Raw genomic sequence first — 56,846 nt, 5'->3', positions numbered from 1 at the left:
GGAAGGATTTCCCAAGACGTCCGGTGGCCGAGGCCTTCACGTCTATATCCCGCTCGAGGCGCGCTGGGATTTTGTCGAGGTCCGTCACGCGGGTATCGCCCTTGCTCGTGAAGTCGAGCGTCGTAGTGCCGATCGCGCCACAACCGCGTGGTGGAAGGAAGAGCGGGGTGAACGGATCTTCATCGACTTCAATCAGAATGCCCGTGACCGGACGATCGCGGCGGCGTATTCCGCTCGTAAGACGCCGATCGCAACTGTGTCGACGCCGGTGACCTGGGACGAACTGCGCGACGTGCATCCAGACGACTGCACCATCGCCACGGTTCCCGGCTTGCTCGCCGATCGTGGTGATCCGATGGGAGCCATGCACGACAAGGCCTTTGCCCTCGATGTTCTGTTGGAGATGTGGGAGAAGGATCTGGCGGCAGGACTGGGCGATCTGCCGTACCCGCCGAACTATCCCAAAATGCCCGGTGAACCCAAACGTGTTCAACCGAGCAAGGACCGCGATCGGAAGAACAAAGACGGGTAGCGTCAGAGGCGGACATATCGGGTAATTCGATCAGACGTCGAATGTACGGTCACGTCGAATGCACTGTGGGGGTTGGATATGGATCGCCGGAAAATGCGAGCAGCAAGCTTAGCGGCGGGCGGTGTGATTCTTGCCGCCTTCGGATTGTCACTCGGTAGCGGAACAGCGTCAGCCGCGACGTTGGATTGTTCGGCGCGCGGGCAAGATCAGACGATCGTCGACGGGTCATCCGCATGCCGAGCGGTGGCAGATCCCTCCAGTTACGCGATTTCACACGTCGAGGGCGACGGCGTCGGCGTCGCGGATTCTCGAGACGGCGGCAGGTCGGCAGGCCTCGGCCTCTTCGGCGGCGTTGCTGCGGCGGAGTCGCGCGGTGGGTTACTTGCCGCGGTCGCGTACGGCCCGGGTTCGCTCGCACTCGGTCGCACCGACTCCTCACCCTTTGCCGTGGTGCTCAGCGGACCTGGCGGCAGAGCGGCAGTGGGTGACGCGGACGTCGGGGCGATCTGCTCAGGTGGTCCCACCCTTGTTTTCAATATCGCCACAGGTCAGGGATGTTTCAGCGACGGCACTTCGACGTGGGTCACCCCGTGAGGGCACCCCGGCCCTGAGCCTCTTGCGTGACAGTGGTCACAATGGTGTCAAGCTCCTGCCACCGATCGGGTGACCGGGCAACTTGATCAGCGGGGATCGGAGGACGCGATGACTCCCAGTGCACGACGGGGTTCACTCGCCCGGGTGGAGGTGCCTTCGCGCACCGAGCTGTACGTGGACCGGCGATTCCTTCCCTTGGCCGACCGCTTCTTCGCGATGTATCGCCAACCGCAACAAGGCGGCGGCGCGCTGGTCGTGTACCTGGGCGGCGAGAAAGTGCTCGACATCTGGGCCGGCAATGCCGATCGTGATCGGCGCTGGGACCACGACACGGTGTCGCTGTCGTTCTCGACCGGCAAAGGCGTCGCCAGCACCGTCGTTCACCGACTCGCCGAACGTGGGTTGATCGACTACGACGCCCCGGTTGCTCGGTACTGGCCTGAATTCGCGGCGGCCGGCAAGGACAAGATCACCGTCCGCGAACTGATGTCACATCGCGCGGGCCTTCACCGAGTTCGCGGCTTGATGCCGCATCCTCTCGACCTGATGGACTACGACGCGGTCGTTGCCGCCCTGGCTGCCGAGAAACCGGATCCGCGTCGGCTTCGAGGCCCCGGCTATCACGCTGTGACCTACGGCTGGTTGGTAGCGGAACTTGTGGCCAGGGTGTCCGGTCAGCCGTTCATCGACGTCGTACAAGCGGAGATAGCGAAGCCCCTCGGAGTCGACGAATTCTGGTACCGCGTACCCGAAACCGAACGTCCACGGATCGCGAAGCTGTTCCCACATATCAACCCTGCCGGCTTGAACTGGGCCTTCGCGTCGACCGTGCTCTCACACGTCGGTCCGACTCGCGGACTCGCGGAGGCCGCGATGCCGGACGGTTTCGACGTCATGGTGCGCAACCCGGCTGTCCACGACGCCGTCATGCCGGGCTGGAACGGAGTGTTCAGCGCGCGTGCTCTCGCGAAGATGTACGGCGCCATCGCGAACGGCGGCGTGATCGACGGGAAGCGGTTCCTGAAGGAATCGACCATCGACCAGATGTCGACCATCCAGACTCGCGATCGGGATTACGTGCTGGCGGTGCGGCCCAACTGGACTCTCGGTTACCACCCGCCGATCATTGCCGCGCGGCGGCAGCCGCGGAATGCGATAGGCCACTACGGAGTCGGCGGTTCAGGCGCGTATGCGGACCTGTCCAGCGGACTCTCGCTCGGTTTCACCACCAACAGGTTGGGTAGTGCTGTGACAGCTCTCGGTGATCTTCGCCTTGCGAGGCTCGGCGCCGAGGCGCAGGAGTTGGTTCGTCGAATCTGACACGAAGGGAATGCCATGAGCAGCAACGTGTACCGGGTGACCGAGATCGTCGGCTCGTCCACCGAGAGCAGTGACGCGGCAATTCGCACCGCCATCGCCCGGGCGAACGAGACGGTGCGCAACCTCGAATGGTTCGAGGTGGTGGAAACTCGCGGTCACATCGAGAACGGCGCCGTGGCGCATTTCCAGGTCACGTTGAAGGTCGGCTTCCGGCTCGACGGCGACGAATCTTGAGTCGTCGTTCATGAGTGTTGATCTCAGGGCGGCCGTCGGGTTCATGGCGGGACATGCCAGAACTCTCGATCGGCATCGACTGAATTTGATTCTCGGACAGGGTGACCGGACCGCGGCATTGGCGGCTGTGGACAGTTATCGCAACCCGGACGGTGGGTACGGCTGGGGACTCGAACCGGATCTTCGCTCGGCATCGAGCCAACCTGGCGGCGCGCTGCACGCCTTCGAAGCCTTTGCCGACATCGGAACGCCGACGCCCAGAGCGGTCGAACTGTGCGACTGGTTGCAGACCAATTCGCTGGCAGACGGCGGTTTGCCGTTCGCCTTCCCGATCGCCGACCCGGCCGGTTGTGCGCCCTTCTGGGTGGATGCGGATCCGTTGGCGCCGTCGTTGCAGATCACCAGCATCGTGTGTGCTGCAGCGGCTCGCGTTGCCGAATTCGACGAGGCCGTCGCCGAACATCCGTGGTTCGCCTCTGCCGTTCGATATTGCCTCGACGCGATCGACGGGGCGGATTCTCTCCATGCCCTCGAGCTGGCCTTTGCCTTGCAGTTTCTCGACGCGGTTCACCGGAACAGTCCCGAAGCGTCGTCGTTGGTGAGCACTCTTGGTTCGCGTATCCCGGCTGACGGCTTGGTTCACGTGGACGGGGGAGCCGAGGGCGAATTCATGCGGCCCCTCGATTTCTCACCGCTTCCCGGCGGCCCGACCCGCGCGTTGTTCGACGCATCAGTGATCGAGTCCGAACTGTCTGCGCTCGCTGCGCGACAACATGGCGACGGCGGTTGGGCGGTGGATTTCGACAGCTATTCACCCGCCGCGGCGTTGGAATGGCGAGGTCACGCCACCGTGCAGGCGGTGTGGCTGCTGAAGCGCAATGGGGTGATCTGAAAACGATTCTCGCGCCAAATTGGAACACGTTATAGTCTGGGAACCAGTTCGAGCTTCGTGTTTCAGGGATAGGGGAATGTCATGGCGTATGTGATCACGCAGCCGTGCTGCAACGACGCCTCGTGTGTTGACGTGTGTCCGGTCAATTGCATTCACCCGACACCGGACGAAGCCCCGTTCGCGACCACCGAAATGCTCTACATCGATCCCGACACCTGCATCGATTGTGGTGCGTGTGTGGACGAATGCCCGGTCGAGGCGATCTTCCCGGACAACGAACTCGACGAGGACGACGCGCCGTACCTGCAGATGAACGCGTCGTACTTCGAGAAGCATCCGATGGGCCCGGATTGGCCCGAGCCGATCACGATGGCCAAGATCGATCCCGAACTGGGAACGCTGAAAGTGGCGATCGTCGGCTCCGGCCCGGCCGCCTGCTACGCGGCGATGGAACTGACCGGCAAGCCTCGCGTCGAGGTCGACATGTTCGATCGACTTCCCACTCCCTACGGTTTGGTGCGCGCCGGCGTGGCGCCAGACCATCCCGGAACCAAGGGGGTCACCGATCAGTTCCGCGCCGTCGTCGCGAAGAAGACTGTGCGCTGCCACTTCAACGTCGAGGTGGGCACCCACATCTCGCATTCGGAACTCTTGGACCATCACCACGCAGTGATCTACGCGGTGGGCGCTGCCGGGGATCGCAAGCTCGAGATCCCGGGCGAGGATCTGCCGGGAAGTCACGCCGCCACCGAGTTCGTCGCCTGGTACAACGGCCACCCGGGATATGCCGATCGGACTTTCGATCTGTCTGGCGAGCGAGCGGTGATCGTCGGAAACGGCAACGTCGCACTCGACGTCGCACGCATCCTGGTGACCGACCCTGACCAGCTTGCGAAGACGGACCTCGCCGAGCACGCATTGGAAGCGCTGCGGAACAGCAAGATTCGTGAGGTGGTCATTCTCGGGCGTCGTGGGCCGGCGCAGGCCGCGTACACCAATCCCGAACTGTTGGCGCTCGGACAGATGGCGAACGTGGACGTAGTCGTCGACCCGATCGAAGCCGAACTCGACGAGGCCAGTCAGGCGTTCGTGGACAGCGATGCCGCCGAGCCGTCCGTCCTGCTCAAGGTCAAGCAGGCGCAGGAATTTGCTTCGCGTACCGCAGATCCTTCTCGCAAGCGGATCGTTCTCCGGTTCCTCACCTCTCCCGTCGAGATCCTCGGCGACGGTGCAGTCTCACAGGTGCGGATCGTGAAAAACGAATTGGTGGCAACGCCGACCGGTCAGCTCTCCGCCCGGCCTACCGAGACCGAGGAGACGATCGACACTTCACTGGTGCTTCGGTCGGTCGGATACCGCGGCACACCGATGGCCGACTTGCCCTTCGACGACGCTCGCGGCGTGATCCCCAACGAGAACGGCAGAGTAATCGACACCGAGACCGGCACGCCGATCCCGGGTGTCTACGTCGCGGGTTGGATCAAGCGCGGACCGACTGGCGTGATCGGCACCAACAAGTACTGCTCCGCCGAGACCGTGTCGATGATCTTCGACGACTTCGCTGGTGGGCGCCTCGCCACCCCGACCGAGGATGCCGACAAGTTGCAGGTTTTGTTGGCAGACCGGTCGCCGGATCAGGTGGACTATCAAGGTTGGCAGCGGATCGACAAGGCAGAACGCGCATCCGGTGCCGCAACCGGACGACCGCGAACCAAACTCATCTCCATCGAATCCATGTTGGCGGCTGCCCGCAGCGACGGATAGCAACGTTTGGGCGAACATCCGAATTGCTCGATTGCCGCTTTTGTGTGTTAATGACTATGGAAATGTGCGGTTTGCTCTCTTCGGCGTGCTCGGGTGTGTAGGTGTGCGCCCGGCGGGCGCGTCCGAATGGTGCATCGGCATCGGTACCAGGCGGGTATCGATGCCGGCCGCGCACGATCCACGTGAGTACGTGGTCAGTCGAGCGAAGGTAGTGACATGGGCAGCAAAAAGGGTCGTCGGACGTCACGGGTTGCCGTGGCAATCGTCGGAGCAGTGGCTGTCGGCCTGGCTCTCGCCGGACCTTCCGCGGCCGTTCCTCTCTTCCCCGGTGGACCCGACATTCCGTTGCCCGTGATCCCCGGCGTTCCGTACCTCGACCCGGCGATTCCGGTTCCGGGCATCCCGGGTACGCCGATCCAGGCGCCCATCGGCGTCCCCAACTTCTCCGCGCCGTCGCTCAATCCGTCCGCGGGTGAGACAGTCGGCATCGCGCAGCCGATCATCATTCGTTTCAACGAGGCAGTCGGCGACCGTGCGACGGCCGAGCGCGCGATTCGCGTGACCACCGATCCGCCGGTCGATGGCAGCTTCTACTGGATCAACGACAGCCAGGTCCGTTGGAAGCCGGCACAGTTCTGGCCGGCGAACATCTCCGTGACCGTCGACGCCGGTGATTCGCACTCCACGTTCAACATCGGTGACGCACTCGTCACCGTCGCGGACGACAACACCAAGCAGGTCACCGTCACCCGCAACGGTGAGGTCGTGCGCACCATGCCGACGTCGTTCGGCAAGCCGGGGCACGAAACACCGAACGGCACGTACATCGTCGGCGAGCAGCTGCGCGACATGTACATGGATTCGTCCACGTACGGCGTTCCGATCGATTCTCCCGAGGGTTACCGCACCTACGTCGAGTACGCGACACGAATTTCCTACAGTGGCATCTTCGTCCATGCAGCTCCGTGGTCGGTTGCGCAACAAGGTTTCACCAACGTCAGCCACGGCTGCCTCAATGTCAGCACCGAGGATGCCAAGTGGTTCTTCGAGAACGCAGGCAAGGGTGACCCGGTGATCGTGCAGAACACCGCAGGTGGAGTCCTCAGCGGCGCCGACGGATTGGGCGACTGGAACCGCTAGACATCGACGAGGAAGGCCCTGCGCGAGAAGTATTCGCGCAGGGCCTTTTTCGTGTCGCGTTCAGCTCGAGTGTCTTGTACGTTCACCATTCATTCGTTGCGGGCGGTCAGACTGCCTCAGTGAGATCGAGTCCGGAAAGAACGCTGCCCACTTCAGGCAAGCCAGGTCTGTGGGGCAGACCATGGCGTGATTACGCGCTGTTCGCGCTCTTGGTAGGTCCCAATCTCGCGTTGCTGATCTTGTTCACCTATCGCCCGCTGGTGGACAACATCCGACTTTCGTTCTTCGACTGGAACATTGCGGACCCGAAGGCGACGTTCATCGGGCTGAGCAATTACCGCGAGTGGTTCGGACGAAGCGACACCTGGCAGATCGTCACCAACACAGTGGTATTCACATTGGTCACAGTGGTGGGTTCGATGGTCATCGGTTTGGCGTTGGCCATGCTGCTCGATCGCAAGCTCGTCGGGCGAAACCTGGTCCGGTCGGCCATCTTCGCTCCGTTCGTCATCTCCGGTGCAGCGATCGGTGTCGCGTTTCAGTTCGTCTTCGACCCCAACTTCGGTCTGATCCAGGATCTCCTGCACCGCGTCGGACTCCAATCGCCCGACTTCTATCAGGACCCCCACTGGGCGCTGTTCATGGTGACGGTGACATACATGTGGAAGAACCTCGGCTACACGTTTGTCATCTATCTCGCTGCGCTGCAAGGAGTTCGGCAAGAGTTGAACGAAGCCGCCGAAATCGACGGTGCCAAGCCGTGGACCAAGTTTCGCCGGGTTCTCCTACCTCAGTTGCGCCCGACGACGTTCTTCCTCTCCATCACCGTCATGCTCAACTCGCTCCAGGTCTTCGACATCATCAACGTCATGACCCGTGGTGGCCCGCTGGGTACGGGGACGACGACGATGGTCTACCAGGTGTACAACGAGACGTTCCGAAACTTCCGGGCGGGCTACGGTGCGACGGTTGCCACCATCATGTTCCTGATCCTGCTGATCATCACCGTCTACCAGGTTCGTGCCATGGATCGGGGAGAAGAGAAATGACAGCGGTAGAGGAAAAGAAAAGCGCTGCTCCGACTTCCGTCGTTAGGCCGGGGCCGGACCGCAAGAACGTGGACCGGCGTGAGGTCGGTGTGAAGATCCTCGGCTATGCGGCAATGGTGATCGCGTTGGTCATCATCGTCCTGCCGCTCTACTGGATCGTGATGACCTCGTTCAAGGAGCGCCCGGAGATCTACACGCAGCCGGCAACGTGGTGGCCGTCGTCGCTGCATCCCGAAAACTATTCGGAAGCAACCACATCGGTCCCGTTCTGGATGTTCTTGCGGAACTCGATAGTGATCACGACGATTCTGTCGGCGGCGAAGTTCGTTCTGGGGACTCTCAGCGCCTATGGGCTTGTTTTCCTGCGCTTCCCGGGGAAGAACTTCGTCTTTCTCGGAATCATCGCCGCATTGATGGTTCCGAACCAGATCACCGTGATCTCGAATTACGCGCTCGTGGCAGAGTGGGGCTGGCGTAACACGTTCCAGGGCATCATAGTTCCGCTCGCGGGTGTAGCCTTCGGTACGTTCCTCATGCGCAACCACTTCCTCTCGATCCCTTCGGAGATCGTCGAGGCGGCGCGGATGGACGGAGCCGGCCACTGGCGGTTGCTCTGGCGCGTGGTGCTCCCCGTTTCCGGACCCACGATGGTGGCGTTCGGCATCATCACGGTGGTCAACGAATGGAACGAGTACCTGTGGCCGTTCCTCATGTCCGACGATTCCTCGGTAGCGCCGCTGCCGATCGGATTGACCCAACTGCAGAACAACGACGGACTTACCAACTGGGGTCCGGTCATGGCAGGAACGGTGCTGACGATGCTACCGATCCTGGTGATTTTCCTTCTGCTGCAACGACACATGATCAAGGGCCTCACCTCCGGTGCGGTCAAGGGCTGACAGCTTTCCCGTCACATTTCTTTCTCGAGGAGCAGTAATGGCAAACATGAACAGGCGCGGATTCTTGAGCCTCGGCGGTGCAATCGCCGCCGGTGCCGCACTGACCGCGTGCGCGGGATCCGGCGGGTCGAGCGCTGATGCTGCGGGAACATCCGGTGCGTCGGGTGATTCCAACACCATCACCTTCTGGTCGAACCACCCGGGTAAGTCCACCGACGTGGAGAAGGAACTGATCAACCGCTTCCAGACCAAGTACCCGGACCTGAAGGTCAACTTGGTGGACGGCGGCAAGAACTACGAAGAGGTGGCACAGAAGTTCAACGCTGCCCTCTCCGGTGGAGATGTGCCCGATGTGGTTGTGCTGTCCGATGTCTGGTGGTTCAACTATGCACTGGCCGGGGCAATCGAGCCGCTTGACGGACTCTTCTCCGAGGTGGGGGTCGACTCGGCCGACTACGTCGATTCACTGCTCGCCGACTACCTGTTCCAGGGCAAGCACTATGCGCTTCCCTACGCGCGGTCGACGCCGTTGTTCTACTACAACAAGGCGGTCTGGTCGCAGGCAGGTCTCCCCGACCGTGGGCCGGCGACATGGCAGGAGTTCGACGAGTGGGGACCCGAGCTGCAGAAGGTCGTGGGCAACGGCAAGTTGGCACACGGGTGGGGCAACGCGAAGGATTACCTCGGCTGGACCTACGAAGGCCCAATCTGGACGTTCGGCGGCTCGTACTCCGACCAGTGGAATCTGCAGCTCGACAACGAGAAGACCATTGCCGCAGGGCAGTTCCTCTCCAGCATGATTCACGACAAGAAGTACGCCGCGGTCTCCACTGACATCGCGAACGAATTCGGTACCGGCATTCTGGCGTCGACCATCGCGTCGACGGGCGATCTGTCCGGCATCAAGAAGACTGCCAACTTCGACTTCGGCACCGCTTTCCTCCCGGCAGTGGACGGAACTCCCGGTTGCCCCACCGGCGGTGCCGGGCTTGCCATCCCGTCCAAGATCTCCGATCAGCGTAAGAAGAACGCGCTCAAGTTCATCGACTTCATCACCAATGGTGAGAACACGGCGTACTTCTCGCAGAACGTCGGCTACATGCCGGTCCGCAAGTCGGCAACCTCGGAGCCGAGCATGAAGGCGTTCCTCGACGCGAACCCCAACTCCCGTACCGCTGTGGATCAGCTCTCGCGTACGCGCTCGCAGGACTACGCACGCGTGTTCGTCCCGGGTGGGGATCAGATCATCGGCACCGGACTCGAGCAGATTGCTCTCCAGAAGGCCGACGTCGCATCGACATTCGCCGGCGTTGCCACGCAGTTGCAGCAGATCATCGACCGGCAGATCACCCCCAAGCTGCCGAAGTAGTAGGAGAGAACACTCATGGCCAACGTGCAATTCGCGGGAGTCACGCACCGCTACGAAGGAACCGATCGACCGGCAGTCGACCGTCTCGACCTCGACATCGCCGATGGTGAGTTCCTGGTACTCGTAGGACCTTCCGGTTGCGGTAAGTCCACCAGCCTGCGAATGCTCGCCGGTCTCGAGTCCGCGTCGGACGGTCGGATCGAGATCGGCGGCACGGACGTCACGCACCTCGCTCCGCGAGCACGTGACGTCGCCATGGTGTTTCAGAGTTACGCGCTGTACCCGAACATGACCGTCGAGCAGAACATGGGCTTCGCGCTCCAGAATGCCGGAGTGGGAAAGACGGAGCGCCGGGAGCGGGTACTCGAGGCCGCGCGGATGCTCGAGCTCGAACCGCTGCTCGGGCGTAAACCGGCAAAGCTGTCCGGTGGACAACGTCAGCGAGTTGCCATGGGTAGAGCCATCGTTCGCCATCCCAAGGTGTTCTGCATGGATGAGCCGCTCAGCAATCTGGATGCCAAACTACGCGTCAGCACACGGTCGCAGATCGCCGCCCTACAGCGTCGACTCGGCACCACGACGGTCTACGTCACCCACGATCAGGTCGAGGCGATGACGATGGGGGACCGAGTGGCGGTGATGCTGGACGGTCGCTTGCAGCAGGTGGCGAAGCCGCGCGAACTCTACGACAACCCCGTCAACACCTTTGTGGCCGCCTTCATCGGATCGCCCGGCATGAACCTGATCGAAGCGCCGGTCGAGGGAACCGTCGCAGTGCTCGGTGATCTGCGGATTCCGCTGCCCACCGGGGCGTCCGAGCGGGAGCGGGTCGTCGTGGGAGTGCGCCCGGAATCGTGGGATCTGGTGGGAGCGTGGCGAAAGGGCTCGCTGGCCGTGGATGCCGATCTGCTCGAAGAGTTGGGAGCCGAATCGTTCGTCTATGCAAAGGGTGCCCCGGATTCGCAGTGGCAGAGCCGATCCGGTCGAATCGTCATTCGCGTCGACCGGAAGATGTCGGTGGCACCGGGGGAGTCGCTTCATCTGCTGCCCAAGGCCGGGGAGGTGTACTTCTTTTCCGCGGAGACCGGAGTACGTCTGTAGCGATACTGTGTGCGGCATGACCGTCGCACGTTCGCTGTTGCTGTTCGTACTCGCCGCGCTGCTCGAAATCGGGGGCGCGTGGTTGGTGTGGCAGGGAATTCGCGAGCACAAGGGATGGATCTGGGTGGGGCTCGGCGTCATCTCGCTCGGCCTCTACGGTCTGGTCGCCACCATGCAACCCGATGCGAACTTCGGGCGCATCCTCGCCGCGTACGGCGGGATCTTCGTCGCAGGTTCACTGCTGTGGGCGGTGGTGATGGACGGATTCCGCCCGGATCGTTTCGACATCGCCGGTGCGCTGATCTGTCTGGTCGGCGTCGGGGTGATCATGTACGCCCGGTAGGCCTTCGGCCCCGTGCGCGCTCAGGGAGTCCAGGGGGTCCCTAAGCGCGCACAGGGGCTTGCCCCTGCTACCAGATCTTCACACGCTTCTCCGGCTCCAAATACAGTGCGTCACCGGGCTTGACGTCGAACTCCTCGTGGAACGTGTCGAGGTTGCGGACGACGCCGTTGCACCGGAACTCCGGCGGCGAGTGCGGGTCGACGGCCAGACGGCGAAGCGCTTCGGCCTCACGGGCCTTCGTGCGCCATACCTGCGCCCACCCGAAGAACACGCGCTGCAAGCCGGTGAGTCCGTCGATGACCGGAGGTTCGGTACCTTCGGTCGCGATCTTGTACGCCGCGATCGCGATCGACAGCCCGCCGAGGTCGCCGATGTTCTCGCCGATCGTGAACTCGCCGTTGACGTGGTGGCCCGGCAGTTCCTTGGGCTCGAACTCGTTGTACTGCTCGATGAGAGCCTTTGTGCGCTTGCCGAATTCGCTGCGGTCCTCGTCGGTCCACCAGTCGACCATGTTGCCGTCGCCGTCGTACTTGGCGCCCTGATCGTCGAATCCGTGACCGATCTCGTGGCCGATGACGGCGCCGATGCCGCCGTAGTTGGCAGCGTCGTCGGCTGCCGCGTCGAAGAACGGCGGCTGGAGAATGGCTGCGGGGAAGACGATTTCGTTCATGCCCGGGTTGTAGTAGGCGTTGACGGTCTGCGGTGTCATGAACCACTCGTCACGGTCGACGGGGCCGCCCAGCTTGGCCAGGTCACGGTCGTACTCGGCGGCGTATCCGCGACGGTAGTTGCCCACCAGGTCGGTTGCCGAGATCTCGAGTCCGGCGTAGTCGCGCCACTTGTCGGGGTAACCGATCTTCGGGGTGAACTTCTCGAGCTTGGCCAATGCAGCCTCACGAGTCTGCGGGCTCATCCACTCGAGGTCGGAGATGTTGCGGCGGTACGCCTCCTGCAGGTTTGCGACCAGTTCCAGCATGCGGGTCTTCGCCTCTGCGGGGAAGTGTCGATCGACGTAGAGCTTGCCGACGGCCTCGCCGAGCAGATCCTGGACCAGGCTTACCCCGCGCTTCCAGCGCTCACGGTTCTCTTCGGTCCCGGACAGTGTGGTGCCGTAGAAAGCGAAAGTCTCGTCGACCAGGGCCGAATGCAGGTAAGGGGAGCGGGCATGAAGCACCTTCCACGCCGCCCATGCCTTCCAGTCGTCCAGTGACTCCGACGCCCAGAGTGCGGTGAAGGTGTGCAGGAATTCGGGCTGGCGGACCACGATCTCGGCGAACTTCTCCGAATCGGCGCCGAGACCGGACAGCCAGGCCGCCCAGTCCAAACCGGGGTTCTGCTCGGTCAGTTCCTCGAAGCCCACCAGGTTGTAACTCAAATCTGCGTCACGACGCTTGACGACGTCCCAATGCCCGGCCGCGATCTTCTTCTCGAGCTCGAACACACGCTGGGCGTCGTAGCCGACGCCGGCGAGGGTGAACATCTTGTCGATGTGCGCGACGTACTTCTCGCGGATCTCCGCGTAGTTGTCCTCGCGGTAGTACGACTCGTCGGGGAGGCTGATTCCCGACTGGCTGAAGTGGATCAGGTACCGCTCGGAGTTCTTGGCATCGGTGTCGACGTAATGCGAGATGGCACCGCCGACGCCGACGCGCTGGTGGCGTCCGATCACGGTGGCCAGCGACGACCGGTCCGGCGCATCGGCGACGGCGTCGAGCTCGTCGTCGATGGGGCCGAGGCCTGCGGCCTCCACGGCGTCGGCGTCCATGAAGCTCGAGTACAGGTCGCCGATGCGCTGTGCATCGGTACCGGCGGCCGAGTTGGACTCCGCGGCTTCGGTGATGATGGTCTGTACGTCTTCTTCGGCCTTGTCGTAGAGCGTCCGGAAGGCCCCGTCGACTGCGCGGTCTGCCGGAATCTCGTATTCGGCGAGCCATTTTCCGTTGACGTGGACGAACAGATCGTCCTGCGCCCGTGTGTCGCCGTCGAGGTGGGTGAGGTCGATGCCTGAGCGATGAGCCGTGGTCATTTCTCCATCCTTACACGATCATGACGAACTGCTCGGTGTGTGCGCGATCGCTCCACGCCGAGTTCATCTCTTGTGCTGGGCAACGTCGGTATGGCATGGCACGATCGAATACGTGACCAGCAGACCTGCCGCAGATCCGCACCTGCAGGACCTCGCGCGACTACGACGTGTGCGAGACCGTATCGACCGGGAGTACGCGCGGCCTCTGGACGTGGAGGCGCTCGCGCGGGGAGTGAACATGTCTGCGGGGCATCTCAGTCGCCAATTCCGTCAGGCATACGGAGAACCGCCGTACGCCTACCTGATGACCAGGCGAATCGAGCGAGCGATGGCGTTACTGCGGCGCGGAGACCTCAGTGTCACGGACGTCTGCTTCGAGGTCGGTTGCAGCTCTCTCGGCACTTTCAGCAGCAAGTTCACCGAATTGGTGGGGGTTCCGCCCAGTGTCTATCGGCGCGAGGCCGAGCAGCCGACGGCAGGAATGCCGTCCTGCGTGTCCAAACAAGTCACCAGACCGATCAGGAATCGAGAAGCGCAGACCGCGCAGCCGCAATTAACGTGATCGCCATGGACATCACCATTCACTCGAGTTTCCTTCCGCAGGACGACCCTGAAGCCGCCCTGAACTTCTATCGCGACACGCTCGGCTTCGAGGTTCGCAACGACGTCGGCTACGACGGGATGCGTTGGATCACGGTGGGGCCGCCCGGCCAGCCCGGCACCTCCATCGTGCTGCATCCGCCGGCCGTCGATCCCGGAATCACCGACGAGGAGCGCCGCACCATCATCGAGATGATGGCCAAGGGCACCTACGGCGGACTTCTCCTGGCCACCAAAGATCTGGACGACACGTTCGAGCGGCTTCAGGCCGGCGATATCGACGTCGTCCAGGAACCGACCGAGCAGCCGTACGGCGTTCGCGATTGCGCCGTCCGGGACCCAGCGGGAAACCTGATCCGTATTCAAGAACTGCGCTGAGCCCGTCAACTGCGCTGAGACCGTCGGCGATCGACTGACAGATGGAGACACGATGACTGCCTTGCACACCGCAGACAGCCACGATTTGATCCGCGTGCAAGGCGCGCGGGTGAACAACCTCGAAGACATCAGTGTCGAGATCCCGAAGCGGAGGCTGACGGTATTCACCGGCGTCTCCGGTTCGGGGAAGAGTTCGCTGGTGTTCAGTACGATCGCCGCGGAATCGCAGCGGATGATCAACGAGACCTACAGCGCTTTCGTTCAAGGATTCATGCCGACGCTCGCGCGGCCGGACGTCGATGTTCTCGACGGCCTGACCACCGCGATCATCGTCGATCAGCAGCGGATGGGAGTCGACCCGCGCTCGACCGTCGGAACCGCCACCGACGCCAACGCGATGCTCCGCATCCTGTTCAGCCGTCTCGGAAAGCCTCACATCGGTTCGCCTCAGGCGTTTTCGTTCAACGTGGCCTCGATCTCCGGAGCAGGCGCGGTCACGATGGAACGCGGCGGACGTCAGACGAAAGAGCGTCGCAGCTTCAAGATCACCGGCGGCATGTGTCCGCGGTGTGAGGGACGAGGGGCGGTCAACGATTTCGATCTGACCGCGTTGTACGACGACACCAAGTCGCTCAACGAGAGTGCGATCACGGTGCCCGGTTACAGCATGGAGGGTTGGTACGGCCGGATCTATCGCGGCTGCGGCTTCTTCGATCCCGACAAGCCGATCAAGAAGTACACCAAGAAGGAACTGAACGATCTGCTCTACAAAGAGCCGACCAAGATCAAGGTCGAAGGCATCAACCTGACGTACACGGGTCTGATTCCGCAGATTCAGAAGTCGTTCCTGGCCAAGGACGTCGACGCGATGCAGCCCCACATCCGGGCTTTCGTCGAGCGGGCGATCACGTTCACCACCTGCCCCGAATGCGACGGGACGCGACTGAGCGAGGGGGCGCGGTCGTCGAAGATCAAGGGCGTCAACATCGCCGACGCCTGCTCGATGCAGATCAGCGATCTCGCGGAATGGGTCAGCGGACTGAAGGAGCCTTCGGTCGCGCCGTTGCTCACGACGCTCGGTGAAACGCTCGACTCGTTCGTGGAGATCGGACTCGGCTACCTCAGTCTCGATCGGCCGTCGGGAACGCTGTCCGGTGGTGAAGCTCAGCGCACCAAGATGATTCGTCACCTGGGTTCCTCGCTCACCGACATCACGTATGTTTTCGACGAGCCCACCACCGGCCTGCATCCGCACGACATCGCGAGGATGAACGACCTACTGCTGCGCCTGCGCGACAAGGGCAACACCGTGCTCGTGGTCGAGCACAAGCCGGAGACGATCGTGATCGCCGACCACATCGTCGACCTCGGTCCGGGTGCGGGTAGCGCCGGCGGAAACGTCTGCTTCGAGGGCACCGTCGAGGGCCTTCGTGCCAGCGACACCGTAACCGGCCGTCACTTCGACGACCGGGCCGCAATCAAAGAGACCGTGCGGGAGTCCACCGGAGCAATCGAGATTCGTGGAGCGAACTCACACAACCTCCAAGATGTAGACGTCGACGTACCGCTCGGCGTCCTGGTCGTGGTGACCGGTGTGGCAGGGTCGGGCAAGAGTTCGCTGATCCACGGCTCACTCGCGAAACGCGAAGACGTGGTGTCGGTCGATCAGAGCGCGATCCGCGGCTCGCGTCGGAGCAACCCGGCGACTTACACGGGGCTGCTCGACCCGATCCGCAAGGCATTTGCCAAGGCCAACGGCGTGAAGCCGGCGCTGTTCAGTGCCAACTCCGAGGGCGCCTGCCCGACGTGCAACGGCAACGGCGTCATCTACAGCGACCTGGCGATGATGGCCGGCGTTGCCACTCTCTGCGAGGAGTGCGAGGGCAAGCGCTTCCAAGCCGAGGTACTCGAATACAAATTCGGTGGCAAGGACATCAACGAGGTTCTCACGATGTCGGTGGCCGAGGCCGAGGAGTTCTTCGGCGACGGTGAGGCCAAGACCCTCGCTGCGCACAAGATCCTCGTCCGACTGGTCGACGTGGGGCTCGGATACCTCACGATCGGCCAGCCGCTGACGACGCTGTCGGGCGGTGAGCGTCAGCGCATCAAGCTGGCAACCCACCTTGGTGAGAAGGGCGGCGTGTACGTCCTCGACGAGCCGACCACCGGACTGCACCTGGCCGACGTCGAGCAGTTGCTCGGCCTGCTCGATCGACTCGTCGATTCCGGTAAGTCAGTCATCGTGATCGAGCACCACCAAGCGGTGATGGCACACGCAGACTGGATCATCGACCTCGGCCCTGGTGCGGGTCACGACGGCGGTCGGATCGTCTTCGAGGGCACTCCCGAGGAGCTCGTCGCCGACGGCTCCACACTCACCGGAAAGCACCTCGCGGCATACGTCGGCAGCTGACCGGGCTCCTACCTCAGGCGTCGATACCCAGGTTGATGACGGCGAGGTAGGACCCGTCCGACTGCTTTTCGACGGTCATGAGGCCGGTGTCGTCGTAGATGCCGTCACTGGCGTTGTTCGTGTTGTTCTCACGACCGGTGTGCTCGCTGTACGGGGACTGCGAGTACACCTCGTCGAGAAGGGTCTCGTCGAAGAAGGTCTGCGACGTGAGGACCGTCTTCTTGTCGATGTGAACCTTGACGTGGATGTGGGTGGTGCGGCCCATGTACCAGCCGGGAAAGATCGTGGTGAACTGCGCGATGCCGTTTGCATCGGTGGTCTGGGCGCCGCGCAGGTAGGTGCCGTCGTCGGTGGTGGTGGCTTCGGTGTCGCCGACGCTGTACGAACCGTCGGAGGTCTCACCGGACCCTCCCATGCCGCCGCCCATTCCGCCGGGGGCGCCTGACGGTGGTTCGCCCATTCCGCCGGCCGGGGGAGTTCCGCCACCGCCGCCGCCGTTGGCGCTCAGCGAACCGGATTCGAAGCCGGAGTACACGCCGCCGGCGTCGCAGTGCCAGATCTCGACGACGGCGTTACTGACCGCGCCGATGCTGCCGTCGACGTTGCACTGGCTGTTGTCCTGCACGCGCATCGCAACCTGCAGCGTGGTGCCCGGACGGTCCTCGCGGATGTCGCCGCGAATGGAGTCGACGTCGAACCAGTAGGGACCCTGCGTCTCTTCCTTGCTCATGACACACTGCGGTGCTTTGGCCAGAAGTGCGGTGACAGCGTCGCCGGACGTGGCCGCGGCGGAAGCGCCGGAAGTGGTTGTCGTCGACGCAGCCGCAGCCGAAGTCGTCGTGGCGGTGCCACTGTTGCCGGAGCACGCTGCGATGAGCCCGCCGAGACTGATGGTTCCGCCGAGGGCGAGAGCCCGCCGACGGCTCACGCGCAGCCTGCTCGCTTCGATGTCTTTGTTCACGCCGCTGTACCTCCATTGTGTGGGCTGTTGTCTCAATGGTGGACGGGCGACCTGGTGCGGAACTGGTTATCCGCTGTGAACTTGCTGGGAGAGCATCTGAATGCTCGAAGTGGCCCGCACATAGACCTGTCCGCCGGCGTCGACGATGCGAGTTTCGATCAGCGCGAGCCTGCGCCCGGCACGAATCACGGAGGCCTCGGCGCGCAAGACCGGCCCGCCGATGTCGGGTGAGCGCAGGAAGTCGATCTTGTGGTCGAGGACGCGATAGTCCTGGTCGACGCGGGTCAGGGTCTGGGCAGACAGGCCAGTGATGGCGTCGACTGCCGAGATGAGGACACCGCCCTGAACGGCGCCCAACGGGTTGGCCATCCAGGCCACGGTTGCGAACTCACCGACGACGGAACCCGGGGTCACGTCGACGACAGCAAGATCGAGGAGACCGGCGAGTGGACCGCGTTCGAGTTTGCCGTCGCGGATTCCTTCGACGACGTCGGACCCGGACAACCCGCTCAGGTTGCTTGTCTTCTCCGGCGTCGGGACGGGCAGCGGCTCGCCCTCTACGTAGTCGTCGATTCCCACGACGGGGGGACGCGAGACCACCATGGCGCGACCGGCCATCACTGCCAGAAGGGTGCCGTTCTCGTCGCGAAGTTGCCCGGATGCGAGTCCGACGCCGTCGTCGAGATGCACGAGTGTTCCGGTGGCACCGACGTCCGCGATGTCGGGGATGTCGGCGCCCGCACTGACCGTGACCTGCGCGAGCACGGACTGATGGCCCGAGGTCAGTCCCGAGTACACCGCGCCACCCATGGCACCGTCGATCATGACTCCGATGGAACCGAGCACGGTCTTGCCACGGTGATCGTGGAATCGCTTGCCGACGGCCTGCGCGAAGGCCAGGTCCCCGGGCTCGACCGAAACGGCGCGCACACCCATCAATGTGTTGAGTGGGTCAAGCTTCTTGACGGGCGCGGCGGAGTTGTCGATGCTCATCTGTCGAGTATCTCCAGCGCGCCGAGTCCTGCCGAGACCGGGTCTCAACCACCGATACGTGAATGCATCTCCCAGACGAGGACTTCGGCCCCGGCGTCGGAGGTCAGCTGCTGGCCACCCGAATCGCTCAACCGGACAGCATCGCCTTCGTACAGTGTGCCGACGCCCTCCATCTCGGCAGTGCCCTGCGCGACGAAGACGTGCAGGAACCGTGCGCCCGGAAGATTCACGGAGGTGCCCGGCAGAATGCGTGCGACATGCATGGCGGCGTTCTTGTTGTTGATGCGAATCGCCGAATGATCCTTGTAGCGCTCCATCCCGGAGGCAACCGGGATCAGACCGCCGCGCAGCAACTCGTCGTCGATCTCGAGCTGTTCGTAACCGGGGGTCAGTCCACCTTCGTCCGGTACCACCCACATCTGGATGAAATGCACGGGGTCGGAATGCTGTTCGCCGCCGATACGCCACGAATCGTTCTTCTCACTGTGCATGATTCCGGTACCGGCGCTCATGCGCTGGGCGAGTCCCGGATAGATGACGCCGGTGTGGCCGATGGAATCCTGGTGCACGAGCGAACCGCGAAGCACCCAGGTCACGATTTCCATGTCCTTGTGCGGATGGGTGTCGAAACCGGTTCCCGCCAGTACGGTGTCGTCGTTGTTGACGAGCAGCAATCCGTGATGAGTGTTGTCCGGATCGTAGTGCTGTCCGAACGAGAACGAATGTTTCGAATCCAGCCAGGAGACGCGGGATTTCAAGCGATCGCCGGAGCGGTGCACATCGATGTGCGGTGTCGTCCGTGGGGCCTGTGCTCGACCAGATGCCATGGCTCCTCCTTCTGTACCACCGGGATCCACCACAATCGGGATCCGCCACTACCGGCATCCACCCTACGACGAACCTGCTGTGTAGTCCGAACATTGGGCGTACTCGGTGGTGTCGTCAGTTCGTCGACGCGTGCATCTCCCACACGAGTATCTCCGCATCGCCGATTCCCTCGACTCGTTGACCGCCAGTATCCTTGAGTCGCAACGAATCTCCCGGACCGAGCAATCCGACTCCCTCGACGTCGACAGTGCCACCGGCGATGAAGCCGTGCACGTACGGCGCATCCGGGAGAGATACCGACCCACCGGTCTCGAGGCGAGCAACATGCAGTGCCGCATGTTTGTTGTGCAAGCTGATCGCGCTGTGATCGCGATGCGCGGGCATCCCCGACGCCAGGGTGATCAGGCCACCGCCGTCGAGTTCGGAGTTGATGTCGAGTTCCTGATAGCTCGGAGTCACTCCGGATTCGTCCGGGGGTATCCACATCTGGACGAGGTGAACGGGCTCGGTGACACGCGAGCCGTCGGCCCGGAAGCGATCGTTGCGCTCGGAGTGCAGGATTCCGGTACCGGCGCTCATTCTCTGCGCGAGTCCGCGATGGATGACCCCGGAGTGCCCAGCGGAATCCTGGTGAACCAGAGATCCGCTGAGCACCCACGTCACGATCTCGGTGTCGCGGTGCTGATGAGTGTCGAAACCGTAGTCGGCTTCGATGATGTCGTCGTTGTTCACCAACAGAAGTCCATGCGCGTACGCGGCGTGATCGAAGTTTCCGGCGAAGGGGAAACTGTGACGCGCCGTGAGCCAGCCGTAGTTGAGATGCGCGCGTTCGTCAGCTCGCTGGACGACTACCGACGACATGTCAGCTCAGCGTCTCGTGTGCCGCCGGGATGGATCCCAGGCGTCCGGCCTGGAAGTCCTCGAAGGCCTGCATGACCTCGGACTTGGTGTTCATGACGAACGGCCCGGCCATCGCGATGGGCTCACGAATCGGTTTGCCGCCGAGGATGAATACCTCGAGAGATTCGGTCCGTGAATCCTGGCGATCGGAGGCGGCGACGGTGATGGAGTCACCGCGTCCGAAGACAGCTGTCTGTCCGACACGAATGGGCCGACGCTCTGCCCCGACCGTGCCTTCGCCGGCGAGCACGTAGACGATCGCGTTGAACTCGGGGTTCCACGGAAGCGTCAGGCTCGCACCCGGGGCCACAGTCGTGTGGGAGAGCGCGATCGGTGTGTACGTCGAACCAGGTCCGGCGTGGCCGGCGATGTCTCCGGCGATGACGCGTACCAAGGCTCCGCCGTCCGGCGAGGAAAGCAGGGCCACCTTGTTACCGGTGATGTCCTGGTACCGCGGAGATGCCATCTTGTTGTCGCGAGGCAGGTTGACCCACAGTTGGACGCCGTGGAAAAGGCCGCCGCTGAGGACGAGGTGCTCCGGCGGAGTTTCGATGTGGAGGATGCCGCCACCCGCGGTCATCCACTGGGTGTCGCCGCCGCCGATAATGCCACCGCCACCGTTGGAGTCCTGGTGCTCCATGATGCCGTCGATCATGTAGGTCACGGTTTCGAAGCCGCGGTGCGGGTGCCACGGTGTGCCCTTGGGTTCTCCGGGTGCGTAGTTGACCTCGCCCATCTGGTCCATGTGGATGAAGGGATCGAGGGCGGAGAGGTCGATGCCGGCGAAGGCGCGGTGAACGGGAAAGCCTTCACCTTCGTATCCGACCGGTGCGGTGGTGATGCTCTTGACGGGGCGGTCGACTGCTGACTCTGCCGGCTCGTCGAGACGGGGCAGGGCCAAGATGTTCTCGACTGTCACAGCAGGCATGTCGTACTCCTTGTATCCGTGAAGCTGATGTCAGGTAGTTGATTGTTCAACTATCTCATTCGGAGTCAACAAAGTCGAGCCCCGGGTATTCCCGGGGCTCGACTGGTGTTCGGATCAGCGCAACATGCTGCCGAGGGTTTTTGCCGCTGCCATGACCTCGGCGCCCAGCGCTGCTTGGTCCTCGGAGTCGAAGACGGAAATTCCGAGGCTGGAGATGGCGTCGCGGCGTCGGCCGGGGATCACCGCTGAGATTCCCAGGACGGACGGGATGACCTCGCCGACGGTCACTGCGTAGCCGCGTGCGCGTGCCGCCGTCACTTCCTCTCGTTCCCCGTTCGTCGGCGGGAGTGAGGCAAGGATGGAAAGCCCGGCGGAGCCGCGGTCGATCGGATCGACCTGCCCTGGATGAAACGCGACGTGAACCTTGGCGCTGCGCGGTTCGACCACCATCAGCGCGCGCACTTCGGTATCGCTCTCGCGGACCACCAGGTGCGCTGTCGCCTCGGTGGCCTCGGCAAGTTCTTGAAGTATCGGGCGAGCGAGAGTGCGCAAATCTTGCTCCACCGGTTCGGCGAGGGTGACCAGGCCGGCGCCGAGAGTGACGCGCTTGAAGGAGTCCTTGCGGCACAGGTGATGAGCCTCGAGCGTGCGGATCAACCGATGTGCGACGGTTCGGTGGACTCCCACTCCGTCGGCGATGTCGGTGACCGACAAGCCGTGCGGATAAGACGTCAGGAGTTCCAGGATCTCGAGTCCGTGGTGCAGCGTTTTCGACATGCTGGAGTCCACTTGAACTGCACTTTTGCGCGGTCGGTGTTCCTCGCTCAGCTCTGACATCAAATCCCTTTCTTGACGTTTGTGAGGTATGCCACCTACGCTTTGAACATATCGCACAGTGTGTGCGATTATCGCACACTTTACGAAGCTGCACAACCTTCGGGTGGATGCAGCGCAGCGTGTTCGGAGAGAACCTTCATGAGCAACTACAGCGTCGTGGCAACGGAGGACGTTGCCGCAATCCACCAGCTGTACGGCCACCAGAGTCATTGCATAGACTCTGGGCGCCAGCAGGATTGGGCGCAGACATTCACCGATGGCGGTGAGTTTCATTCCCCCAGTTATCCGGAACCCGTGGTCGGTTTCGACGACCTTGCGGCTTTTGCTGCTCGCTTCTTCGCTGCGGCGGAAGCTGCCGACGAGGTGCATCGCCACGTTCTGACCAATCTCGTCGTCGAGGCGGTGGACGAGAGTGCTCTCACAGTGCACGGGTACCTGCAGATCGTTGCCACCGCTCGCGGCGGAGACTCGCGACTGGTGCGGATGACAACTGTCACAGATCACGTGGTTCGGGTCGGTGAGGAGTGGAAGATCGCCCGCCGCACCGTTTCTCGCGACGACGCGCCCCGAGCGTCCGAACAAGCTTGAAGTACCGAAATGTTTCTTGCACAACAATATTCAGTAGGAGAAGTACATCATGACCGAAAGCTCTGACCAGACGAACCCGGGCCGTACCGTTGTGACGCAGATGTCGGCGGTGTACCCGGAGTTGGCAGGCAAGGTCGCAGTGGTGACCGGCGCGGCTCAGGGTATGGGTGCGACGTTCGCCGAAGGACTGGCAACGCGCGGCGTACATGTCGTCGGCGCCGACATCAACGAAGAGCAGATGCTCGCCACGGCCGCACGAATCAACACGGACCTCGAATCGAATGCACTGGCGGACAAGCCGGGTCGCGTCGTCGGAGCTCGGGTCGACGTCACCAAGCCCGACGAGCATGAATTGCTTGCGCAGTTGGCGTTGAAGGAGTTCGGCCGGGTTGATTTCTGGATCAACAATGCGGGTATCTTCCCGTTTGCGCTGGCCGAGGAGATCACCCCGGAGCAGATCGGCGCAACGCTGAGTGTCAATGTCGAGGGAGTGCTCTACGGTGCTCAGGCGGCGGCACGTCACCTCGGTCCCGGCGGCGCCATCGTCAACATGTCTTCGGTGTCTGCGCTGCGTGTGCGGAAGGGGAGAGGCGCATACTGCACGTCGAAAGCTGCCGTTGCGCACCTCACGGAGTCTCTCGCAGTGGAGTTCGGCGACAAGGGTATTCGGGTCAACTCCATTGCACCCGGCTACATCGACACGGCGATGACGAAGTGGGTCCAGGAAGATCCGATCGCGCTCGCGAACGCACTCGACGCGGTACCACTGCATCGTCTGGGCTCGCCCGAAGAGGTCTTCGGCCCGCTGCTGTTCCTGCTCTCGGACAGCGCGCGTTACGTCACCGGGCACAGCATTGCGGTGGACGGTGGTTCGCGGCATGTCTGAGTCCACGACATATCCCGGCGTCGTTCTCGTTACCGGCGGTGCTGCCGGGATGGGGGCGCATCACGCGCGCACTCTCGCCGCGCGCGGTTCGCATGTCTGCATTGCCGATGTTTCGGATTCATCCGGCGTGGTCGACGACATCGTCGCCGCAGGCGGATCGGCGTCCGCTCATATTCTCGACGTCACCGATGTCGATGCCTGGGACCGGGTTGTCGACGAAATTCGCACCACCCGTGGGGAACTCGGCGGACTGGTCAACAATGCCGGTATCTCGCGTCGGCTCGAATTCATGGACACCCCGAACGACATCTGGGAGCTGACCATGAAGATCAACCTCTTCGGCCCGTTCTACGGTATGAAGGCGGTGGCGCCGCTGATGCGCGAGAGTGGTGGCGGATCTATCGTCAACATCTCGTCCATCGCCGGTCAGATCGGATACTTCTCTCCGGCTTACTCGTCGAGCAAGTGGGGTCTGACCGGTCTGTCGAAGTCGGCCGCAGGCAACTTCGCGCAGTGGGGGATTCGCGTCAACTCGGTGCACCCGGGACTGGTCGGTACGGCGCTGCTCGGCGGCGCGAACGACTTCGTCGCCGCGTCACTGAAGTCGGTTCCCTTCGGACGCATGGGAACTCTCGACGAGATCACCGAAGCAGTGCTGTTCCTGCTCTCGAACAGTTCCACCTACACCACCGGTACGGAACTCACTGTCGACGGCGGGTTGGTGTCGAACGGTCTTTACCACCGCATCATCGCGGAGACTGGAGAACTTTCATGACCGAGCACTGGGACGTCGTTGTCATCGGTGGCGGCGGAGCAGGTCTCGCCGCTGCGGTGTCGGCAGCTGAAGAAGGCGCATCCGTTCTGCTGTTCGAATCCGAAACCGAACTCGGTGGATCCACCGCGCTGTCGGCCGGCATCTTCACGGCCGCCGGAACGAGCGTGCAGGCCGGCCTCGGCGTCGACGACTCGGCAGAGAAGTTCTTCCAGCACTACATGGACCTCAACCAGTGGATGCTCTCACCCGGATTGATTCGTGCGTTCTGCGAAAACGCCGGTCCGACACTGGAATGGCTCATCGGACTCGGCGTCGAGATTCCCGCGACGATCTCGGGTAACGCTCACCAGCCGGGACTCGCCCAAGCCGGCGTCGAGGACGTCTGGCGCGGCCACGTGCCCAAGGATCAGGGATACGGACTGATTCAGGTGCTGGACAAGGCTCGTCGTAAGCACGGGATCGAGGTCATCTTCGGAACTCGGGTGCAGAAGCTGATCGAGGAAGACGGTCGGGTTGTCGGTGTTGTCGCCGACGACATCGAGGTGCCTGCGGGCGCCGTCGTTGTTGCCTCCGGTGGATTCGCGCAAGATCCGGGTTTGGTGGAACGCCACTTCCCGGACGCGAACAAGGCCGGAGAGACCTTGTTCGTCGTCGCAGCCGAGGGGAGCCGCGGAGACCATCTTCGTTTTGCCGAAGACCTCGGTGCTTCCCTGGCGGGCGACGGCTGGGGTCTGATGCTGCCCACCGTCTACTTCCAGCGATTCCACCACTGGCAGGCCGGCTTTCCGCCGAAGTCGCGGATCTACGTCAACCAGGACGGCCGTCGTTTCATGGACGAGGACAGCTCGTACGCGGTCTCGACCGGCATCATCGACCATCAGGGTGGATACGGTTGGATGATCTTCGACGAGAACGCTCGCGTGAATCTGGCTCCAGGATATGCGGATTGGAATCCCGAACGCATCGAGGAAGAAGTTGCCGCCGGTGGCACGATTCGTGCGGACACGATCGAAGACCTCGCAGTGGCTACGGGTGTTCCGGTTGCGACGTTGGCGCAAACCCTGCGTCGATGGAACGACCAACTGCCCAGCGGTCACGACGACGACTTCCTCCGCCATCGCACGTTGCGGAACAAGGGTGCCGTCGGCAATCCGGATCCTATTGCGACAGCTCCGTTCTATGCCGCGAAAATCCTTCCGGCAGAGCTCGTCTGTACGCATGCGGGAATGGAGATCAACACCGATGCCGCCGTGCTCGGCAGCACCGGAGTACCTATCGAGGGTCTGTACGCCGCAGGTGAGGCCGGCGCCGGAATCCTCGGACTGAGATACGTGGGCGGCGGCAATGCGGTTGCCAACGCTTTGACCATGGGCCGCGTAGCGGGACGTAATGCGGCGAATTACACCAGGACCAGCGCTGAGAGCGCACCGGTCCATTCCATCGCGCACTCCTGACGTCCGACGTCTGCGCGGCACCGAATCCAGTCAGTATCCAATCCAGGCAGGGAACAACATGTCAGAGAATGAGACCATGGCGAGAGCCGAATCCACCGAGGGCAGCAGCGTGGCAACCGAACGACAGTCGACGACGAAGGTAATTCGCGCGGCCATCGTCGGTACCGTCGTCGAGTACTACGACTTCGGTATCTACGGATACATGGCCACGACGATCGCCGCGCTGTTCTTCGTTTCCCATGACCCGAACGCAGCACTGCTCGGTACCTTTGCAGCATTCGCCGTGGCCTTCTTCCTACGCGTGCCCGGCGGCATCTTCTTCGGCCACATCGGCGACAAGTACGGCCGCAAGAACGCGCTGTCCTGGACCATCCTCCTGATGGTTCTCGCGACAGCCGGAATGGGCCTGCTGCCGACTTACGCCACGTTGGGTGTGTGGGCGACGTCCATCCTGGTTCTGGCTCGTTGCCTGCAGGGCTTCGCGGCCGGCGGTGAACTCGGCGGCGCCAACGCGTTCGTCTCCGAGTCCGCTCCCAAACGGTGGCGTGCGACGCAGACCTCGATGGTCAATACCGGCACCTACCTGGGTTCGCTGGCAGCTTCGCTCATGGCCCTCGGCCTGACGTCGGTGTTCTCGCAAGAGCAGATCCTCGAATGGGCTTGGCGTATCCCGTTCCTGCTCAGCCTGCTGATCGGTGGCATCGGTATCTGGATCCGCAGCCAGATGGAAGACACTCCTCAGTTCGAAGAACTGCAGGACAAGGGTGAGACCAAGAAGCTTCCCATCCGTGAGTTGCTCAGCACCTCCGGTGGCAGCGTCGTCAAGATCATCCTGCTGGGCGCACTCATCACCGGCGGTTACTACATCGCCTCGGTGTATGCCGCGACGTACCTGCAGACCACCGGCGGTCATTCGTCGCGCGTTGCTTTCCTTTCCACCTCTCTTGCACTGGTTCTCGGCGTCATCACGTTGCCGATCTCGGGATACATGGCAGACAAGTACGGGCGTCGGCCGGTGCTGTTCGCCGGTAGTGCCGCCGCAGTGGTTCTCGGAATCCCGATGTTCATGATGATGGCCGGTTCTGGCATCTGGCAGGCGGTTGTCGGTCAGTCAGTGCTCTTCATCTGCGTTTCCGTTGTCAACGGTGCTTCGTACGTGACCTATGTCGAAATGCTGAAAGCATCTGTGCGGTACAGCGGTCTGGCATTGGGTAACAACGTCACCAACATGTTCCTCGGTGGCACCGCGCCTTTCATCGCCACCTATCTCATCAGCTTGACCGGTAACTCTCTCGCTCCGGCTGGATACTTCGTCTTCTGTGCGGTGATCACCCTCGTCACGGTCTTCTTCATCAAGGAGACCAAGGGTGTTGAACTGCAGGTTGATTGATCATCGGGTAGAACAGGAGCCTGACCGTGTCCCTCGCTGACAAGCAAGAAATCACCGAAGTTCTGTATCGCTACGCTCGGGCCGTCGATCGGAAGGATTTCGACAGCGTGGCCCTCTGCTACTTCGACGACGCGATAGACAACCACGGCGGTTACATCGGAACCGTCGACGGGCTGATCGAAGACATGAAGCTCAGACACAAGACGATCGACTCGTCGATTCACTGCATTTCCAACATACTGATCGACGTCAACGGCGATGTCGCTCAGTGCGAGTCGTACTGTTTGTGCTTTCTGCGGCAAGAGCGTTCCGGTACGGATACGGTGCAGACGCTTGCGACGATCAAATGCCGTTACGTCGACAGGTTCGAAAGGCGCCACGGTGAATGGCGAATCGCCGATCGGATTGTCGTGTTCGACGAATCCCGTGAAGACGTGATCGAGAACATCCTGTCCACGGACTGGGTGACGCAACGTCGATCCTTCGACGATCCGGTGTACACCAGGACGCCTTGACCAGTAGTGCAGACGAAGGCCTTCACACACATCGTGTGTGAAGGCCTTTCGCCTGTTCACTTCTCGTGTCAGCCCAATGCGCCCGGTGCGGCGACCTCGGTCAAACGGCCGTCCGAGAGCCTGAGCCAGCGTTCGACCTTGACCTCGGCCAGGAATCTCTCGTCGTGGCTGACCACCACGAACGCCCCCTGATATGCATTCAGGGCACTTTCGAGTTGAGCAACGCTCACCAAGTCGAGGTTGTTGGTCGGCTCGTCGAGAAGAAGCAGCTGCGGGGCCGGATCGGCGAAGAGAACGCACGCCAATGTAGCCCGCAGTCGTTCACCGCCCGAGAGTGCAGCGACGGGAAGATGAGCACCCGCACCCCGAAAGAGGAAGCGCGCCAGGATGTTCATGCGTTCCGGTGCCGGTAGGCCTGGAGCAGACAAGGCAAAGTTCTCTGCGACGGTGCGTGCGGGGTCGAGTAGGTCGAGCCTCTGCGACAGGTATGCCACTCGACCGTCGGCTCGCGTGATCTCACCGGAAGTCGGCGCCACATCCCCGTTGACGATGCGTAGCAACGTCGACTTTCCGACGCCGTTCGGCCCGGTCAACGCGATACGCTCCGGTCCTCGAATGGCCAGGTCGATTCCGGAGTCGGCGAAGATCGCATGATCACCGAACGCGAATTGCATTCGCTCACCGAGGAACACCGTCCGGCCGGCGGGTACATGTGTGCCAGGCAATTCGAGTGAAATCGTCTGGTCGTCTCGAAGAGCGCGGCCCGCTTTGTCGAGTCGGTCCTTCGCCGCGTCGACCCGGGCGAGGTGTGTCTCGTTGGCCTTGCCTGCCGACTCCTGAGCATTGCGCTTCATGGTCCCCGCAAAGATCTTGGGCAAGCCCGCGTTCCCGAGATTGCGGGCAGCGTTACTTGCGCGTCGCGAAGCACGTTCTCGGGCCTGCTGCAGTTCGCGCTTCTCGCGCTTGACCTCTTGCTCGGCGTTGCGGATGTTCTTCTCCGCCACTTCGCGAGCCGAGCGTGCCGCGGCTTCGTAGTCGGTGAAATTGCCACCGTAGAAGCTGATCTCGCCGCTGTGAAGTTCGGCGATGCGGTCCATGCGGTCGAGTAGTCCTCGATCGTGACTGACCACCAACAGACAACCACTCCAGTCGTCGAGAACGTCGTAAAGCCTGCGGCGCGCGTCCAGGTCGAGGTTGTTGGTGGGTTCGTCGAGGAGAAGGACATCGGGGCGTCGCAGGAGTTGCGCCGCCAGTCCGAGCGAGACGACCTGCCCGCCGCTCAGAGTGTCGAGGCGACGATCGAACGTCATGTCGGCCAAACCGAGTCGACCGAGTTGGGCTCGCGTTCGTTCCTCGATATCCCAGTCGGACCCGATTGTCGTGAAGTGTTCTTCTCGTGTGTCCCCGGATTCGACTGCGTCCAACGCAGCGAGCGTCGGGGCGATGCCCAAGACCTCGGCAATGGTCAGATCGCTCGTCAGTGGCAGGTCCTGCGGAAGGTATCCGAGAACGCCGTCGACGGACACACTGCCGGCGCGCGGCCGCAACTGGCCGGCGATCAATCTGAGCAGAGTGCTTTTCCCGACGCCGTTCTGGGCCACCAGCCCGGTTCGGCCGCCGGGCACGGTGAATGACAATTCGTCGAAGACCGGAGTGTCGTCCGGCCAGGCAAAAGACAGATTCGAGCAAACGATGTAGGTATCGGACATGAATAGACCTCAGGTGTTGTGCGGGCGCGGCAACGCTGCTCCGCGAAGAGTCGGGTAAGTGAACGACAACATGGCCACGACGGCAGCGCTCCGAGGCGTCTGCCGGTGGCCGTCATGCCCGGTTTTATCCGGAGATGTCGAGTTCACCAACCATGTCTGATCCTTTTTGGTCTGTGTTGTTTCATCCGACGATAACAGGAGCCGGTATCTACATACGAGCAATACCGGCGCAGAGAAGTTCGACCAGTCGTCGATACACCCGATCCGGGTCGGTGCCGGCCGGTTGTCCCTCTACCGATTCGAGGATGCAGAAGCCGTGCAGCGCACTGCGAAGAGACCACGCCGCCTGCTCCGAATCATCCGGGCTCAGACCGTATCCCGCGATCACCTTGTTGATGACGTCGACCACCTCGCCGACGGCGGAGACCAGATCGGGATGCGGAGCAGTGGGGTAGCGGTCGGTGATGGCGTAGAGCCCGGGGTGTACTCGGACGAACGCACGCCATGCGTCCGCGAGCGCCATGACGGCGTCGTCGCGCGAGAGACCGACCGCGGCGGCACGCAGTTGTTCGGCGAGAAGGCTGCGTGCGAGGAGGCTGAGTTGATGGTGGACGTCGTCGACCCCGTCGACGTGTTTGTACAGCGCTGACTGCCGGACGTCGAGGGTCTCGGCGAGTTGACTCAGTACCAGAGCGTCGGCGCCTTTGCTGTCGACCAGATCGGCTGCGGCAGCGATCACGCGTTCACGGGTAACCGGAGTTCTCATGCACGCATCTTCCCTGTATGACAGGCTTCGCGTCGGTGATACATTATCACCATGAGTGATGAAGTATCGCCACGCGAGCTGTCCGGCGATCAACTACGCCGTCGTGACCTGCGCGTAGTCGTCACCGGTGCATGCATCCTCGGGTTGACCTCGGTGCTCTACGAACTCTCAGGAGTGTCTCCGTCGACGGGTGCATTCTTTCGGTGTCTCTATGCGCTCATCCCTCTCGGCATGCTCGTGCTCGTTCAGCGTCGTCGGTCACCCCGGCCTTCGATCTCGGCGCCCTGGATCGTGAAGTCTCTACTTGCCGGCGCGTTCCTCGGAATCGATCTGGTGTTCTGGCACGAGTCGATTCATTCGATCGGGGCAGGTCTTTCGACTGTGATCCTGAATTTGCAGGTGCTGTTCGTCGCAATCCTCGGCTACGTTGTTCTGCGCCAACGGATCGGCCGGGAACTGGTCGCCAGCCTTCCGTTGCTCTTTGTCGGAGTTGCTCTGGTAGCCGGGGCGAGCACAACGCTCACCGGGTCGAATCCTGCTGTCGGAGTGTCGTTTGCCGTGATCGCCGCAGGCGCGTACGCGGTCTACATCTTCCTGATGGGTCTGGCTACTCGGGCGGCGGGCAGAACGGCGTTGCCGATGTTCGTCTCGACGGGAGCCACTGCCCTCACGGCAGGTGCATACGGCCTCGTGAGTGGAACTTTGGATCTGACACCGTCACTCGTAGCTCAAGGTTGGCTTGTGCTGCTCGCGTTGGTATCTCAGGTGATCGGGTGGCTGCTGGTAGCCAGCGCCAGTCAGCGTCTGCCTGCAAGTGCAGTCGCCGCCAGCCTCGTGTTGCAATCGGCGTCAGCACTGTTGTTCGGCGCAGTGCTGCTTGCACAGACCCCAACTCTTGTCCAACTTGCGGGTGCCGGAATGATTTTGGCCGGAGTGGTTGTGGCGACGCGGATACCCGCGAAGAAATCCTCGACGACTGTTGTCGGAAAACGAATGGAGACAAGCGTATGACCACGGCGGCTGACCACATCTACATCAACGGCGACATCAGGGCCATGGACGGTGCGGTCGGCGATAACGCCACCGCTGTGGCAGTCAAGGACGGCAGATTTGTCGCCCTCGGAACTGACGCCGAGATCTCGGCGCTGACCGATTCCGAAACCTCCGTTGTCGATCTCGCCGGAGCGGTGGTTGTGCCGGGGTTCATCGAGACGCACCTTCATCCGATGATGTGGGGTTTGATGCTCAGTGGGGTCGACGCAACGACGAATACGTGCCCGACCATCGAGAAGTTGATCACGGCGTTGGCCGCGCGGGCCGCGATCACACCAGTTGGCGAGCCCATCGAAGCGTGGGGCTTCGACGACAGCCTCGTGGCGGAAGATCGAGGCCTGACCGTAGCTGATCTGGACAAAGCCTCCACCGAGCATCCGATCCTGGTGCGGCACTTGTCTGCTCACGGGATCTATGTCAACTCGGTCGCACTGGAGAAGGCCGGAATCGATGCCACCACGGTCGATCCGGAAGGTGGTGTCATCGTTCGGGACAGCGACGGTGTACCCACCGGTGAACTGTGCGAGGTTCCGGCAATGTCTCTGGTTCGCGGACTTGTTCCGGATATGAACCCGGACGCGTCCAAGATCGCGATGCTGCGGGCGCAGGAAGTCATGGCGTCGGTGGGCGTGACGAGTTTCCACGACATGTACGTCACGGCCGAGATGTACGAGGCGTACCGGCAACTCGACGCCGATGGTGACTTGAGGCTGCGTGCGCGCCTCTATCTCGGCCACGGGGTGCACGATCAGTTGGGTGAACTCGCCGATTCGACAGACCGAGTTCGTGTGGGCGGCGTCAAACTCATTTCGGACGGGTCGATTCAGTTGCACACCGCTGCGCTGACCGCGCCGTACCACGATCTGGGCGGATGCCACTGCGGCGGAATGGCAATCCCGGCAGGCGCGCTCGGGGCACTCGTCGAGGAACATCACGCTGTCGGCCGACAGGTTGCGATTCATACCAACGGTGATCAGGCCATCGATTTTGCATTGGACGCAATTGCAGCGGCACGGACGGCGCACCCGGACATCGAAGTTTCGCATCGACTCGAGCACGTTCAGACGTTGCGGGAAGATCAGATCGCGCGGATGGTCGAACTCGGGGTGGTGGCGTCGATCTTCGTGAACCACGTCTACTACTGGGGTGACCGGCACCGCGATCGTTTTCTCGGACCGGGTCGCGGCGAGCGGATCAGCCCCGTGGCGTCGGTCGTGGCGGCGGGGCTTGCCTACGCGCTGCATTGCGACTGCCCTGTCACTCCAGTGAACCCGCTCTTCACGATGAACACCGCCGTACATCGTGTGACGCGAGAAGGTCACGTTCTGGGTGCGGAGCAACGGGTTTCCGCGTCCGAGTCGCTGGCCGGCTACACAAGCGCAGCCGCTCGTCTCACCGGTGAGTCATCGGACAAAGGTCGGATAGCGGTGGGACTTTTGGCGGATTTTGTTGTGCTCGAAGGAGATCCGCTGCGCAGCGATTCGACAGACTTGAATGAACTGTCGGTCCTGCGCACGGTTGTCGGAGGTGAGACCGTCTTCGGGGCGTAGATGCTCGTCGTTTTACCTTGGGATTGGGTGCCGGTAGTCAACTCCTTACCGGCTTCGCAACTGTAGATGCACGTGGGCCGGGGAGCGAATTTGCTTCCCGGCCCACAGCTTTGGATGCAGCACGGGCAGTCGCGATTCGATGGTCGGACAAAGTTATTGGTGGAGTGCTGGTTTCGGAGCGCGCGAGAGTTTGTCCTGGCCGGCCGATCCGGCGGGGCGCAGCGATCGATGGCGCCCGTGTCCGTGGCGCTAGTGGACGAAATGCGGGGGTCTCGAAACGGCTCGATCTTTCTGTTTGCTCGAGGGTCGCTGTTCTCGGCGAGTTCGTTCGTGGATTCCCGGACATACCAAGAGCATCTAGAACTTGTTCTTGTTTGGATAGGAACGAATCGCCCGTTCGATCGCAGAACGCTTTTTGGTAAATAGTTGCGATGCACAGCTAACTATTTCTAACGGTACTGGTCAGGGTGCAGAATTAGCCCTTGAGGGATGTCGAAATTCCTTCTGAACGTTTGACCAGTAAAACCGCCACAAAAGCTGATACGTGTGATAAAAATTGATCCGAAGCGGAGCGGTTGCTATGTATGAGCGAGGGCATGCACAGCGTCACGGTTCGGCTCGCAAGCTTTCTGCAACATGTTTGGCACCGATGGCGGATGTACCTCGTTCCGCCATCTCTTCACCCAATGCCCGGCAACGGGACAGACGAAATGAGTCTTCACATGCCTCGATTTTTCCCGGTCGGGGACGGACGAGAATCCCGTCTCCCCCGGCGCGCCACTGCTGTGTTGGCGGCTCTGCCGGCTGCACTGCTCCTCGCGACCTCGGGTGCGCTGCTTGCACCTGGTAGCGCCGCGGCCGCCCCGGGCGACGACATCACTGACCAGTGCCTGGAGATGTCCCAGAACGGTGGACCCTGGGTGAAGCCGGCGGCCTTCGATCCCAGTGGAACCGACTACATCCCGATCCCCGGTGACGAGGGCACGCAGTTGGCCTTCAACGTTCGTAATGTCTGCGACCTTCCTGCCACGCTCACTCTTTTCAGTGAGAGCTGGTCCGTCTCGGGCGGCGGCACTGCGACAGTGCGGGGCAAGCTCGACGGCCAGGTCGGCCAGCAGTTCGTGATCGGGCCGAATGCGAATTCGTCGACGCGGATCGAGCTGGTGAAAACGCCTCTCGCACAGAACGCCAACGTGATGGCTGGTTTCATGATCGGCATCCCTGCCGGCGAAGTTTTGCAGGGATACGAGATCAACCCCGGCTGGGGTCTGGTCCTGGTGGAGGGCGAGCCTGCCGTGGTCGCCCCGAGTGCTCCGACCGACTTGTCTCTGGGCGCCGCCGAAGTAGAGGCGGGTACACCCGTCAAGGTCTCCGGCAAGGCAGAGCCGAACAGTACCGTCACCGTGACCGGAGGCGGCGCCACCTGCACCGCCACCGCGGATACGAGTGGGAACTTCAGCTGCAACCTGACGATCACCACGCCCGGCAGTCATCCGATCACCGCCACTGCGACAAATGAGGGTGGGACCAGCCCGGCCTCTACCGCGGTGACGGTGAAGGTCACGGCGAAAACCACCGATCCAGGTGGCAGCAGCAGCGGTTCGCTCGGAAGTAGCACCGGTTCGCTCGGAAGTCTCGACCTGTTCGGCAGCCTCGGCGGATAACCACTCCGGCCCAACCGGCCACTTAGACCTCGCGATGCACGGGGCGATCTCGACCATCTCCGCGCATCGCCAACCTTCTCGGTCACCGAATTCAATTCGGCGGCTTCATTTCCCATGCCCCTTCCTGGGGCTGTTTCACCGGAGTGCACATCCGCACGGCCCGGGCTCAACCAAGCGCGTCGGATGTCCCGCCGCGAACTGCACAGGAGGAATACCAGATGAACAAGACCACAAAGGGTGCCATCGCCGCAGGTGCGGCTGCTGTTCTGCTCGCAGGTGGTGCCGGAACCATGGCTGCGTGGAACGCGTCGACCGGCGCTGGCGGAAGCCAGACCGTCAATGCCGGCTCGATGACGATCAGCGAAGCGGCCGGCTCCGGCGTATGGAAGCTCGGCGCGAACACGTTCAACCCGGCCAGCGACAAAATTGTCCCCGGTGACGTACTCACCTACACCGCCACGTACAACTACACCCTCGTCGGCACCAACCTGAAGGCGACGCTGACACCTACCGTCGGCGGAATCTCCGGGGCTCTCGCGAGCAAGCTGGAGGTCGCGACTGCCGGTGGTCAGAACGCGAGCGTCTCCGCGGGCACTGGCACGCGCGATATCACCACGACGATCACGTTCAAGCCGGACACCACCAACACGGACGGCGCTGGCCAGGCAGCCACGCTGTCGGGAGCCTCGGTCACCCTCGAGCAGACGCTCACCCCGTAGTTAATCCGTAACCAGAAGAAGGTCACGTGAAGACCCAATACAAATGGGCGATCGCAGCGTCGTCGGTTCTGCTCATCGGGTTCGTCTCGGTGCAGCAGACCGGCGCGCTGTGGCGCGATACCGCAGAATCGACCGGCGGCACTATCCAGGCAGGCATGCTCGATATCTCTGCCGGCGGTGAAGGGGTCAAGCAGTTCAACCTCGATGGGTTCAAGTTGGACAACAAGGGCCCGGGCGACAGCATTCAGATGCCTCTGCCGGTGATCAACTCCGGCAACGTGCAGATGAACTACGTGCTTTCCGATGTTGTACTCAACGGCGCGACCCCACCGCCGCTGAGCCTGCGCGTGGCCAAGGTAGCCAACGAGGCGGCCTGCACCGCCACTGGCGACGTGGGCACTGAGCTCTACAACGGTGCCATGGACGGCGCGGCCTTTTCCGAACAGCTGGTTCCGGCCGGGCAGATGCAGGTGTTGTGCCTGCGGGCCACGTTGGGCCAGGGCGCGGCAGCGAGCCAGCAGTCCAACGCGACGTTCACTTTCGACGCAAGCTCAGTGAGCCAGTCATGACCGTCACCGCGAGAAGCCGGCGTGCAGGCGAACGTGCCGAGTATCGACCCCGGCACAGCGCACACGTGGAAACATCTGAGCGGCAACATGATCCCGAACAAGGCGGAGACGACAAGACCACCCTATGGTGGTGGACTCGCACCATCGTCTCGTGGGTACTGCTGCTGCTGATGGTCGGCATTCTCGCGGTGATGGTCGTTATCCCTCGACTCACCGGCTCCACCGCGTACACGGTTCTCACCGGTTCGATGGAACCGACCATGCCCCCTGGCACGCTCATCGTGGTCAAGCCGACCCCCAACGAGGATCTGACCACCGGGGACGTGATCACGTTCCAGCCCGTCTCCGGCGATCCAGCGGTGGTCACCCACCGCATCGAAGGCATCTATTACACGGGGGAAGGGGAGCGTCGCATCCACACTCGCGGCGACAACAACCCCGTCGCCGACTCGTGGTCGCTGGTGCCCGAGCAGATCCGTGGTCGGGTCATCTACTCGGCGCCGTATCTGGGCCGGGTGAACTCGGTGATCAAAGGGCAATCGCGTTCGATTCTCACCACAGGCGTAGCTGCGGGCCTGGCTGTATATGCCGTGTGGATGGTCGTCAGTGGCATCCGCGACAAGCGGGGCAAGGCCGGTGACGACGAAAGTGGCACAGACCCGACTCTTTCCGGCCCTGAACTCGGCGCGCCGGTATTGCCCGCCGATCCATCGGCACCAACCTCCGAATCGAAATAGGACAGCAGAATGTCTACAGAACAGAAATCGGGCGGCGACGCGCGTCTCGGGGCGCGGATGCGAAGCCGTCTGGGCGAGACCGGTTGGATACGGACCCGGGCCGTGCTCTCACTGGGCATGGTCCTGGGCCTCGGAGCGGTCGGCACGATGGCGGCGTGGTCCGACAGCGCTACTGCGACCACCGGCATGTTCAGCACTTCGTCGGTCCAGCTGAAAGTCGACAACCAGCGGCCCGCACACCAATTCACCGAACTCAAGCGCAACAGCATGCTGCCAGGCCAGAGTGAGGCCGGGGCATTGACGGTTCAGAACACCGGAACGGCCAACTTCCAGTGGGCGGTATCGGCAACGGCCACTGGCTCGTCCGCGCTGATCGGGAAGCTCAAGGTTTCGCTACATCAGACCGGCGCCAACGACGGCAGTACCTGTTCAGGACCGATCATCGGGACGCAGCAAGCGTTCTCCGGGAACCCGACACTCGTCTCTGGCCGATCACTCGCTGCCGGTGTTTCGGAGCAGGTGTGCATCAAGGTGACCGTCGATTCGACCGCGGGTCAGACGGAGCAGTTCAAGATAGCCGATCTGGGCTTCAACTTCACCGCAACGGGGCAGTGATCATCGCGATGGACAGCACCGATGAGGAGGTGAGCGTGGGACGCAGTCGTGGCAAGGAAATTGCCTTGAATGTGGCTGCGGTCGCCGGACTCATCTGCATAATCGCCACTCTCGCGTCCCTGATATTCGGGATCAAACCGCTGGTGTTTCGCTCGGGTTCGATGGAACCTGCAATTTCCACCGGTGCGCTGGCGCTGGCGAAGACCGTGCCTGCAACTGAACTGGCTGTCGGCGACGTGATCAGCGTCGACAACGACCAAGGCGTGCGCATCACCCACCGTGTAGTCGAACTCGAATCGGCAGGAGCGGACACCGTGCTCGCCACGCTCAAGGGCGATGCCAACAATGTGGCTGATCGACTGCCCTACACCATCACCGAGGCCGACCGAGTGTTCATCAGCGTCGGTGGGCTCGGCTATGTCGTTGCTTGGCTTTCCAGCCCGCTCGCAACCTTCCTCGGCGGCGGATTGGTAGGCGCGGTGCTGGTCATCGCATTTGGACGAACTAAAGACCGGCGTCTGGAGAATGCCCGCGCCGCCACTACAAATGACGCCCGCGTCGATGCTGACGAAACCTGCGGGAAGCTTCAGGAGGCTCATAATGATTGAAATGCGTCGGGCTAGCACCCGCATGAAGTCGCTGCGGTCGTTGATCGCCATCGGCGGCGCTGCTGCAGTGGCTTTCGGCCTGGCTCAGGCCAGCGGGACGTTGGCCAATCCAACTGACGTGGTCAATTCGACTGGTGCACAGGTGGCGACGGGCAACTTCTATCCGACGCCTTTGACCTCGTCGGTGACCTGCACTACAAACCCCGATCGTTGGTACGACTTGGCGGCCAACCGGGCGGAAATCACCTGGGCCGAAGTTCCAGGTGCGACAGGCTATGTGGTCGAGCTGGTGGATCGCGGTAGCGGTGTAGTCCGACAAGGACCCTTCCCGAAGGCCGCAAATGATCGAAAAATCAGCGGCATCACAGCTGTCAGTCCACGAGGTGATGGGCTCTATGCCCGGGTGTATACGGTCAATGGTCCGGCGACATCTTCGGGTTACACGGTTTCCAATAAGGGCATGTCGCACAAGGATCTTGTGAGTAGCCGCACAGAATGTGAAGGTAGCACTGGCACAAACAAGGCGAATGCGCAGTGGGAGAACGTCTCCACCTGGAATCCGAGCACCCCGGCGCCGAATGGGGGGAATCCGCTCAGCAGGATGCAGGCCGAAGCGATGGTGCCGAACGAGCCTGATGCGTTGGAGACGACCACCACCCAAGCTCCGTCCACGAGCGAGACCGCCAATCCGACAACGTCTACCGAGCCGACCAGCACAACGGAGGCCACGACCACGACGGCACCGAGCACGACAACTCCGGCACCGACCACCCCGGAAACCACGTCGCCGGAGACCACTCCCTCGGCTGATCCGAAGCCGGTTCTGACGGACACAGTCGAGAGTGGCGGCCTCACCGGCGGCTGGACTGCGGGTGGTAACAAGGTTGCAGTGGTCGACGCCGAAGGCAACGAACTCGCAAGTGGCCGTGTCGAATCGGGTTCCACTCTGCATTGGTACAACGGCCAGTTGTGGATTGTCGGGGCAACCGAGGTCTACCGCATCATGGAGTCGCCGCAGGACGGCACGTGGAAGTTCTACAAGGACAGCGGGCAGAACATGCCCGACTTCGGGTAACGGCTCATCACTCGACCTCTCGACTGTTCCCCCGAGTCTCCGGACCCGGGGGAACAGTCGTAGGTCCGCATGTTCCGACGGTGTGGCCAATCAGGTAACCGGCTGGTCGCCCGCTGGAGAGGTTTCGGCCGCCCGTGAACTGGATAATCCAACTGCAGACGGCAACGACGTGTAGAGATGCCTGAAGTGTTCGCAGTGGATTGGCACTTATTCGGGGCTCGAGTTATCTTACTGCAAAGTAAGTTTATGGTGTCGACGTCGATCGGGGCGATGCCGACCTGAGTACAGGGATAGACATGCGGATGAACCTGGGGGCAGGTGTTCGGCGACGTCATTGGGCGCGCGACGTATTGGCAGCCGCGACGGCATGTGCGCTGGCGATGTCCGCGTTGCTCTCGGTACAGATTTCAGCGTCGGCGTCCGAGCTGGACGAGTACCTGAATTTGCCTTTGGTGAATCGGAATGCCGAACACGGTCCGGGCGGTGTCCATCCCGCGTTGCCGACTGATCTCGGCACCTTGCAAGCCCTTGTGGAAGAAGCCCGCGCCAGTGGTCGCAGTCCGGAATCCTATGCGGCCTTGCTGTTTCAGTATCGATTGGTCGCTGCCACGGAAGCCGCCGGAATCGATCTCTCATCGTGGAATCCGCGCGCCGGAGTGTCGGCTAATCGCACGAACCTGGTGAAGTCGTACCGCTACTACGAGGATCTGCAACTCGGACACCCGGAATTGCAGTGGGCGGGCATGGGCGGACAGGTTGGTGCGGACTTCGGCGGGGGACTGATCGACTTCGAACTGATGGCGGACATGTACTCGTTTCCGAATCTGCAATATGTTGCCAATTCGATAGTTTCTCAGGTCACGGATCAGGTTGGCATGCAAGCGCTGAACCAATTGCCGGCAGGGCTGCGCGCGCTCGCCGCGGTGGGCAGGAACGTCACGGCGGACGACTTGGATTATGTGCTGGGGATGATCCTGGTGATGCAGAAGAACATCTTCTCGGATCTGATGCCGATGCATCAGGCATACGTGGATGAAGGACTTCCCGCGCTGGAGGAAATGCAGAGTGCCGGATTGTTCGGTCAGGATGTCATGGACGCCTGGCGTGATGTAGCCTCCGGCGATTCGAATCGGATTGCACGTGGGAACGTAGCACTGCTCCAACGCGAGCAAGGGATGATCATCCGCGACCAGTGGGATACCGTGCGCGCCTACAAAGGTGATGTGGGAGAGGCGATCACTTACGCATCGACTGTCGCCGGTTCACCTTCGGTCGCCGGCGTCGTACCGCCTCGCTCGTTTCGGTCTCTCGAGTTCGCGACAACACTGGCGGACGGACGCACCGCGACAGTGACACTGCCCCTACCGGATTGGAACTGGTCGGTGTACGAGGAACGGTGGGACTACATCACCTCACAGCTCTTGCCGAAGTACCGAGCGATGGTCGAAGAAGATTGGCCACGGCTCGTAGCCACATTAAGTGTTCCCTACGAAATTCAATTGGAGAGTCACCGCCCGATGGTGACCCTCCCACAAACGCTCGAATCGGCCCTCTCCAGTTTGAAAGTGACGGTTCAGTGATGTCGGGTGCCAGATTTCGAAGGTTTGCCCCGCTGGTAGCGCTGACCGTTGCGCTGGTTCTGCCTGCGACTGCTGAAGCCGAGGCCCCAGGCAGTGGTGTTCCAGACGATGCGCAAGCTCCGGTATCCCAGGAGTTTCGGACCGATACTCCCACTCTGGGAGAGATTTTCAACGGGTTCACGGTCGGTGCGCTCAGGTCGGGGGAGTTCGCATCGGAAGAGGAGATCTTCACTGCGCTCACCGCCGATGATCCGTTTTACGACGAGCCGGTGTTGACCGGCGTCGAGCGTCCCGGTGACCTCCTGAAGTCGAAGAAGGTGGATGTACTGTTCACGGGATACAAACCGGGACAGCTCGACGCCTACAAGATCATGTACGTCACAACCGGAATCGACGGTTCGACGCCGGTGGTGAGCACCGGGATCATGATGATCCCGATCGACGGAACACCGGCATCGGAGAAGAAAGTCATCAGCTACCAGGAGGCCAACGACAGCGTCGGCGGCTACTGTCATCCGAGTTCACACTGGACCGGCGGCGATCCGCTGGACGGCGCCTCCTGGTCGGCCTTGGGTCCGCTGGCGCTGATGTTCGGAAAAGGTTATGCCGTAGTAATTTCCGACGTCGGGAACAACGGAGACCGTGATCCCCACGGGGTCTTCGCGGGTAAGTTCGCGGGGCACGCGCAGTTGGATGCTGTGCGTGCAGCATTTCAGGTGCAGGATTCCGGGCTGAATCCTGAGGCGGAGATTGCGTTGTTCGGAATCGCTGGTGGTGGAGTCGGTACTGCATTCGCCGCCGAATCTGCGCAGTCCTACGCACCGGAACTCGACATCGTCTCGACAGTCCTCGAGGGAATGGTGATCAAGCCCCGAACATTCATGGAGACAACAGATTCCTCGGTCGGTGCCGGCTTCGGATTTGCGACGCTCCTTGGCCTCGAACCCTGGTACCCCGAGATGAAGTTGAACGACAAGCTCAATCCCGTGGGCCGAGCGATTGCCGACGTGTACCGGGATGAGTGCCAGATGCCGGCGTACTTCACGCTTCCGTTCGTGCCGCTGGCGAGCCTTTTCGAGCCGGGGATCGATCCGATCACAGAATTCAGTTTCCAGCGCGCGTACGACGACAACGTACTGGGCCACGTTGCTCCGGCGTCGAAGGTATTGATAACGTCGTGTGCAAAGGACGACTCCCCGATGTCACTTGTACCGGCAGCTGATGCGCGAGAACTGGCGGACACGTACAGGAGTGGAGGGACCGACGTGAGCTACCAGCCCACCGACTGCAGTATGGACCGCGCATTCACGGATCCATACGGTTGGGGAACTGATCTGTTCGGAATGCAGACGATCGACTGGATAGCCCACAATTTCGACAACTGAGTGAAACTATCCGGTGACAGCGAGACGCAAACTCTGATGGCGGCGTACGAACATGCTGGGGACCCAAGGGGGTGGGGATTCGGAATCGATTGTGAAGTGCGCACTGTTTTCGAGAAGGACTGCGATCGCGATCTTTGCTTCCAGACGAGCCAGCGCGGCCCCGACACAGAAATGTGCTCCTTTGCCGAAGGCGAAATGTGCTCGGGGATTGACTCTGTCGAGGTTCATCACCTGTGGTTCGGCGAACGACTCGGGGTCGCGGTTCGCCGAACCCCACAGCAGTATGAGATGACTGCCGGCGGCCAGTGTCATGCCACCGAGTGTCGTGTCCGCGTTGACATGTCGGTGATGTCCGCGAAAGGGTGACTCGAGTCTGAGCGTTTCTTCCAGGAACGCGCCCACGAGTAGAGGGTCCTCGCGCAGCTGCGTCTGAATCTCAGGGCGCTCGGCGAGCAACCGTGCAGAGTTGGCGATCAGTCCGGCGGTCGATTCGCCACCCGCACCGACGAGTTGCACCAACATCAGCACGGCCACGTCTTCGCTGAGTTCGCCTGCGTCACAGCAACGGACGAGGTCTCCGAGTAGATCATCCACAGGGTGAGCCCGTGCGTCACGAAACTTGCTGTAGAGGTACCCGGTGAGTTCGGCCGCCGAGGTGACGACGCCTGTCAAACGCTCCGACGTCACGATGCCGCTGAGAAGTTCGGTGCTGTCGTACGACCACGCCAGCAATTGGGGGACGTCGTGTGCCGGCAGGCCGATCAGCGTGGCAACCATCTGCAGCGGCAGCGTGTCCGCTACCGACGTGACCCATTCGATCCGTCGACCGTCGAAGCCGTTGTCCCACAACTGCTGCGTGTACTCGGTCATCACCGGCTCGAGTGCTCGTATACGTTTGGCGACCAGTGTCGGCAAGACAAGTTTGCGCTGGTGTTGATGGTCGGGCTCGTCGGCAGTCGCGAGAACGTGAACAGCTTGGCCGCCGCCGTTCATGTCGAAGGTCATTGCCGAACCGTCCGGTGTACGAACCAGCACGCCGGTGAGGTTGTTGGAGAAGTCGTCGGTACGGGAAACGGCTTCGGTGACCAATTCCCACGTGGACACCAGATAGAAGTCGGTATCAGGAATGCGGTACACGGGGTGCTCGCGCCGGAGTACGTCGTATAGCGGGTACGGGTCGTCGATGTTCGACGGCAGGAAAGGGTTGATGTCGAGCGTCGATGGTGTCACGAAGGGAAGATTTCACGGCCGTCGAGGAGAAGTCAACAGGTGGAAAATGCCTCTGAACTGGCATTTTGAGAAAATCTCACGCACTTCAACCCCATCGTACTTCTCCCAGGTCAGAGGCTCGCGGCCTTCCGTAGCCTTGAGATTTCTGATTGAATCTGTCTCAGAGTGAGACGAGGTGACGGAGAGTGACCGGTGCAAACGAGCGCCGCGCCGCCGACTGGTTGGCCGGCGGTAACCGCCGTGAACTCGCAACCGAGCGCATCTTCGCGGCTGCGGCGGAGCTGATTCGAGAACAGGGATTCGATCGGTTCAATGCCGACGACGTCGCTGCCCGCGCAGGCTGTTCGAGGGCAACGCTCTACCGCTACGTAGGTGGCAAGTCCGCGATCCGCGAGGGGTTGTTGTCACGAGGCGCGGCATCCGTGGCGAGCCAGGTCGCGACTGCCGTCGAATCACTGCACGGCGACGAGCGCATCGTGGAGTCGATCCTCGTCGCCGTCGACGCGATCAGATCCGACGCTGCCATGAGCCACGGCCTTGCGGCAGCGCGGGCCAACGGAATCGACGAGTATCTCGTGTCCTCGCCGTTGCTCCCGCGTACTGCGCTGGAACTTGCGGGCTTGGATCCTGAAGGTCAAGAGTCGCAGTGGGTGGTTCGGATCGTGTTGATGCTCTTGGCATGGCCGCTTGCAGACAGAGCCGCCGAACGACGGATGGTCGAGTCGTTCATCTACTCCTGAGCGGGATTCCGTGTTCGTGAACGGTGCATCGGATCGTCGCTGCTGTAGACGGTTCGGTTCATTGCTTCATTCCTCGGCTCGGTACTCTGAGCTTGTCCGCTGCCGCGAAGGAGAGAGTCACGATGGTCGTACGCAGGCCCCGCGACCGTAAGCAGCAGATTCTTGCGGCTGCAGGTGAGCTTTTCCGTGAGCACGGTTATCACAACGTGTCTGTCGCTCAGGTGGCTGCTGCAGTTGGAATCACGGCACCTGCGCTCTATCGGCACTTCAAGAACAAGCCGGATCTCCTCTACGCCGCGGTCAACGCAGGCATCGAATCGCTCTACGATCGGGTCGCAGGTGCCGAGGATCTGAAAACACTGATCACCGAACTTGCGGCATCGGTGTCCAAACGTCGGGGTCTGTCGCTCCTGTGGCAGCGAGAGGCACGCTATCTGCCTGACGAGCAACGTGAGGAAATGCGTTCGACCCTCAAGAGTGCAGCTTCGCGCGATGCAGCGCTGATCCGAATTGAGCGTCCCGACCTCGACGAGGAAGACAGCTATCTGCTCGCCTGGGCTGTCATCGCAGTCTTCAACAGTGTGTCTTCGCATCGAGTGTCCTTGCCGAGGCGTCAGATGGAACTGCTGCTTGTCGAGTTGGCAGACCGCGCTGCATACGCGGAACTGGGTCGCTCAGAAGTGAAAGTCGTGGCGGCAACGGGTCACCTGCCCGTTGTGATACCCAGACGTGAACTCTTGTTGACCGAAGCAATTCGGCTGTTCGACGAGCGTGGATATCAAGCAGTCAATACCGAGGACATCGGTGAGGCTGCAGGGACGACAGGCCCGAATGTGTACAACCACTTCGATGCCAAGATCGACCTGCTGATCTCCGCGGTCGCGAGGGGCGGCGAGCGTCGCCGGCTCGGCGTTGCACAGGCTCTCGGCGCCGCAACCGGCCCGGAGGACGCGCTGTCCGGATTGCTTGCCGCACATATCGATTTCGCGATCAACGAGCGTCATTTGATCGGGTTGTTGATCGGCGAACTCGACCAATTACCGGACAAGTTCCGCCGCACGTGTGAACAGAATCAACGTGAGTACGTCGCGCTATGGGTCAAGATGCTCGAAGAAGTCCGTCCGGGCCTCGAGTCCGCCACCGCCAGGATCACCGTCAATGCCACTTTGACAGTTGTGGAGAACGCCGTCCGAATCGGCCGGCTTCGCCGTCGCGACGACCTGTCGGACAGACTCTTCGAGATCGGCTGCGCCCTGCTGCTGGGCGCATGAAAAATTCGGGTAAGCGCCACGGGCGGCGGATCGACTCACGAAACTGATCGGAGACGTCATGCGTTTCGACGCAACAGAACTGACGATCGAGGAGCTTGCTCTTCAGGCTGACGTGCGGGAGTACCTCGACAAGCGACTCACCCCCGGTACCTACTCGCTCGGACTCGGGATGGCCGGGGCGGTGGATCCGGTGTTCTCGCGAGATCTGGGTCGACGTGGGTGGCTCGGCATGTCGCTGCCGAAGGAATACGGCGGGGGCGGACGGTCAGCAGTGGATCGATTGGTCGTCGTCGAAGAACTTCTCGCGCGGGGAGCGCCGGTCGGCTATCACTGGATCGGAGACAGACAGTCGGGTCCGAGCATCGCCGCCAACGGCACGGAAGAACAGAAGCGGTACTTCCTTCCCGGTATCGCGAGCGGTGAGTTCTCGTTCTCGATCGGGATGAGTGAGCCCGACTCGGGTTCGGACCTGGCATCGGTGCGCACTCGCGCCGAACGTGTCGATGGTGGCTGGAAAGTCAACGGCACGAAGATCTGGACCACCGGCGCCTTCCATGCCACACACATACTCGCCCTGCTTCGAACCTCGGCAGACAAGCACAACGGACTCACTCAGCTGATCGTCGATCGCGACAGCGAGGGCCTGACCGTCTCACCCATTCCGTTCATCGACGGTAGTGAGGACTTCTGCGAGGTGTCGTTCCAGGATGTTTTCGTGCCGGATTCGCGTCGCCTCGGAGACGTCGGAGCGGGCTGGGGACAAAACACCGGTGAACTCGCACTCGAGCGAGGTGGCGTCGACCGTTGGATGTCGCTGATGCCGGTCCTCGAGAACTTCGCGGCCAACCAAGCAGCGCAAGGCGGTCCAGCTGCCCTCGCCGATCTGGGCTCGATTACCGCACGCTGCTGGGCTTTTCGCGGGATGTCGCTGTCCATCGCACGGATGGTCGACGCCGGTCGCTCGCCGGTCACGGAGGCCGCGCTGATCAAGGAGATGGCAACACGCTTCGAACAGGACTGTGTTGCGACCGTCGCGCGGCACCTCGGCCGGGCTCCGGACCTTGCATCCGACGATCCGTACGAGTCGCTGCTCGCCCGGGCCGTGCTGGTGGCGCCGTCGTGGTCGATTCGCGGCGGTACCAACGAAATTCTCCGCACCGTGATCGTGAAAGGGTTGGACCGATGAATTCGGGGTCACAGATCAACGCGTATACATTCGACGCCGACCTCGAATCGATGGTCGAGCAATTTTTCGCCGAGAAGTCCGGCACCGAGGTGGTAGCGCAGGCGGAGATCGGCGGTCTGCCCGCCGGATTATGGAGCGCGGCAGTCGAACTAGGGTTACCTCTGGTCGGTCTTCCCGAATCCGTTGGTGGTTCCGGTGGCTCGCTCCTCGACGCCGTGACTGTCCAGCGCGCGGCGGCGAGGCACGCTGCGCCGCTGCCGCTCGCCGAGACGTACCTCGCGGGCAGGCTGGCAACAGCGGGCGGGTTACCCGTGCCCTCCGGAATCGCAACGGTCGCCCCGGGTTCGCCGCGCGACGATGTGCGCCGGACCGACGACGGTTTCCTGTCGGGAACCTTTCACGACGTGCCGTGGGGTAGTGCCGCATCAGTGCTGGCAGCAGTTCTCGGTGATCGCGTCGTACTCCTTGACATCTCCGACGCCGAGATCGGTGGCGGGACGGATCTTGCGGGGCAACCGCGTGAGAGCCTGACGTTCTCCGAAGCGCGGACCATTGACGGCGACAACCCGGTCGATGCCCGGATTCTCAGCAAGCTCGGCGCGTTCTTGCGCTCGGTGCAGATGTCGGGAGCGATGGAGTCGGCGTCGACGTTGACCCGGCGCTATGTGTCCGACCGGGTGCAATTCGGTAGGCCCGTCGCGCAGTTTCAAGCAGTCCAGCAGCATATCGTGACGCTTGCTCAGATGGCTTCGATGTCCACGCTGGCCGTCGATCGCACTGCACATGCACTCATCAGAGGCGACGCCGACTTCGAAGTGAGCGCAACCAAATTGGTGGTTTCGCAGAATACGCTCGTGAGCGTCCGCGCCGCCCACCAGGCACACGGTGCAATCGGCATGACCCGCGAATACCGATTGCAACAACTGACGCGTCGACTGCACGCCTGGCGATCGGAGTTCGGCGACGAAATCGCGAGTGCGACGCAACTAGGAGAGGCCGTAGCGGCGTCGCCGTCACTGCACCGCTTGATCACCGACCCAGAACCGACATTGAAGCTGTAATCCTGACCGTCGTAAAGGATTACGTTGCGTTGCAACGAAGATCGCGCTTCAGCACCTTGCCTGCTGCCGACAGCGGCAATGCATCGACGAATTGGAAAGTGCGCGGAGATTTGTATCCGGCTATCAGCGTTTTCACGTGAGCGCGCAGTTCGTCGGCGTCGGCGTCGAAACCATGCCGAAGGACGACCACGGCATGGACACGCTCGCCCCACTGGGCATCGGGCAGACCGATCACGGAACAGGCCGCGACGGATTCGTGTTGTTCCAGAGCGTTTTCGACCTCGGTGGAGTAGACGTTCTCGCCACCGGTGACGATCATGTCCTTGATGCGATCGACGATGAACAGGTAACCGCGGGCGTCGAGGTACCCCGCGTCGCCGGTATGCATCCACCCGCTGCGGAGCACTTCAGCGGTCTCCTTCGGTTTGTTCCAGTATCCGAGCATGACGTGGCTGCCGAACGTGACGATTTCGCCCACCTCGCCGGGTGGGAGTTCCGAGCCGGCCGGGTCGACGATTTTCAGTTCGCAGTGAGGGAGTGCGCGACCAGCGCTGCGGAGGAGGTCACCACCTTCGAGGTGATCGGCTGGACTCAGCATGCTGATGTGCGCGGTTTCAGTCATCCCGTAGCCCTGAGCGAAGGAACTGTTGGGGAACATTTGCATGACCTGTCCGAGAAGCGTCGGAGATATGGGCGAGGCGCCGTATCTCAGGATCCTGACGCTGGACAGATCGTAGGTGGTTGCGTCTTCGCCCGTTTCGTTTTTGTGGGCGACCAACATCTGGAGCATTGTCGGCACCAGACCCACGGTTGTCGGGCGATAGCGGTCCACGGCCTCGAGGAACGTCCGTGGGCTGAAGTTCGGTACGAAGACCTGGGTTCCACCCATCAGCGACTGAGCCAACCATCCGACTATCCCGGCAATGTGAAACAGAGGGTTCACCGCGAGGTTCGTTCCGTTGCTGATTGCCACGCCGCCTGCCGCGAGAGTGCCCAGCGCCGAGGTCATCAGCGCTTGATGGCTGATCATCACGCCCTTCGGCACTCCGGTGGTCCCGCCGGTGTAGAGGAGTAGTGCAAGCGTGTCGCCGCCGACGCGCAGATCGTCGACCGGAATCGCCTCCGCGATCACCTGTTCGTAGTCGAGCATTCCGTCCGGAACTCGGTCGTTGCCGCAGTAGACGACAGTGGTCAGGCCTGGACACGCCTCGCGAAGGGTAGATCCGACGGAAGCAAAATTCTCGTCCACGAGTAATACCGTCGACCCTGAATCTTCCAGGGCGTATGTGATTTCCGCCGTGCTCCAGCGAGAATTGACCGGACTGGCCACTGCTCCGAACCACCAGCAGGCCGGGAGCGCCTCGTGGTAGTAGTCGGAGTTCGATGCCAAGATCGCGACTCTGTCACCGGTGCGCAGGCCTAACGTCTGCAGCCCGCCCGCGAGCCTCTTGATCCGGTCGACCGATTCGCGAGACGTGCGCACTCGGCCATCGGAGATCGTCATCACCGCTTCGGGCGACGCTCGTAGGGATCGGTGAACGAATTGAGTCAGCTGCATGCGATTCCTCCTGCGAGTGTGCGGCGAGTGCTCTGACTCGGATCAGTTCCGGCACTGATGCTATTGGCCTGACAATTGCCCTCACCCACCGCCTGAAATCATGCCCCACTCCGGTGCAATCTAGACGATTGTCCAGTTAACTCTGACGATTCCATCCTGCCGTGGGGTGATTTCTGCGAGAGTGTCGAACATGCGAGCAATCCTGGTAGCCGGTATGAGTGCGTTCGTGGCGGTCGTCTCGGCGCCCTCTGCCGGCGCCGAAACGACTACGAACCAAGTGCGCTCGTTTTCCGAGACCACGTCAGTCGGGGTCCACAATTCCTACGAGAAGGCGACGTTTCCGTACTTCGCCGACGCTTTGGATTCCGGGGCGTCGTTGCTCGAGCTGGACCTGTGGACCAACGGGGGCGGTCCGGACTGGCGTGTGTCGCACATGAATCCGGTGGTGAGCGACAGCAACTGCGTCGGCGCTCAGGACGCATCCGGGTTGCGAAGCGGTCTACGAGATCAGGGATTCCGTGGATGCCTGGCAGATATGCGGGCGTGGCACGAGGCCAATCCCGAGCACCCGCCGGTGATGATCAAGTTGGAAATCAAGGACGGGTTCACTGCCGGGTACGGACGTGGGCCCGCGGATCTCGACGCCCTGATTCTCGGGACACTCGGAGACGCGGTTTTCACGCCGGCCGATTTGATGGGGGAGTCCTACTCCACCCCGGATGCCGCCGTCACCGAGCGTGGATGGCCGAGCAATTCCGAAATGACCGGGAAATTTCTGTTCGAGCTGATACCGGGAACGATCGAGGAGGGAAACCCTCTCGATACGGAGTGGACGGACCGGCAGTATGCGACGCACCTGCGAGATCTGTCCTCCGCCGGGCTCGTCGAACTCGGCGCCGCCTTTCCCGCTGTTCACCGTGCATCACCGGGAGACCCACGTCTCGACCGCTATACCGACCCGGGGATCCGTCCGTGGTTCGTGATTTTCGACGGCGACGCTCTCGACTACACCGCCGGAGTCGTGGATCCGAGTTGGTACCACGATCGCGGCTACCTGCTCGTCATGACCGACGCGCACAAGGTCGCTCCGCAGATCGACGGAACCCATGCCACCGAAACCGAGGCGAGCGAGCGTCTCGACCTGTTGGCCGGGCAGCACGCAAGTTACATCACCGCGGACTGGTCGAGGTTGCCGAACGTACTGTCCACCGTGGTGCCGCGTCGGTGATTTTCGAATGGCCGGATCGTGAAGAGCGAGATCTGACGGGCGGCAATTCTCAGGAACAGGGTGCAGGATGGGTTCATGCGCACTGTCACGTGGAATCCCGAAGTCTACGGCCGCTATTCGGGTGAGCGGTCACGCCCGTTCGTGGACCTGGTGTCACGGGTGGCCACCGAAGACCCGACGCGGGTAGCCGACCTCGGCTGCGGATCAGGCACCCTGACCGCGATGCTCGGGGAAAGATGGCCGGACGCCTCGGTATCCGGATTCGACTCGTCTCCCGAAATGGTCGCGCAGGCCCCTACAGACCTACCGGGAAACGTCACCGTCGAGTTGGGGGACATCATGTCCTTCGACGCCACCGGTTACGACGTGGTCGTCAGTAACGCTGCATTGCAGTGGGTTCCGAGCCATCGCGAGCTGATCGACCAGTGGGCGGACACCCTGGAATCCGGATCGTGGCTGGCGTGGCAGGTGCCGGGTAACTTCGATGCTCCGTCCCATGCGCTCATGCGAGATCTCGCGGAATCAGCGGAATGGAGTGAGCGACTGGGTGGCGTCCTACGCGGCCCGGAAGGCGTCGACAGTCCAGTTCAGTACGCGCAGCGTCTCCAAGAACACGGATTCGACGTCGACGCCTGGGAGACGACGTACGTACACGTGCTGGCAGGTGCCGACCCGGTGCTCGGATGGGTACGGGGGACGGGGTTACGACCCGTGCTCGACGTTCTCGGCGAAGCTGACGCTCCGGAGTTCGAGCGTCAGTATTCCGATCTGCTGCGGGAGGCCTACCCCGCAACAGCCGCCGGAACGCTCTTTCCGTTCCGGCGGGTGTTCTGCGTCGGACGCAAACGGTAACTACTCGGCTGGGTTGCGGTCAGCCGATCACTGCGCCGTGACAAAGCCTTCCGAGACCAGCCAGTCGCGGGCCACGTCCGCCGGCTCCTTGCCGTCGACGTCGACCTGCCGGTTGAGCTCGGTCATCACCTCGTTGGTCAGTCGCTCCGAGATCGGTGCCATGACTTCTGCTACCTGCGGATGTGCTTCCGCGAAGTCCTTTTTCATCACCAGTGCCGGATTGTATTTCGGGAAGAACTGGAGATCGTCGTCGAGCAGAACGAGATCGAGTGCGATGATGCGACCGTCGGTGGTGAACACCTCGCCGAACTTGCACTGATCGCCATCGGCTGTCGCCTGGTAGATGATGCCGGTCTGCAGGATCTGGCGTTGGGCACGAGAGGCGTCGAAACCGTATTTCGCTGCCAGGCCGGGATATCCGTCCTGGCGGACGTTGAACTCGGTCTCGACGCATGTCACCGCAGCTCCGGGATCGGATTCGACCAACTTCGCGTAGTCGGAAACGGTCTTGACACCGGTCTTCTCAGCGGTCTCCTTGCTCATCGCCAATGCATACGTATTGTTCATCGGCGCCGGATCGGTCCACACCATGTCGTTCGCAGCAAGGTCCGCATCGCGGACGGCCTCGAACTGCGCCTGCGAATCGGGAAGCGGTGTCTCGTTGCCGAGGTAGTTGATCCAGCCGGTTCCGGTGTATTCGTACGCAAGATCGATCTGGCCGTTCAACTGTGCGTCACGGGTGCTGTTCGAGCCCTGGATGTTCGTGAGGTCTCGAACATCCGCGCCCGCAGCGGCCATCGCGAATTCGATGACGTACCCGAGCACGATCTGCTCGGTGAAGTCCTTGGAGCCGACGGTCATCTTCACACCCTCGAGCTCCGGAACCGGCGCGATGCTGCCGGGGCCGACGGCCAGGGGCAGTGCGCCACCGGACTCGAGACCACACGAAGCGACAAGTGTGAGGCCGATCGTGGCAACCGCGAGTTTCCAGCCCCACGTTCTGGTGATCGAAGTCTTGGTCATCGCAATCCCTTGGGCCCGAGATAAGTTTCGGCGAGCGCGCCGAGCCAGTCGATCAGCAAGGCCAGCGACACCGCCAGTACGGCACCGACCACGAGGGTGACGTTGTCGCGGAGCTTGTATCCGGTGTCGATCAGAATGCCGAGTCCGCCGGCACTGACCAGGAAGCACAGCGTCGCGGTACCGACGGCCAGAACGAGCGAAGTACGCAGTCCTGCAAGGATGTACGGGACGGCCATCGGGAACTCGAGTTGACGTAGGACCGTGAGCGAAGACATTCCCTGCCCGCGCCCCGCATCGATCAAGGTCTTGTCCACTTGCTGGTAGCCGAGGATGGTGTTGCGCAGCACCGGAAGCAACGAATAGAACGCAATGGGAAACACGCCGATCCAGAAGCCGGTCGTTCTTGTCGCGAGATAGAACAGCACGAGCAGGCCGATGGCAGGCGCTGCGGCTCCGATGTTGGCTATTCCCACGAAGAACGGTGCCAGGCGGGTGAATTTCGGCCTGGTCAGCAGGGTTCCGAGTGGAACCGCGATGGCGACGACGATGATGACCACGGCGGCGGTGATCAGTACGTGCTGCCAGGTCAGAGTGACGATGTTGTCGAGGTTGATGCTCGCCTTCTGCGTCGCGTTGAGATCTCGGCTGAATGCCCAGATCAACACGCCCGCAACCAGGATCAGGACGATGACCGGCTGCACATACAGTCGCATCCGTTCCGCACGGCGCGTGGCGGCGTTCTCGGCCGCACCCAGATCGGGGGCGTCCGGTTCCATCTCAGGCGCGGAGACGCGCTCCTCTGTCGTGGCAGTCATGTTCAACCCTCGACGTTCTCGGTGTCTGGCTCTTCGTCGTGGTCGTGCGCATGCTCCTCGCGCATTTCGGAAAGATGGCTGACCAGTGTGTCGATGGTGATGAGACCGACGTACTCGCCACGCCGTCCGGTGACCACGGTGGACGCATTGCTCTCTGCGAGAAGAGCTTCCAAAGCATCCTGCAGGGTGGACTGGATGGACACGGCTTCGCCGATCTCGTTACCGACACCTCGAAGAGTCGACGCATGGGCGAGGTGGCCGGGCGAGACCCAGCGAAGCGGCCGTCCGCGCTGATCGAGAATCAGGGCCCACTTCCACTTACGCGCTGCGAGTGCGGTTCTCAAATCATCGACCGAATCGGTTTCGCGGGCGGTGAGGCACTGCTTGAGTTTGATCTGGCGCACGCGTGTCAGGGTCAGCTGCTTGAGCGAGGCGTCCGCCCCGACAAATCCGGCGACCATGTCGTTTGCGGGATTGGCGAGAATCGCTTCCGGAGTGTCGTACTGCATGATGCTGGACTGATTGCCCAGCACGGCAATACGGTCACCGAGTTTGACTGCCTCGTTGAAATCGTGCGTGACGAAGACGATGGTCTTACCCAACTCCGACTGCAGACGCATCAGTTCGTCCTGGAGCAGGCCGCGGGTGATCGGATCGACGGCACCGAAAGGTTCGTCCATCAACAGCACCGGAGGATCGGCAGCCAGCGCCCGCGCCACGCCCACACGCTGTTGCTGCCCGCCGGACAATTGGCGAGGGTAGCGGTCGCGATAGGTATCGGGATCGAGGCCTACGAGGTCGAGCATCTCGTCGGTGCGCGCTGCGATACGTTTCTTGTCCCAACCGATCAGACCCGGGACAGTCGCGACGTTCTTCGCAATCGTGAAGTGCGGGAACAAGCCTGCCTGCTGGATCGAGTACCCGATGCCACGGCGGAGCTTGTCCGGGTCGATCGACAGCGCGTCCTTGCCGTCGATGGTGATCTTGCCGGAGGTAGGTTCGATCAGGCGGTTGATCATGCGCATCGTCGTTGTTTTGCCGCAACCCGAAGGTCCGACGAAGACCACGATCTCACCAGCCGGAACAGTCAGCGAAACATTGTCCACCGCTGCAGCTTTCTGGCCCGGGTACCGCTTGGTGACGGACTCCAGGACGATCTCGACCCCGGATACCTTCTGATCTGTGGATACGTCAGACGGAATGGTTTCAGTCATTGCAGCCCCTTCGAAGTAGTGAGACGACCGATGACGACGTAGATTCCGTCGAGAATCAGAGCGAGAATGACGATCAGTACGGTGCCGACCAGCGCTTGCGGAACAGCATTCGGGCTACCGACACGCGAGAGTCCGGAGAAGATCAGGTTTCCCAGACCAGGGCCTTTGGCGTACGCCGCGATGGCGAGGATGCCCATGAGCATCTGTGTACTGACCCGCATGCCGGTGAGGATCGACGGCCACGCGATCGGTAGCTCGATTCGACTCAGTACGTGCATGCGATTCATTCCGACACCGCGGGCTGCGTCCGTGATCGCCGGGTTGACTGCATCCAGACCGATGATCGTGTTCCGAATGATCGGGAGCAGGGCATACAAGATCAACGCGGTGATCGTGGGAGCGACGCCGAGACCGAGAATCGGAATGAGCAGTCCGAGGAGGGCGAATGAAGGAACCGTCAGGATCGTGCTGGCCAACGCCGTAGCGATGGAGGATCCCGCCGGGCTCCGGTAGACGAGAATGCCGATGATCACGGCGGCGATCGTCGCGATGATCACGGACTGGATAACTGCTGAAACATGAAGGTACGAGTCGGTCAACAACTGTTGTCGTCGTGCAACGACAAAATCCCATAGCGCGCCCATATTTCCGAACCCACTTTCTTCGGACTTCTGCTCGCTCGAACGTCTTCCCTCGACACCGACCGGCGCACAAGGGCTTTCCCCACAGCCTCCGTAGGCCGAGGGGTTTCCCTCGACTGTCGTCCAAAAACTGAGATACTGCAACTAATTCCGATTGCAGCGTGTCGGATGTTGTTCTGGACGTGAGATTTTGCGAGACGCGGGTATGTACCCACTGCGAGCAGAGTTGAAACGCGCTGGAGATGGCAAAGCGGGAGAGTTCCGCAGAACTCTCCCGCATTGCTTGATTTGTCCGAATTGGCCTCAGGCCCAGCTGAGCGCATCCTCATCGGAGAGGCGCGGCAGACGATCGAACCAGGGGTTCTCACCGGGATGGCCGATGTTCACCACGAGGATCGTCTTGAAACGTCCGTCTGCGAAGAATTCGCCGTCGATGCCGTCGGCGTCGAACCCGGCCATCGGGCCGGCGACCAGACCCTGTGCGCGAATCGCGAGGATCACATAGCCGGCCTGAAGTGCGGCATTGAACCGACTCGTCGAACTGGCGGCAGCCTCGTCGGATTCGAAGTAGTCCTTCATCTCCGGGCGAATGGGGAACAGGTTGGGGATGTGCTTGTAGAACTCGGTGTCCACCGCCAGTACGGCAACTGCAGGAGCGGCCTCGGTCTTGGCTTTGTTGCCGTCTGCCATGTGTTCGACGAGGCGTGCTTTGCCTTCCTCGGTACGAACGAACAGCACACGTAGCGGATTGGTGTTGGCCGCGGTCGGTGCCCACTTCGCGAGCTCCCAGATCGCAGTCAGTTCGTCGTCGGTCACAGGTTCGTTCGAGAAGGAGTTGGCGGTGCGAGCCGCAGTGAAGAGGAGCTCGCGGCCGGCTTCGTCGAGTTGCTGGGCGGTGAATGGGGTGGCTGCGTCGAGAGACATCGGGGGTTTCCGTTCCGTGGTAGCTCGACCGAGCATCACCCGGTAAAGCTAGTTGCTAGTAAAAAAATAGTGCCTACGGATACGTTAGCACTGTGGCTAGGATGGTGGGGTGGCAAGCAAGAGCGAAGCGGGACACGAGCCCCGCGCATGTGACGGGGCTCTGGCCCGCGCGTTCGGCTTCCTGGGCAAACGGTGGAACGGCGTCATTCTCGGCACGCTGCTGAACGGGCCGGCGGGATTCTCCGAACTCAAGCGCGCGGTGGGCGGGATCAGTGATTCGGTGCTCTCGGAACGCCTGACGGAGTTGGCAGGGGCAGGCCTGGTGACGAGGAGCGTCGATGCAGGTCCGCCCATCGCCGTGGAGTACGAACTCACAGCGTCGGGGCAGGCGCTGCTCCCCGCTCTCAGTGAACTGACAACGTGGGCCGCCGAAAATCTGCCACCCGAGAGTTGCTCGAACTGAGCGCTAGCTCGAACGGCAGTTCAGCGACTGCGCGGGTCCTGTTTCTGCCAGTTGATATTTCCTTACCGTTTTTCCCGGGCGATACTGGCCGAACATTTGTCGGTTCGGGGCTGCCTGGGGACGCCGGGTATGGCTCTTTTCGTGCTGCTGTTCGCATGGCTGAAGGAGAACGGCCGCCCGGTGTTCTCGACGACTCGACCTATCAATCGCCTGACGGACTTCGAAAATTCGGCCGGACGAAGTCGGAAGTGTGGTTCCGGAACAAGAAGGCATACAACGCCTCTCGGATTGACGACGCCGCGGTCGAGGCCGCAAACGGGTAGTTGGTGCGGGTGGCTGGGCAGATGTCGCCGCCACGGGTGGTGACGTGTCTGCGTTCGGAAGCGCAGACAGATTGGCCGGCATCTCAGGGTCTAGCGCCTGTGCCGCGAGATTCGGGCCGAGTCAGTGGAAATCTGCGCCGGCTGCGCAGGTACGACCGCAGGCTGTTGCGGGCCTTCTATCTGTCCGCGCAGCACAGTATCCGGCACAACGCTCAGTCGTAGGCTTTTTGTACCCGCAAACGGGCCGAGGGGCAGTGTCATACGCAGGCGGTTCTTGCGTTGGGAGGCGGAGACTGAACGTGTGGTGGGCGCTCCTCCGCGATAACGCGATCTATCAACTTGGACCGACTACCGCCGCGGCTGCGTGAGCGCCCTAGCGACTAACGCAGTGCGGTAGATGTATGTGCGCCGGGGGAGTGTGGCTCGTAGCGCTGAGAATCCACGGTGTTGTGACATGTCCGAGCCCGCTATGGTTTCCGGTGATGGACCGGCCGTCGATGCTGCCTGCACCCGAGGCCACCGCCGGCTGAAGGAGACAATACTGTGCTGCATCTGCGTGTCATCTCGCCGAGTGAGCG

The 56,846-nt window shown here is 62.1% G+C and carries 56 protein-coding genes and 1 pseudogene (1 of these 57 running past the window's edge); 41 read left to right on the top strand and 16 right to left on the bottom strand.

Annotated elements, in window-relative coordinates:
• The 12 genes from ligD to G9U53_RS15955 all read left to right on the top strand — a co-directional run.
• A protein-coding gene (gene ligD, locus G9U53_RS16010; protein ID WP_165638903.1) for a non-homologous end-joining DNA ligase crosses the window boundary here: on the top strand, nt 1-532 show its 3' portion. Its footprint begins 509 nt before the window's first position; only the last 532 of its 1,041 coding nucleotides appear in the window; its start codon lies off the left edge, out of view; its stop codon occupies nt 530-532.
• Between the two features lie 93 nt (nt 533-625).
• Nucleotides 626-1,126 (top strand): DUF6764 family protein, encoded by a 501-nt coding sequence (locus G9U53_RS16005; protein WP_007731389.1) that lies wholly within the window; start codon nt 626-628, stop codon nt 1,124-1,126.
• 108 nt (nt 1,127-1,234) lie between these two features.
• Entirely contained in the window at nt 1,235-2,446 is a 1,212-nt protein-coding gene (locus G9U53_RS16000; protein ID WP_003940004.1) for a serine hydrolase domain-containing protein, read from the top strand.
• A 15-nt stretch (nt 2,447-2,461) separates the two neighbouring features.
• A complete protein-coding gene (locus G9U53_RS15995) occupies nt 2,462-2,680 on the top strand; it encodes a dodecin (protein WP_003939815.1) in 219 nt (72 codons plus the stop codon).
• 10 nt (nt 2,681-2,690) lie between these two features.
• Complete coding sequence (locus tag G9U53_RS15990; RefSeq protein WP_165638902.1) at nt 2,691-3,572, top strand: hypothetical protein; 882 nt, start codon at nt 2,691-2,693, stop codon at nt 3,570-3,572.
• Nucleotides 3,573-3,653: 81 nt separating this feature from the next.
• A complete protein-coding gene (locus G9U53_RS15985) occupies nt 3,654-5,336 on the top strand; it encodes an FAD-dependent oxidoreductase (protein ID WP_165638901.1) in 1,683 nt (560 codons plus the stop codon).
• 216 nt (nt 5,337-5,552) lie between these two features.
• Nucleotides 5,553-6,476: a L,D-transpeptidase gene (locus G9U53_RS15980; RefSeq protein WP_165638900.1), complete on the top strand. Its 924-nt coding sequence runs from the start codon at nt 5,553-5,555 to the stop codon at nt 6,474-6,476.
• Nucleotides 6,477-6,550: 74 nt separating this feature from the next.
• Entirely contained in the window at nt 6,551-7,525 is a 975-nt protein-coding gene (locus G9U53_RS15975) for a sugar ABC transporter permease (RefSeq protein ID WP_003940557.1), read from the top strand.
• On the top strand, nt 7,522-8,424 hold the full coding sequence (locus tag G9U53_RS15970; RefSeq protein WP_003939837.1) for a carbohydrate ABC transporter permease: 903 nt from the start codon (nt 7,522-7,524) through the stop codon (nt 8,422-8,424). The genes G9U53_RS15975 and G9U53_RS15970 overlap by 4 nt, the downstream gene beginning before the upstream one ends.
• Nucleotides 8,425-8,461: 37 nt before the next feature.
• On the top strand, nt 8,462-9,793 hold the full coding sequence (locus tag G9U53_RS15965) for an ABC transporter substrate-binding protein (RefSeq protein WP_003940485.1): 1,332 nt from the start codon (nt 8,462-8,464) through the stop codon (nt 9,791-9,793).
• A 15-nt stretch (nt 9,794-9,808) separates the two neighbouring features.
• Nucleotides 9,809-10,894 carry a sn-glycerol-3-phosphate ABC transporter ATP-binding protein UgpC gene (gene ugpC, locus G9U53_RS15960; protein ID WP_007731405.1) on the top strand — a complete coding sequence of 362 codons (1,086 nt, stop codon included), beginning with the start codon at nt 9,809-9,811 and terminating at the stop codon, nt 10,892-10,894.
• 16 nt (nt 10,895-10,910) lie between these two features.
• A complete protein-coding gene (locus tag G9U53_RS15955; RefSeq protein WP_003940244.1) occupies nt 10,911-11,237 on the top strand; it encodes a YnfA family protein in 327 nt (108 codons plus the stop codon).
• 67 nt (nt 11,238-11,304) lie between these two features.
• Here G9U53_RS15955 and G9U53_RS15950 read toward each other — a convergent pair whose 3' ends face one another.
• Complete coding sequence (locus tag G9U53_RS15950; protein WP_007731407.1) at nt 11,305-13,263, bottom strand: M13 family metallopeptidase; 1,959 nt, start codon at nt 13,261-13,263, stop codon at nt 11,305-11,307.
• A 112-nt stretch (nt 13,264-13,375) separates the two neighbouring features.
• On the opposite strand from G9U53_RS15950, the gene G9U53_RS15945 reads away from it, so the two are divergent.
• Genes G9U53_RS15945 through G9U53_RS15935 form a run of 3 tightly spaced genes read left to right on the top strand, consistent with a single transcriptional unit; the run spans nt 13,376 to nt 16,654 of the window.
• Nucleotides 13,376-13,825, top strand: coding sequence for a helix-turn-helix transcriptional regulator (locus G9U53_RS15945; RefSeq protein ID WP_165638899.1), 450 nt, complete (start codon nt 13,376-13,378; stop codon nt 13,823-13,825).
• A gap of 5 nt (nt 13,826-13,830) precedes the next feature.
• The gene (locus G9U53_RS15940) at nt 13,831-14,241 is read left to right on the top strand and encodes a VOC family protein (protein ID WP_003940539.1); all 411 of its coding nucleotides are present in this window, start codon (nt 13,831-13,833) and stop codon (nt 14,239-14,241) included.
• Nucleotides 14,242-14,293: 52 nt separating this feature from the next.
• On the top strand, nt 14,294-16,654 hold the full coding sequence (locus tag G9U53_RS15935) for an excinuclease ABC subunit UvrA (RefSeq protein ID WP_058037707.1): 2,361 nt from the start codon (nt 14,294-14,296) through the stop codon (nt 16,652-16,654).
• A 13-nt stretch (nt 16,655-16,667) separates the two neighbouring features.
• Here the strand turns inward: G9U53_RS15935 and G9U53_RS15930 are convergent, their stop codons facing one another.
• From G9U53_RS15930 to G9U53_RS15905, 6 genes are all read right to left on the bottom strand, one after another.
• Nucleotides 16,668-17,615, bottom strand: a complete 948-nt coding sequence (locus G9U53_RS15930) for an intradiol ring-cleavage dioxygenase (RefSeq protein ID WP_165638898.1) — start codon at nt 17,613-17,615, stop codon at nt 16,668-16,670.
• A gap of 66 nt (nt 17,616-17,681) precedes the next feature.
• On the bottom strand, nt 17,682-18,608 hold the full coding sequence (locus tag G9U53_RS15925; protein WP_165638897.1) for a hotdog fold thioesterase: 927 nt from the start codon (nt 18,606-18,608) through the stop codon (nt 17,682-17,684).
• Nucleotides 18,609-18,652: 44 nt separating this feature from the next.
• Entirely contained in the window at nt 18,653-19,435 is a 783-nt protein-coding gene (locus G9U53_RS15920) for a pirin-like bicupin family protein (protein WP_003940511.1), read from the bottom strand.
• 115 nt (nt 19,436-19,550) lie between these two features.
• Nucleotides 19,551-20,297, bottom strand: a complete 747-nt coding sequence (locus G9U53_RS15915) for a pirin family protein (RefSeq protein ID WP_003939960.1) — start codon at nt 20,295-20,297, stop codon at nt 19,551-19,553.
• Between the two features lies 1 nt (nt 20,298).
• Complete coding sequence (locus G9U53_RS15910; RefSeq protein WP_007731415.1) at nt 20,299-21,264, bottom strand: pirin family protein; 966 nt, start codon at nt 21,262-21,264, stop codon at nt 20,299-20,301.
• 114 nt (nt 21,265-21,378) lie between these two features.
• The gene (locus tag G9U53_RS15905; RefSeq protein ID WP_058037709.1) at nt 21,379-22,101 is read right to left on the bottom strand and encodes a helix-turn-helix domain-containing protein; all 723 of its coding nucleotides are present in this window, start codon (nt 22,099-22,101) and stop codon (nt 21,379-21,381) included.
• 138 nt (nt 22,102-22,239) lie between these two features.
• On the opposite strand from G9U53_RS15905, the gene G9U53_RS15900 reads away from it, so the two are divergent.
• From G9U53_RS15900 to G9U53_RS15875, 6 genes are all read left to right on the top strand, one after another.
• Nucleotides 22,240-22,689, top strand: a complete 450-nt coding sequence (locus tag G9U53_RS15900; RefSeq protein ID WP_007731417.1) for a nuclear transport factor 2 family protein — start codon at nt 22,240-22,242, stop codon at nt 22,687-22,689.
• Between the two features lie 49 nt (nt 22,690-22,738).
• Complete coding sequence (locus G9U53_RS15895; protein ID WP_007731420.1) at nt 22,739-23,575, top strand: SDR family oxidoreductase; 837 nt, start codon at nt 22,739-22,741, stop codon at nt 23,573-23,575.
• Nucleotides 23,568-24,350 (top strand): SDR family oxidoreductase, encoded by a 783-nt coding sequence (locus G9U53_RS15890; RefSeq protein WP_039973229.1) that lies wholly within the window; start codon nt 23,568-23,570, stop codon nt 24,348-24,350. Before G9U53_RS15895 ends, G9U53_RS15890 begins: the two co-directional genes overlap by 8 nt.
• The gene (locus G9U53_RS15885; protein ID WP_054827908.1) at nt 24,347-25,804 is read left to right on the top strand and encodes an FAD-dependent oxidoreductase; all 1,458 of its coding nucleotides are present in this window, start codon (nt 24,347-24,349) and stop codon (nt 25,802-25,804) included. The genes G9U53_RS15890 and G9U53_RS15885 overlap by 4 nt, the downstream gene beginning before the upstream one ends.
• Before the next feature lie 76 nt (nt 25,805-25,880).
• Nucleotides 25,881-27,194, top strand: a complete 1,314-nt coding sequence (locus G9U53_RS15880; RefSeq protein ID WP_007731424.1) for an MFS transporter — start codon at nt 25,881-25,883, stop codon at nt 27,192-27,194.
• A 26-nt stretch (nt 27,195-27,220) separates the two neighbouring features.
• Complete coding sequence (locus tag G9U53_RS15875) at nt 27,221-27,709, top strand: nuclear transport factor 2 family protein (RefSeq protein ID WP_030535188.1); 489 nt, start codon at nt 27,221-27,223, stop codon at nt 27,707-27,709.
• A 68-nt stretch (nt 27,710-27,777) separates the two neighbouring features.
• Here the strand turns inward: G9U53_RS15875 and G9U53_RS15870 are convergent, their stop codons facing one another.
• A complete protein-coding gene (locus G9U53_RS15870; protein ID WP_165638896.1) occupies nt 27,778-29,418 on the bottom strand; it encodes an ABC-F family ATP-binding cassette domain-containing protein in 1,641 nt (546 codons plus the stop codon).
• Nucleotides 29,419-29,626: 208 nt separating this feature from the next.
• Nucleotides 29,627-30,184 (bottom strand): TetR-like C-terminal domain-containing protein, encoded by a 558-nt coding sequence (locus G9U53_RS15865; RefSeq protein WP_021332048.1) that lies wholly within the window; start codon nt 30,182-30,184, stop codon nt 29,627-29,629.
• Between the two features lie 51 nt (nt 30,185-30,235).
• On the opposite strand from G9U53_RS15865, the gene G9U53_RS15860 reads away from it, so the two are divergent.
• The 11 genes from G9U53_RS15860 (at nt 30,236) to G9U53_RS15810 (ending at nt 41,739) form a co-directional block, all read left to right on the top strand.
• Nucleotides 30,236-31,195, top strand: coding sequence for a DMT family transporter (locus tag G9U53_RS15860; protein ID WP_165638895.1), 960 nt, complete (start codon nt 30,236-30,238; stop codon nt 31,193-31,195).
• A complete protein-coding gene (locus G9U53_RS15855; RefSeq protein WP_165638894.1) occupies nt 31,192-32,787 on the top strand; it encodes an amidohydrolase in 1,596 nt (531 codons plus the stop codon). The genes G9U53_RS15860 and G9U53_RS15855 overlap by 4 nt, the downstream gene beginning before the upstream one ends.
• Before the next feature lie 722 nt (nt 32,788-33,509).
• Entirely contained in the window at nt 33,510-34,451 is a 942-nt protein-coding gene (locus G9U53_RS15850) for an Ig-like domain-containing protein (RefSeq protein WP_233405573.1), read from the top strand.
• A 218-nt stretch (nt 34,452-34,669) separates the two neighbouring features.
• On the top strand, nt 34,670-35,170 hold the full coding sequence (locus G9U53_RS15845; protein ID WP_003939763.1) for an alternate-type signal peptide domain-containing protein: 501 nt from the start codon (nt 34,670-34,672) through the stop codon (nt 35,168-35,170).
• Nucleotides 35,171-35,196: 26 nt separating this feature from the next.
• Nucleotides 35,197-35,739, top strand: coding sequence for a hypothetical protein (locus tag G9U53_RS15840; protein WP_019745195.1), 543 nt, complete (start codon nt 35,197-35,199; stop codon nt 35,737-35,739).
• Between the two features lie 65 nt (nt 35,740-35,804).
• Complete coding sequence (locus G9U53_RS15835) at nt 35,805-36,476, top strand: signal peptidase I (protein WP_233405572.1); 672 nt, start codon at nt 35,805-35,807, stop codon at nt 36,474-36,476.
• 9 nt (nt 36,477-36,485) lie between these two features.
• Nucleotides 36,486-37,091: a SipW-dependent-type signal peptide-containing protein gene (locus G9U53_RS15830; RefSeq protein ID WP_021332053.1), complete on the top strand. Its 606-nt coding sequence runs from the start codon at nt 36,486-36,488 to the stop codon at nt 37,089-37,091.
• Nucleotides 37,092-37,099: 8 nt separating this feature from the next.
• The gene (locus tag G9U53_RS15825) at nt 37,100-37,699 is read left to right on the top strand and encodes a signal peptidase I (protein ID WP_063316043.1); all 600 of its coding nucleotides are present in this window, start codon (nt 37,100-37,102) and stop codon (nt 37,697-37,699) included.
• A gap of 1 nt (nt 37,700) precedes the next feature.
• Nucleotides 37,701-38,774 (top strand): hypothetical protein, encoded by a 1,074-nt coding sequence (locus G9U53_RS15820; RefSeq protein WP_233405571.1) that lies wholly within the window; start codon nt 37,701-37,703, stop codon nt 38,772-38,774.
• A gap of 296 nt (nt 38,775-39,070) precedes the next feature.
• On the top strand, nt 39,071-40,354 hold the full coding sequence (locus G9U53_RS15815) for a hypothetical protein (protein WP_063315816.1): 1,284 nt from the start codon (nt 39,071-39,073) through the stop codon (nt 40,352-40,354).
• Complete coding sequence (locus tag G9U53_RS15810; protein WP_063315817.1) at nt 40,351-41,739, top strand: lipase family protein; 1,389 nt, start codon at nt 40,351-40,353, stop codon at nt 41,737-41,739. The genes G9U53_RS15815 and G9U53_RS15810 overlap by 4 nt, the downstream gene beginning before the upstream one ends.
• Nucleotides 41,740-41,745: 6 nt before the next feature.
• Here the strand turns inward: G9U53_RS15810 and G9U53_RS15805 are convergent, their stop codons facing one another.
• Nucleotides 41,746-42,969, bottom strand: coding sequence for a cytochrome P450 (locus G9U53_RS15805; RefSeq protein WP_165638893.1), 1,224 nt, complete (start codon nt 42,967-42,969; stop codon nt 41,746-41,748).
• Nucleotides 42,970-43,154: 185 nt separating this feature from the next.
• On the opposite strand from G9U53_RS15805, the gene G9U53_RS15800 reads away from it, so the two are divergent.
• From G9U53_RS15800 to G9U53_RS15785, 4 genes are all read left to right on the top strand, one after another.
• Entirely contained in the window at nt 43,155-43,709 is a 555-nt protein-coding gene (locus tag G9U53_RS15800; protein ID WP_054781480.1) for a helix-turn-helix domain-containing protein, read from the top strand.
• A gap of 122 nt (nt 43,710-43,831) precedes the next feature.
• Nucleotides 43,832-44,980 (top strand): TetR/AcrR family transcriptional regulator, encoded by a 1,149-nt coding sequence (locus G9U53_RS15795; RefSeq protein ID WP_207624342.1) that lies wholly within the window; start codon nt 43,832-43,834, stop codon nt 44,978-44,980.
• A gap of 58 nt (nt 44,981-45,038) precedes the next feature.
• Entirely contained in the window at nt 45,039-46,166 is a 1,128-nt protein-coding gene (locus G9U53_RS15790) for an acyl-CoA dehydrogenase family protein (RefSeq protein WP_030535202.1), read from the top strand.
• The gene (locus G9U53_RS15785) at nt 46,163-47,227 is read left to right on the top strand and encodes an acyl-CoA dehydrogenase family protein (protein ID WP_165638892.1); all 1,065 of its coding nucleotides are present in this window, start codon (nt 46,163-46,165) and stop codon (nt 47,225-47,227) included. The genes G9U53_RS15790 and G9U53_RS15785 overlap by 4 nt, the downstream gene beginning before the upstream one ends.
• Nucleotides 47,228-47,246: 19 nt before the next feature.
• Here the strand turns inward: G9U53_RS15785 and G9U53_RS15780 are convergent, their stop codons facing one another.
• Entirely contained in the window at nt 47,247-48,785 is a 1,539-nt protein-coding gene (locus G9U53_RS15780; protein WP_165638891.1) for a long-chain fatty acid--CoA ligase, read from the bottom strand.
• Nucleotides 48,786-48,975: 190 nt separating this feature from the next.
• Here G9U53_RS15780 and G9U53_RS15775 point away from each other — a divergent pair, with 190 nt between their 5' ends.
• Both G9U53_RS15775 and G9U53_RS15770 read left to right on the top strand, forming a co-directional pair.
• Entirely contained in the window at nt 48,976-50,013 is a 1,038-nt protein-coding gene (locus tag G9U53_RS15775; RefSeq protein ID WP_037128603.1) for a phosphatidylinositol-specific phospholipase C domain-containing protein, read from the top strand.
• A 75-nt stretch (nt 50,014-50,088) separates the two neighbouring features.
• Nucleotides 50,089-50,865 (top strand): trans-aconitate 2-methyltransferase, encoded by a 777-nt coding sequence (locus G9U53_RS15770; protein WP_030535206.1) that lies wholly within the window; start codon nt 50,089-50,091, stop codon nt 50,863-50,865.
• 27 nt (nt 50,866-50,892) lie between these two features.
• Here the strand turns inward: G9U53_RS15770 and G9U53_RS15765 are convergent, their stop codons facing one another.
• The 5 genes from G9U53_RS15765 to G9U53_RS15745 all read right to left on the bottom strand — a co-directional run bounded on the left by G9U53_RS15765 (nt 50,893) and on the right by G9U53_RS15745 (nt 55,482).
• The gene (locus G9U53_RS15765; RefSeq protein WP_065455243.1) at nt 50,893-51,888 is read right to left on the bottom strand and encodes a glycine betaine ABC transporter substrate-binding protein; all 996 of its coding nucleotides are present in this window, start codon (nt 51,886-51,888) and stop codon (nt 50,893-50,895) included.
• On the bottom strand, nt 51,885-52,664 hold the full coding sequence (locus G9U53_RS15760; protein WP_007731455.1) for an ABC transporter permease: 780 nt from the start codon (nt 52,662-52,664) through the stop codon (nt 51,885-51,887). The genes G9U53_RS15765 and G9U53_RS15760 overlap by 4 nt, the downstream gene beginning before the upstream one ends.
• A 41-nt stretch (nt 52,665-52,705) precedes the next feature.
• On the bottom strand, nt 52,706-53,917 hold the full coding sequence (locus G9U53_RS15755) for an ATP-binding cassette domain-containing protein (protein ID WP_007731456.1): 1,212 nt from the start codon (nt 53,915-53,917) through the stop codon (nt 52,706-52,708).
• Nucleotides 53,914-54,561: an ABC transporter permease subunit gene (locus G9U53_RS15750; RefSeq protein ID WP_054187726.1), complete on the bottom strand. Its 648-nt coding sequence runs from the start codon at nt 54,559-54,561 to the stop codon at nt 53,914-53,916. The genes G9U53_RS15755 and G9U53_RS15750 overlap by 4 nt, the downstream gene beginning before the upstream one ends.
• A 300-nt stretch (nt 54,562-54,861) precedes the next feature.
• Complete coding sequence (locus G9U53_RS15745) at nt 54,862-55,482, bottom strand: malonic semialdehyde reductase (protein WP_007731458.1); 621 nt, start codon at nt 55,480-55,482, stop codon at nt 54,862-54,864.
• Nucleotides 55,483-55,591: 109 nt separating this feature from the next.
• Between G9U53_RS15745 and G9U53_RS15740 the strand changes: the two genes are divergently transcribed.
• From G9U53_RS15740 to G9U53_RS15730, 3 genes and pseudogenes are all read left to right on the top strand, one after another.
• Nucleotides 55,592-55,945: a helix-turn-helix domain-containing protein gene (locus G9U53_RS15740; RefSeq protein ID WP_007731459.1), complete on the top strand. Its 354-nt coding sequence runs from the start codon at nt 55,592-55,594 to the stop codon at nt 55,943-55,945.
• Between the two features lie 155 nt (nt 55,946-56,100).
• Nucleotides 56,101-56,268 carry a hypothetical protein gene (locus G9U53_RS15735; protein WP_155277909.1) on the top strand — a complete coding sequence of 56 codons (168 nt, stop codon included), beginning with the start codon at nt 56,101-56,103 and terminating at the stop codon, nt 56,266-56,268.
• Nucleotides 56,269-56,294: 26 nt separating this feature from the next.
• A pseudogene (locus tag G9U53_RS15730) lies at nt 56,295-56,636 on the top strand (transposase); the annotation flags it as partial.
• Nucleotides 56,637-56,846: the final 210 nt, after the last annotated feature.

It is taken from the genome of Rhodococcus sp. D-46 (genome assembly GCF_011290655.1).
Taxonomy (GTDB): domain Bacteria; phylum Actinomycetota; class Actinomycetes; order Mycobacteriales; family Mycobacteriaceae; genus Rhodococcus_F; species Rhodococcus_F qingshengii.
The sequence above is the reverse complement of the archived record's forward strand: the minus strand, read 5'-3'. Positions and strand labels throughout refer to the sequence as shown.

What these genes read in the sequence shown, in the direction of transcription:
- G9U53_RS16005 (WP_007731389.1), top strand. Translation starts at nt 626, where the DNA reads ATGCGAGCAGCAAGCTTAGCGGCGGGCGGTGTGATTCTTGCCGCCTTC.
- G9U53_RS16000 (WP_003940004.1), top strand. Translation starts at nt 1,235, where the DNA reads ATGACTCCCAGTGCACGACGGGGTTCACTCGCCCGGGTGGAGGTGCCT.
- G9U53_RS15995 (WP_003939815.1), top strand. Translation starts at nt 2,462, where the DNA reads ATGAGCAGCAACGTGTACCGGGTGACCGAGATCGTCGGCTCGTCCACC.
- G9U53_RS15990 (WP_165638902.1), top strand. Translation starts at nt 2,691, where the DNA reads ATGAGTGTTGATCTCAGGGCGGCCGTCGGGTTCATGGCGGGACATGCC.
- G9U53_RS15985 (WP_165638901.1), top strand. Translation starts at nt 3,654, where the DNA reads ATGGCGTATGTGATCACGCAGCCGTGCTGCAACGACGCCTCGTGTGTT.
- G9U53_RS15980 (WP_165638900.1), top strand. Translation starts at nt 5,553, where the DNA reads ATGGGCAGCAAAAAGGGTCGTCGGACGTCACGGGTTGCCGTGGCAATC.
- G9U53_RS15970 (WP_003939837.1), top strand. Translation starts at nt 7,522, where the DNA reads ATGACAGCGGTAGAGGAAAAGAAAAGCGCTGCTCCGACTTCCGTCGTT.
- G9U53_RS15965 (WP_003940485.1), top strand. Translation starts at nt 8,462, where the DNA reads ATGGCAAACATGAACAGGCGCGGATTCTTGAGCCTCGGCGGTGCAATC.
- ugpC (WP_007731405.1), top strand. Translation starts at nt 9,809, where the DNA reads ATGGCCAACGTGCAATTCGCGGGAGTCACGCACCGCTACGAAGGAACC.
- G9U53_RS15955 (WP_003940244.1), top strand. Translation starts at nt 10,911, where the DNA reads ATGACCGTCGCACGTTCGCTGTTGCTGTTCGTACTCGCCGCGCTGCTC.
- G9U53_RS15950 (WP_007731407.1), bottom strand. Translation starts at nt 13,263, where the DNA reads ATGACCACGGCTCATCGCTCAGGCATCGACCTCACCCACCTCGACGGC.
- G9U53_RS15940 (WP_003940539.1), top strand. Translation starts at nt 13,831, where the DNA reads ATGGACATCACCATTCACTCGAGTTTCCTTCCGCAGGACGACCCTGAA.
- G9U53_RS15935 (WP_058037707.1), top strand. Translation starts at nt 14,294, where the DNA reads ATGACTGCCTTGCACACCGCAGACAGCCACGATTTGATCCGCGTGCAA.
- G9U53_RS15925 (WP_165638897.1), bottom strand. Translation starts at nt 18,608, where the DNA reads ATGAGCATCGACAACTCCGCCGCGCCCGTCAAGAAGCTTGACCCACTC.
- G9U53_RS15920 (WP_003940511.1), bottom strand. Translation starts at nt 19,435, where the DNA reads ATGGCATCTGGTCGAGCACAGGCCCCACGGACGACACCGCACATCGAT.
- G9U53_RS15915 (WP_003939960.1), bottom strand. Translation starts at nt 20,297, where the DNA reads ATGTCGTCGGTAGTCGTCCAGCGAGCTGACGAACGCGCGCATCTCAAC.
- G9U53_RS15910 (WP_007731415.1), bottom strand. Translation starts at nt 21,264, where the DNA reads ATGCCTGCTGTGACAGTCGAGAACATCTTGGCCCTGCCCCGTCTCGAC.
- G9U53_RS15905 (WP_058037709.1), bottom strand. Translation starts at nt 22,101, where the DNA reads ATGTCAGAGCTGAGCGAGGAACACCGACCGCGCAAAAGTGCAGTTCAA.
- G9U53_RS15900 (WP_007731417.1), top strand. Translation starts at nt 22,240, where the DNA reads ATGAGCAACTACAGCGTCGTGGCAACGGAGGACGTTGCCGCAATCCAC.
- G9U53_RS15895 (WP_007731420.1), top strand. Translation starts at nt 22,739, where the DNA reads ATGACCGAAAGCTCTGACCAGACGAACCCGGGCCGTACCGTTGTGACG.
- G9U53_RS15890 (WP_039973229.1), top strand. Translation starts at nt 23,568, where the DNA reads ATGTCTGAGTCCACGACATATCCCGGCGTCGTTCTCGTTACCGGCGGT.
- G9U53_RS15885 (WP_054827908.1), top strand. Translation starts at nt 24,347, where the DNA reads ATGACCGAGCACTGGGACGTCGTTGTCATCGGTGGCGGCGGAGCAGGT.
- G9U53_RS15880 (WP_007731424.1), top strand. Translation starts at nt 25,881, where the DNA reads ATGGCGAGAGCCGAATCCACCGAGGGCAGCAGCGTGGCAACCGAACGA.
- G9U53_RS15870 (WP_165638896.1), bottom strand. Translation starts at nt 29,418, where the DNA reads ATGTCCGATACCTACATCGTTTGCTCGAATCTGTCTTTTGCCTGGCCG.
- G9U53_RS15865 (WP_021332048.1), bottom strand. Translation starts at nt 30,184, where the DNA reads ATGAGAACTCCGGTTACCCGTGAACGCGTGATCGCTGCCGCAGCCGAT.
- G9U53_RS15860 (WP_165638895.1), top strand. Translation starts at nt 30,236, where the DNA reads ATGAGTGATGAAGTATCGCCACGCGAGCTGTCCGGCGATCAACTACGC.
- G9U53_RS15855 (WP_165638894.1), top strand. Translation starts at nt 31,192, where the DNA reads ATGACCACGGCGGCTGACCACATCTACATCAACGGCGACATCAGGGCC.
- G9U53_RS15850 (WP_233405573.1), top strand. Translation starts at nt 33,510, where the DNA reads ATGCCTCGATTTTTCCCGGTCGGGGACGGACGAGAATCCCGTCTCCCC.
- G9U53_RS15845 (WP_003939763.1), top strand. Translation starts at nt 34,670, where the DNA reads ATGAACAAGACCACAAAGGGTGCCATCGCCGCAGGTGCGGCTGCTGTT.
- G9U53_RS15830 (WP_021332053.1), top strand. Translation starts at nt 36,486, where the DNA reads ATGTCTACAGAACAGAAATCGGGCGGCGACGCGCGTCTCGGGGCGCGG.
- G9U53_RS15825 (WP_063316043.1), top strand. Translation starts at nt 37,100, where the DNA reads ATGGACAGCACCGATGAGGAGGTGAGCGTGGGACGCAGTCGTGGCAAG.
- G9U53_RS15820 (WP_233405571.1), top strand. Translation starts at nt 37,701, where the DNA reads ATGCGTCGGGCTAGCACCCGCATGAAGTCGCTGCGGTCGTTGATCGCC.
- G9U53_RS15815 (WP_063315816.1), top strand. Translation starts at nt 39,071, where the DNA reads ATGCGGATGAACCTGGGGGCAGGTGTTCGGCGACGTCATTGGGCGCGC.
- G9U53_RS15795 (WP_207624342.1), top strand. Translation starts at nt 43,832, where the DNA reads ATGGTCGTACGCAGGCCCCGCGACCGTAAGCAGCAGATTCTTGCGGCT.
- G9U53_RS15790 (WP_030535202.1), top strand. Translation starts at nt 45,039, where the DNA reads ATGCGTTTCGACGCAACAGAACTGACGATCGAGGAGCTTGCTCTTCAG.
- G9U53_RS15785 (WP_165638892.1), top strand. Translation starts at nt 46,163, where the DNA reads ATGAATTCGGGGTCACAGATCAACGCGTATACATTCGACGCCGACCTC.
- G9U53_RS15780 (WP_165638891.1), bottom strand. Translation starts at nt 48,785, where the DNA reads ATGCAGCTGACTCAATTCGTTCACCGATCCCTACGAGCGTCGCCCGAA.
- G9U53_RS15775 (WP_037128603.1), top strand. Translation starts at nt 48,976, where the DNA reads ATGCGAGCAATCCTGGTAGCCGGTATGAGTGCGTTCGTGGCGGTCGTC.
- G9U53_RS15770 (WP_030535206.1), top strand. Translation starts at nt 50,089, where the DNA reads ATGCGCACTGTCACGTGGAATCCCGAAGTCTACGGCCGCTATTCGGGT.
- G9U53_RS15765 (WP_065455243.1), bottom strand. Translation starts at nt 51,888, where the DNA reads ATGACCAAGACTTCGATCACCAGAACGTGGGGCTGGAAACTCGCGGTT.
- G9U53_RS15760 (WP_007731455.1), bottom strand. Translation starts at nt 52,664, where the DNA reads ATGGAACCGGACGCCCCCGATCTGGGTGCGGCCGAGAACGCCGCCACG.
- G9U53_RS15755 (WP_007731456.1), bottom strand. Translation starts at nt 53,917, where the DNA reads ATGACTGAAACCATTCCGTCTGACGTATCCACAGATCAGAAGGTATCC.
- G9U53_RS15750 (WP_054187726.1), bottom strand. Translation starts at nt 54,561, where the DNA reads ATGGGCGCGCTATGGGATTTTGTCGTTGCACGACGACAACAGTTGTTG.
- G9U53_RS15745 (WP_007731458.1), bottom strand. Translation starts at nt 55,482, where the DNA reads ATGTCTCTCGACGCAGCCACCCCATTCACCGCCCAGCAACTCGACGAA.
- G9U53_RS15735 (WP_155277909.1), top strand. Translation starts at nt 56,101, where the DNA reads ATGGCTGAAGGAGAACGGCCGCCCGGTGTTCTCGACGACTCGACCTAT.